Source organism: Streptomyces sp. NPDC005820 (assembly GCF_040630255.1).
Classification (GTDB): domain Bacteria; phylum Actinomycetota; class Actinomycetes; order Streptomycetales; family Streptomycetaceae; genus Streptomyces.
Genome location: NZ_JBEXXE010000013.1, coordinates 1 through 57,671, shown reverse-complemented (window position 1 = coordinate 57,671; position 57,671 = coordinate 1). Strand labels below are relative to the sequence as shown.

The 57,671-nt window shown below is 71.7% G+C and carries 45 protein-coding genes, 1 tRNA gene, 1 rRNA gene and 1 pseudogene (1 of these 48 running past the window's edge); 18 read left to right on the top strand and 30 right to left on the bottom strand.

Going from position 1 to position 57,671, the window contains the following annotated elements:
- Positions 1-736 carry the 5' portion of a PP2C family serine/threonine-protein phosphatase gene (locus ABZ464_RS17770; RefSeq protein ID WP_359277554.1) on the bottom strand. Its footprint begins 47 nt before the window's first position, so the window shows 736 of its 783 coding nt (coding positions 1-736); it begins with the start codon at positions 734-736; its stop codon lies beyond the left edge, outside the window.
- 90 nt (positions 737-826) lie between these two features.
- On the bottom strand, positions 827-1,921 hold the full coding sequence (gene rutA, locus ABZ464_RS17765) for a pyrimidine utilization protein A (protein ID WP_359277551.1): 1,095 nt from the start codon (positions 1,919-1,921) through the stop codon (positions 827-829).
- Positions 1,922-2,043: 122 nt separating this feature from the next.
- Here rutA and ABZ464_RS17760 point away from each other — a divergent pair, with 122 nt between their 5' ends.
- Complete coding sequence (locus ABZ464_RS17760) at positions 2,044-4,983, top strand: SpoIIE family protein phosphatase (protein WP_359277548.1); 2,940 nt, start codon at positions 2,044-2,046, stop codon at positions 4,981-4,983.
- A gap of 15 nt (positions 4,984-4,998) precedes the next feature.
- Here ABZ464_RS17760 and ABZ464_RS17755 read toward each other — a convergent pair whose 3' ends face one another.
- Complete coding sequence (locus ABZ464_RS17755) at positions 4,999-5,649, bottom strand: response regulator transcription factor (RefSeq protein ID WP_359277961.1); 651 nt, start codon at positions 5,647-5,649, stop codon at positions 4,999-5,001.
- A 266-nt stretch (positions 5,650-5,915) separates the two neighbouring features.
- A complete protein-coding gene (locus ABZ464_RS17750; protein WP_359277545.1) occupies positions 5,916-7,061 on the bottom strand; it encodes a sensor histidine kinase in 1,146 nt (381 codons plus the stop codon).
- A 183-nt stretch (positions 7,062-7,244) separates the two neighbouring features.
- On the opposite strand from ABZ464_RS17750, the gene ABZ464_RS17745 reads away from it, so the two are divergent.
- Together ABZ464_RS17745 and ABZ464_RS17740 are read left to right on the top strand one after the other, a co-directional pair.
- Positions 7,245-7,730 (top strand): TrkA C-terminal domain-containing protein, encoded by a 486-nt coding sequence (locus tag ABZ464_RS17745; RefSeq protein WP_359277542.1) that lies wholly within the window; start codon positions 7,245-7,247, stop codon positions 7,728-7,730.
- A gap of 4 nt (positions 7,731-7,734) precedes the next feature.
- On the top strand, positions 7,735-8,961 hold the full coding sequence (locus tag ABZ464_RS17740; RefSeq protein WP_359277539.1) for a cation:proton antiporter: 1,227 nt from the start codon (positions 7,735-7,737) through the stop codon (positions 8,959-8,961).
- Positions 8,962-9,500: 539 nt separating this feature from the next.
- On the opposite strand, the gene ABZ464_RS17735 is transcribed toward ABZ464_RS17740, so the two are convergent.
- Positions 9,501-9,917, bottom strand: coding sequence for a MazG nucleotide pyrophosphohydrolase domain-containing protein (locus ABZ464_RS17735; RefSeq protein WP_359277536.1), 417 nt, complete (start codon positions 9,915-9,917; stop codon positions 9,501-9,503).
- A 196-nt stretch (positions 9,918-10,113) separates the two neighbouring features.
- Between ABZ464_RS17735 and ABZ464_RS17730 the strand changes: the two genes are divergently transcribed.
- A complete protein-coding gene (locus ABZ464_RS17730; protein ID WP_359277533.1) occupies positions 10,114-11,112 on the top strand; it encodes a TAXI family TRAP transporter solute-binding subunit in 999 nt (332 codons plus the stop codon).
- Here the strand turns inward: ABZ464_RS17730 and ABZ464_RS17725 are convergent.
- Entirely contained in the window at positions 11,102-12,514 is a 1,413-nt protein-coding gene (locus tag ABZ464_RS17725; protein WP_359277529.1) for a HAMP domain-containing sensor histidine kinase, read from the bottom strand. The genes ABZ464_RS17730 and ABZ464_RS17725 overlap by 11 nt on opposite strands.
- Before the next feature lie 9 nt (positions 12,515-12,523).
- The gene (locus tag ABZ464_RS17720; RefSeq protein ID WP_359277526.1) at positions 12,524-13,210 is read right to left on the bottom strand and encodes a response regulator transcription factor; all 687 of its coding nucleotides are present in this window, start codon (positions 13,208-13,210) and stop codon (positions 12,524-12,526) included.
- 285 nt (positions 13,211-13,495) lie between these two features.
- On the opposite strand from ABZ464_RS17720, the gene ABZ464_RS17715 reads away from it, so the two are divergent.
- The 8 genes from ABZ464_RS17715 to ABZ464_RS17680 all read left to right on the top strand — a co-directional run bounded on the left by ABZ464_RS17715 (position 13,496) and on the right by ABZ464_RS17680 (position 19,842).
- The gene (locus ABZ464_RS17715; protein WP_359277524.1) at positions 13,496-14,275 is read left to right on the top strand and encodes an amino acid ABC transporter ATP-binding protein; all 780 of its coding nucleotides are present in this window, start codon (positions 13,496-13,498) and stop codon (positions 14,273-14,275) included.
- Positions 14,276-14,332: 57 nt separating this feature from the next.
- Complete coding sequence (locus tag ABZ464_RS17710) at positions 14,333-15,190, top strand: glutamate ABC transporter substrate-binding protein (RefSeq protein WP_359277522.1); 858 nt, start codon at positions 14,333-14,335, stop codon at positions 15,188-15,190.
- A gap of 106 nt (positions 15,191-15,296) precedes the next feature.
- Positions 15,297-15,962, top strand: coding sequence for an amino acid ABC transporter permease (locus ABZ464_RS17705; protein WP_359277520.1), 666 nt, complete (start codon positions 15,297-15,299; stop codon positions 15,960-15,962).
- Complete coding sequence (locus tag ABZ464_RS17700; protein ID WP_359277517.1) at positions 15,959-16,870, top strand: amino acid ABC transporter permease; 912 nt, start codon at positions 15,959-15,961, stop codon at positions 16,868-16,870. Before ABZ464_RS17705 ends, ABZ464_RS17700 begins: the two co-directional genes overlap by 4 nt.
- A 177-nt stretch (positions 16,871-17,047) precedes the next feature.
- Entirely contained in the window at positions 17,048-18,649 is a 1,602-nt protein-coding gene (locus ABZ464_RS17695) for an FAD-dependent monooxygenase (protein WP_359277958.1), read from the top strand.
- Between the two features lie 90 nt (positions 18,650-18,739).
- A complete protein-coding gene (locus ABZ464_RS17690; RefSeq protein WP_311605579.1) occupies positions 18,740-18,826 on the top strand; it encodes a putative leader peptide in 87 nt (28 codons plus the stop codon).
- Between the two features lie 96 nt (positions 18,827-18,922).
- On the top strand, positions 18,923-19,450 hold the full coding sequence (locus tag ABZ464_RS17685) for a cysteine dioxygenase (RefSeq protein WP_359277514.1): 528 nt from the start codon (positions 18,923-18,925) through the stop codon (positions 19,448-19,450).
- Positions 19,441-19,842 carry a rhodanese-like domain-containing protein gene (locus tag ABZ464_RS17680; RefSeq protein WP_359277955.1) on the top strand — a complete coding sequence of 134 codons (402 nt, stop codon included), beginning with the start codon at positions 19,441-19,443 and terminating at the stop codon, positions 19,840-19,842. The genes ABZ464_RS17685 and ABZ464_RS17680 overlap by 10 nt, the downstream gene beginning before the upstream one ends.
- A gap of 55 nt (positions 19,843-19,897) precedes the next feature.
- Here ABZ464_RS17680 and ABZ464_RS17675 read toward each other — a convergent pair whose 3' ends face one another.
- The 5 genes from ABZ464_RS17675 to recA all read right to left on the bottom strand — a co-directional run bounded on the left by ABZ464_RS17675 (position 19,898) and on the right by recA (position 26,016).
- A complete protein-coding gene (locus tag ABZ464_RS17675; protein WP_359277511.1) occupies positions 19,898-22,432 on the bottom strand; it encodes an FtsX-like permease family protein in 2,535 nt (844 codons plus the stop codon).
- On the bottom strand, positions 22,429-23,067 hold the full coding sequence (locus ABZ464_RS17670) for a helix-turn-helix domain-containing protein (protein WP_359277508.1): 639 nt from the start codon (positions 23,065-23,067) through the stop codon (positions 22,429-22,431). The genes ABZ464_RS17675 and ABZ464_RS17670 overlap by 4 nt, the downstream gene beginning before the upstream one ends.
- Positions 23,068-23,169: 102 nt before the next feature.
- Complete coding sequence (locus ABZ464_RS17665; protein ID WP_359277505.1) at positions 23,170-23,913, bottom strand: alpha/beta hydrolase; 744 nt, start codon at positions 23,911-23,913, stop codon at positions 23,170-23,172.
- 174 nt (positions 23,914-24,087) lie between these two features.
- A complete protein-coding gene (recX, locus tag ABZ464_RS17660) occupies positions 24,088-24,885 on the bottom strand; it encodes a recombination regulator RecX (RefSeq protein WP_359277502.1) in 798 nt (265 codons plus the stop codon).
- A 3-nt stretch (positions 24,886-24,888) separates the two neighbouring features.
- Entirely contained in the window at positions 24,889-26,016 is a 1,128-nt protein-coding gene (gene recA, locus ABZ464_RS17655) for a recombinase RecA (protein ID WP_359277499.1), read from the bottom strand.
- 310 nt (positions 26,017-26,326) lie between these two features.
- Between recA and ABZ464_RS17650 the strand changes: the two genes are divergently transcribed.
- A complete protein-coding gene (locus tag ABZ464_RS17650) occupies positions 26,327-27,079 on the top strand; it encodes a hypothetical protein (protein ID WP_359277496.1) in 753 nt (250 codons plus the stop codon).
- Positions 27,080-27,118: 39 nt separating this feature from the next.
- Here the strand turns inward: ABZ464_RS17650 and ABZ464_RS17645 are convergent, their stop codons facing one another.
- Positions 27,119-28,372, bottom strand: coding sequence for an AI-2E family transporter (locus tag ABZ464_RS17645; RefSeq protein ID WP_359277493.1), 1,254 nt, complete (start codon positions 28,370-28,372; stop codon positions 27,119-27,121).
- 60 nt (positions 28,373-28,432) lie between these two features.
- The gene (locus ABZ464_RS17640) at positions 28,433-28,627 is read right to left on the bottom strand and encodes a DUF3046 domain-containing protein (RefSeq protein ID WP_055638332.1); all 195 of its coding nucleotides are present in this window, start codon (positions 28,625-28,627) and stop codon (positions 28,433-28,435) included.
- Between the two features lie 78 nt (positions 28,628-28,705).
- Here ABZ464_RS17640 and ABZ464_RS17635 point away from each other — a divergent pair, with 78 nt between their 5' ends.
- On the top strand, positions 28,706-29,650 hold the full coding sequence (locus tag ABZ464_RS17635) for a hypothetical protein (protein ID WP_359277490.1): 945 nt from the start codon (positions 28,706-28,708) through the stop codon (positions 29,648-29,650).
- 17 nt (positions 29,651-29,667) lie between these two features.
- On the opposite strand, the gene ABZ464_RS17630 is transcribed toward ABZ464_RS17635, so the two are convergent.
- The 3 genes from ABZ464_RS17630 to ABZ464_RS17620 are packed head-to-tail and all read right to left on the bottom strand — an operon-like array spanning position 29,668 to position 31,564.
- Positions 29,668-29,976, bottom strand: coding sequence for an AzlD domain-containing protein (locus ABZ464_RS17630; protein WP_359277487.1), 309 nt, complete (start codon positions 29,974-29,976; stop codon positions 29,668-29,670).
- A complete protein-coding gene (locus tag ABZ464_RS17625; RefSeq protein ID WP_359277484.1) occupies positions 29,976-30,701 on the bottom strand; it encodes an AzlC family ABC transporter permease in 726 nt (241 codons plus the stop codon). The genes ABZ464_RS17630 and ABZ464_RS17625 overlap by 1 nt, the downstream gene beginning before the upstream one ends.
- Complete coding sequence (locus ABZ464_RS17620; RefSeq protein ID WP_359277481.1) at positions 30,602-31,564, bottom strand: AraC family transcriptional regulator; 963 nt, start codon at positions 31,562-31,564, stop codon at positions 30,602-30,604. Before ABZ464_RS17620 ends, ABZ464_RS17625 begins: the two co-directional genes overlap by 100 nt.
- Positions 31,565-31,656: 92 nt before the next feature.
- Between ABZ464_RS17620 and ABZ464_RS17615 the strand changes: the two genes are divergently transcribed.
- The 3 genes from ABZ464_RS17615 to ABZ464_RS17605 all read left to right on the top strand — a co-directional run bounded on the left by ABZ464_RS17615 (position 31,657) and on the right by ABZ464_RS17605 (position 38,416).
- Complete coding sequence (locus tag ABZ464_RS17615) at positions 31,657-36,675, top strand: ATP-dependent helicase (protein WP_359277477.1); 5,019 nt, start codon at positions 31,657-31,659, stop codon at positions 36,673-36,675.
- A 41-nt stretch (positions 36,676-36,716) separates the two neighbouring features.
- On the top strand, positions 36,717-37,562 hold the full coding sequence (locus tag ABZ464_RS17610) for a DNA-formamidopyrimidine glycosylase family protein (RefSeq protein ID WP_359277474.1): 846 nt from the start codon (positions 36,717-36,719) through the stop codon (positions 37,560-37,562).
- 89 nt (positions 37,563-37,651) lie between these two features.
- Positions 37,652-38,416, top strand: a complete 765-nt coding sequence (locus tag ABZ464_RS17605) for an SDR family NAD(P)-dependent oxidoreductase (protein WP_359277471.1) — start codon at positions 37,652-37,654, stop codon at positions 38,414-38,416.
- 281 nt (positions 38,417-38,697) lie between these two features.
- Here ABZ464_RS17605 and ABZ464_RS17600 read toward each other — a convergent pair.
- From ABZ464_RS17600 to ABZ464_RS17555, 10 genes and pseudogenes are all read right to left on the bottom strand, one after another.
- Positions 38,698-38,886: pseudogene (locus ABZ464_RS17600) on the bottom strand (hypothetical protein); the annotation flags it as partial.
- A 59-nt stretch (positions 38,887-38,945) separates the two neighbouring features.
- Complete coding sequence (locus ABZ464_RS17595; RefSeq protein WP_359277952.1) at positions 38,946-39,416, bottom strand: DNA starvation/stationary phase protection protein; 471 nt, start codon at positions 39,414-39,416, stop codon at positions 38,946-38,948.
- A 180-nt stretch (positions 39,417-39,596) separates the two neighbouring features.
- Positions 39,597-39,977 carry a helix-turn-helix transcriptional regulator gene (locus ABZ464_RS17590; RefSeq protein ID WP_015657463.1) on the bottom strand — a complete coding sequence of 127 codons (381 nt, stop codon included), beginning with the start codon at positions 39,975-39,977 and terminating at the stop codon, positions 39,597-39,599.
- 109 nt (positions 39,978-40,086) lie between these two features.
- Positions 40,087-40,632 (bottom strand): CinA family protein, encoded by a 546-nt coding sequence (locus ABZ464_RS17585; RefSeq protein ID WP_359277468.1) that lies wholly within the window; start codon positions 40,630-40,632, stop codon positions 40,087-40,089.
- Positions 40,629-41,519: a CDP-diacylglycerol--glycerol-3-phosphate 3-phosphatidyltransferase gene (pgsA, locus tag ABZ464_RS17580; RefSeq protein ID WP_359277465.1), complete on the bottom strand. Its 891-nt coding sequence runs from the start codon at positions 41,517-41,519 to the stop codon at positions 40,629-40,631. Before pgsA ends, ABZ464_RS17585 begins: the two co-directional genes overlap by 4 nt.
- Positions 41,516-43,012 (bottom strand): 30S ribosomal protein S12 methylthiotransferase RimO, encoded by a 1,497-nt coding sequence (rimO, locus tag ABZ464_RS17575; protein WP_359277462.1) that lies wholly within the window; start codon positions 43,010-43,012, stop codon positions 41,516-41,518. Before rimO ends, pgsA begins: the two co-directional genes overlap by 4 nt.
- 92 nt (positions 43,013-43,104) lie before the next feature.
- Complete coding sequence (locus ABZ464_RS17570; RefSeq protein ID WP_359277456.1) at positions 43,105-43,944, bottom strand: RodZ domain-containing protein; 840 nt, start codon at positions 43,942-43,944, stop codon at positions 43,105-43,107.
- A gap of 255 nt (positions 43,945-44,199) precedes the next feature.
- Positions 44,200-46,914 carry a DNA translocase FtsK gene (locus ABZ464_RS17565; RefSeq protein WP_359277453.1) on the bottom strand — a complete coding sequence of 905 codons (2,715 nt, stop codon included), beginning with the start codon at positions 46,912-46,914 and terminating at the stop codon, positions 44,200-44,202.
- Positions 46,915-47,098: 184 nt separating this feature from the next.
- On the bottom strand, positions 47,099-47,785 hold the full coding sequence (locus tag ABZ464_RS17560) for a response regulator (RefSeq protein ID WP_359277450.1): 687 nt from the start codon (positions 47,783-47,785) through the stop codon (positions 47,099-47,101).
- A 262-nt stretch (positions 47,786-48,047) separates the two neighbouring features.
- On the bottom strand, positions 48,048-53,492 hold the full coding sequence (locus ABZ464_RS17555) for a HAMP domain-containing protein (RefSeq protein ID WP_359277447.1): 5,445 nt from the start codon (positions 53,490-53,492) through the stop codon (positions 48,048-48,050).
- Positions 53,493-53,879: 387 nt separating this feature from the next.
- Between ABZ464_RS17555 and ABZ464_RS17550 the strand changes: the two genes are divergently transcribed.
- Entirely contained in the window at positions 53,880-56,618 is a 2,739-nt protein-coding gene (locus tag ABZ464_RS17550; protein WP_359277444.1) for a SpoIIE family protein phosphatase, read from the top strand.
- A gap of 38 nt (positions 56,619-56,656) precedes the next feature.
- Here ABZ464_RS17550 and ABZ464_RS17545 read toward each other — a convergent pair.
- The 3 genes from ABZ464_RS17545 to rrf all read right to left on the bottom strand — a co-directional run.
- Positions 56,657-56,732 (bottom strand) — tRNA-Thr (locus ABZ464_RS17545).
- A 75-nt stretch (positions 56,733-56,807) separates the two neighbouring features.
- Positions 56,808-57,470 (bottom strand): DegT/DnrJ/EryC1/StrS family aminotransferase, encoded by a 663-nt coding sequence (locus ABZ464_RS17540; RefSeq protein ID WP_359277949.1) that lies wholly within the window; start codon positions 57,468-57,470, stop codon positions 56,808-56,810.
- A 114-nt stretch (positions 57,471-57,584) separates the two neighbouring features.
- Positions 57,585-57,671: ribosomal RNA gene (gene rrf / locus ABZ464_RS17535) — 5S ribosomal RNA — on the bottom strand; the annotation flags it as partial.

Sequence of the window (57,671 nt, the reverse complement as noted above, 5' to 3'; positions counted from 1 at the left end):
CGACCCGTACGACCGCGAGCGTGATGTTGTCGGGGCCGCCCGCGGCGATGGCGGACTTCCAGAGTTCGAAGGCGGCGCGGACGTCGTCGTACTCCCGCATCACCTCGTCGAGGGTCTCGTCCGGCACGGGGTCGCTGAGGCCGTCGGTGCAGATCAGATAGCGCTCGCCGGGGGTCAGCGGCACGGTCGACACATGGGGGTGCACGGGGCGGTGGGTGAGGGAACCGCCCAGGCACTGGGTGACGAGGGAGGTGATGTGCCGACCGGGCCCGAGCGCCGGACTGTCGTCCACGCTCACCCGGCGCAGCCCGTCCCGGGAGGCCGCGTAGACCCGGCTGTCGCCCACGTTGAACACCAGTGCCGAGCCGGGGCGTACGACGACTCCGGCGACCGTGGTCCCCATGCCGGCGAGCTCGTCCCCCGGGTCGTCGGCGGCCTCGTACACGGCGCGGTTGCAGGCGGTCAGGGCGTCGCGCACGGCGTCCTCGCCGGTCAGGCGCGCGCCGACGGCCGCGATCCGGCGGGCGACCAGGGCGCTGGCCACGTCGCCGCCGGGGTGCCCGCCGAGCCCGTCGGCGACGGCGGCCACGAGGGGGGTGCCGAGCGGGAACACCAGGGTCTGCGGGTTCTCCGTGACGGTGGCGCAGAGCGTCCACGGCCCCACGACGAGGCTGTCCTCGTTGCGTTCACGGAGCAGCCCGGGATGGCTGAGCGCACTGACGGCGACGTAGGGCATGGGGCGTCACCATCGGCCCCGGTCGCCACTGCCGGTCCTGCCGGTCATGTCTCCAGCGTAGGCGGCCCGCGTGAGGATTCCACCGCTCGCTCAGGCGGTCGCTCCGCCGGTCGTGCCGCGTCCCGCCCGGGAGCGCATCAGTGGCTGGACGCGGGTGCCGAAGTTCTCCAGTCCCTCCAGGAAGTCGTCGAAGACGAGCATGATCCCCTTGGTGCCGGGCACCCCGGCGATCTCGTCGAGCATCGCCGCGACGGTCTCGTACGAGCCGACGAGCGTGCCCATGTTGAAGTTCACGGCGCCTTCGGGGAGGACGATGGTGCGGGCGGTGGAGGAGGCGTCGGCGGTGGTGTCGGTGGCCGACTCGCCCGCCATGTACGCCAGCGCCGCGTGGTCGGCGTGGTCGTGGTAGTCCCGCCACTTCGCGTGGGCGGCCTCGTCGGTCTCGTCGGCGATGACCATGAACAGCGACAGCGCCCCGACGTCCCGTCCCGTCTCGCGCACCGCGTCCACCAGTGCGGCGGTGGTGTCGGCGAAGGCGAGCGGCGTGTTGACGCCGCTGCCCAGGACGAAGTTGTAGTCGGCGTGCTCGGCGGCGAACCGCATGCCGGTGCCGCTCTGCCCGGCGGCGACGATGTCGATGTGCCCGTGCGCCGGCCGCGGGGACAGCACGCAGCCGTCCATCTCGTAGAACGCGCCCTTGAAGTCGCTGACGCCCTCGCTCCACAGCTCCTTCATGACGGTCACGTACTCGGCGGCCCGCGCGTACCGGTTGCCGAAGTGCTCGTCGCCGGGCCACGCGCCCATCTGCGCGTACTCACCGGGCGCCCAGCCGGTGACGATGTTGACGCCGAAGCGGCCGGGGGCGATGGAGTCGACCGTGACCGCCATGCGCGCGACGATGGCGGGCGGCAGGGCGAGGATGGGCGTGGAGGCGTACAGCCTGATCCGCTCCGTCACCGCGGCCAGGCCCGCCATCAGCGTGAACGACTCCAGACAGTGGTCCCAGAACTCCGTCTCACCGCCGAAGCCCTTGAGTTTGATCATGGACAGGGCGAAGTCGAGGCCGTGCTCCTCGGCCTTCCGGACGACCGCCTTGTTCAGTTCGAAGGTCGGCAGGTACTGCGGGGCGCTCTTGGAGATGAGCCAGCCGTTGTTGCCGATGGGGATGAAGACACCGATGTCCATGGACCACATTTGATCAATTCGGTTCGTTTTTTAGGTCGTTGAACCGTGAAACTGGCAGGAAACCGCCGGTGAGAATGTGTGAAAGGGGTTTCGTTCGAGAACGGGAACGATAGGTTCCCAGCATGAACGCACGGCTCGCTCTGCTCAGCACTGTGGCCCCCGGTGTCACGGAGAGCGAGGTGTTCCGGCTTGCGTTGCAGCACGCGATGGGCGAGCTGGGCGCGCTCGGCGCGGCGATGCATCTGAGGGGTCCGATGTCGGCCCTGCGGCTGGTGTCCGCCGTGGGCCTGCCTCCCGTGCTGGCCCGTTCCTGGGAGATCGTCGACCAGGAGGGCCGGTCGGCTCCGGCGCGTGCGCTCCGGGGGACGCGTGCGGTCCGAGGGAGCGGGGGCGTGTGGGTGCCGAGGCCCTCCGGGCCGGCCTCCGAGCCCCTCTGGCCCGGCACCGGACTCGCCGCCCTCCCCGTGTTCAGCGGGCCGCGGAGCATAGGCGCGCTGACCGTGCTGGCCGGCGAGCGCGGTGAACCCACGCCGGAGCACTGGGAGTTCCTGCGGTCCCTCGTCGCCTGGACCGAGGACCGCATGGTCGGCGCACCGCGCCCGGCCGGGCCCGCGCAGCCGGAGCGGAGCGGGGAGCGGCTGCGGCAGGCCCTGAAGGAGGTCCGGGTCGGCTCGTGGGACTGGGACATCCGCAACGGCGATCTGATCTGGGACGAGGCGGCGCTGGAGCTGTACGGCACCCGGCCGGCCGACTTCACCGGGAAGATCGACAGCTGGATGCGGATCGTCCACCCCGACGACCTGGCGCCCACGCTGGCGGCGGCGCAGCGGGCGATCCTCGGCCACTCCGTCTACGAGGCCGAGTACCGGGTACGGCGCCTGGACGGTTCGTACGGCTGGACGCAGGCGCGCGGCAGGGCCACGTACGACGCGCGGGGCGAGGCGCTGCGGATGATCGGGGTGGGCTGGGAGAGCGACGAGTCGCGGACCGCCCGGGACACGCTCGGCCGGGCCCTGCGGCACATGAGCGACGGCTTCCTGGCGGTGGACGACGGATGGCGGATCACCTTCGCCAACCTGGAGGCGGAGCGCTTCCTGGGCTTCTCGGAGGAGGAGCTGTTCGGGCGGCTGCTCTGGGACCTGCCCGCCGCCCGGCAGGTGCCCGAACTGGAGGCCCGGTGCCGGGCCGCCGCGGCCGAGGAGAAGCCGGCCGGCTTCGATGTGCAGGTGCCGACCTGCGGGTGCCGCTACCACCTGCGGCTGGTGCCGGGGCCCGACGGCCGCACCCTCTACTTCACCGACGTCACCGAGAACCGGCGGCTCGCGGAGGAGCGACGGTCGGACGAGCGCGCCGCGGCCGAGCGGTCGGCCCGGATCGCGGAGCTCGCCGCGGAGCTCGCGAAGGCCACCACCTCGCAGGACGTGGTGGACGCGGTCGCCCGCCGGGTGCTGCCGCCGTTCGCCGCCGCCGGGGTTCTGGTCCAGGTGATCGAGGAGGAGCGGCTGCACCCGGTCGGAGCCGTCGGCTACCCGGACGACTTCCTGGAACTCATCGACGGCCGCCGCAGGCTGTCCGGCGATCCGGGCTGGGACGCGATCCGCTCCGGCACGCCCCTGTTCTTCTCCTCGCCGCAGGAGCTGACCGCGCACTCCTTCCGGATGGCCGGACTTCCGGAGCGCTCGGGCATGCAGGCGTGGGCGTTCCTGCCGCTCACCGCGTCCGGACACACGTTCGGGGTGTGTGTCGTCGCCTTCGACCGGCTGCGACTGCTCACCGCCGAGGAGCGCGCCCTGCTGACCACGATCAGCGCCTTAGTGGCGCAGTCGCTGGAACGGGCCCGGCTCTACGACGCCGAGTACACCCGCTCCCGTGAACTCCAGCGCAGTCTGCTCCCCCAGGCGCTGCCCGAACTGTCCGCCTGTACGGCGGCCGCCCGCTATCTGCCGTCCGGGCAGGGCGCGGACGTGGGCGGCGACTGGTACGACGTGATCCCGCTGTCCGGGGGGCAGGTCGCGCTCGTCGCCGGTGACGTCATGGGCCACGGGCTGCCGGAGGCGGCCACCATGGGGCGGCTGCGCACCGCCGTCCACACCCTGGCCGACCTGGAACTTCCCCCCGGCGAGATCATGGGCCACCTCAACGACATCGTCGGCGCCATGGGCGAGGGTTCGTACGCCACCTGTCTCTACGCACTCTACGACTCCACCACCCGGGTCTGTTCCCTGGTCCGCGCCGGGCATCCGCCGCCGGCGCTGGTGCGTCCCGACGGAAGCGTGTACTTCCCGGAGCGGGACGCCGACCCGCCGCTGGGCGCGGCGGAGCCGCCGTTCGAGACGGTCGAGCTGGAGGTGCCGGAGGGCAGTCTGCTCGTGCTGTACACCGACGGTCTGGTGGAGTCGGCGAAGCGGGACATCGACGAGGGGACGGCGGAGCTGGCCCGGTTACTGAGGGCGGCCCATGCGCGTGGCGCGCTCGACACCGCCGCGGACCTCGAGCGTCTGTGCGACACGCTGACGGCCGCGCTGCTGCCCGCCGAGCAGCAGGCCGCCGACGACGCGGCCCTGCTCGTCGCCCGTCTGCACGCGCTGCCCACCGGGCACATGGCCTCCTGGCCGCTGCCCGACGACCCGCGAGCGGCGGGCCGTGCGCGCCGGCACGTCCGTGAGCAGCTCGCCCTCTGGGACCTGGACCAGCTGGCCCCCACCGCGGAACTCCTGGTCAGCGAACTCGTGGGCAATGTCGTTCGCCATGCCCGGGGCCCGGTGCGGCTGCGGCTGCTGTACGGCGCCGAGCTGATCTGCGAGGTCTACGACGGCAGCCAGGCCATGCCCCGCATCCGCCGTGCCACGGAGACCGACGAGGGCGGCCGCGGCCTGCAGCTGATCACGGCGCTGTCCGGGCGGTGGGGTGCGCGCTACACCCCGCACGGCAAGTGCATCTGGACCGAACAGCCGCTGCCCGGCCCGGACGGGGGGTCCGAGGAGTCGGCCGACGACCCGGAACTGATGTTCCTGAAGGCGGCCGGTTTCGACGGGGACGAGGACTGGAGCGCGCTGCTGTGACGACCGTGGGCCTCCTCAGGGATCGATGAGGCCGGCACGGATGGCGTAGCGGGTCAGCTCCAGACGGTCGCGCATGCCGAGTTTCTGCAGGAGGTTGGCCCGGTGCCGTTCGACGGTCTTGGCGCTGATGTGGAGCAGGGTGCCGATCTCCCTTGAGGTGTGGCCCTCGGCGACCAGCTTGAGGATCTCCTCCTCCCGCTCGGTGATCGGCCGCTCCGGCAGCCCTTCGACACCGTCCCCCCGGTGCAGCCGCTCCAGGTACGAGCGGACCAGGGCCCGTTCGGCGCCGGGGTAGATGAACGGTTCGTCGCGCACCACGGCCCGGCAGGCCTCTACCAGGTCGCGGTCGGCGACGGACTTCAGGACGTAACCGCCCGCCCCTGCCTTGAGGGCCTCGAAGAAGTACTGCTCGTTGTCGTACATGGTGAGGACGAGGATGCGCAGGCCGGGCAGCCGCCGGGACAGCTCGCGCGCCGCCTGCAGTCCGGTCATCCGGGGCATGGCCACGTCGAGGACGGCCAGGTCGATGTCCCCGACCCGGGCCCGCTCGACGGCCTCGGCCCCGTCCCCGGCCTCGGCCACGACCTCCAGACCGGGCTCACCGTCGAGAATGAGCCGCACCCCACGGCGGACGAGGGTGTGATCGTCGGCAAGGAGGACACGGATCGGCGGCGGGGCGGACGAGGGTGGGGGCGGTGGCGGGGCGGACGGGGGTGGGAGCGGTGGCGGGGCCGACCGGGGCGGGACCGACCGACGTGCGGTCGGCGGTAGGGCCGGTGACGGGGCCGACCGGGGCGGGCCCGGCGGGACCGACCGACGTGCGATCGGCGGTAGGGCCGGTGAGGGGTCTGACGGCGAGGCCGGTGGCGTGGCCGGGGTCACCGAGCCGTTGGGGGTCACCGGGCCCTCGGGGGGCACCGGGCGGTCGGGGGTCACCGGCCCGCCCCAGACGGGGTCGTGTCCACCGGGGCGTCCTTGGAGTCACCGGTGACGGAGGCGTCGCCCGCAGTGGGGGCTTCCTCGGAGTCACCGATGACGGGAGCGTCGCCCGCGGCGGGTTTCGCCGCCACCCGTAGCCGTACCTCCGTACCCGCGCCACCGCTCACCGGGTCCCCGGCGTCGGAAGAACGTTTCTCCGCACCGCCACCACCGCTCGCACCGCCACCACTGCCCGCACCGCCGCTCGGCGACACAACACTCAGCGTCGCCCCAATCAGCAGCGCCCGCTCCCGCATCCCCGTGATGCCGGCCCCCTCCCCGGCCGCCGTACCGAGGCCCCTGCCGTTGTCCCGTACGACGAGCTCGACGCCGTCGCCGAGCGGACGCAGCCGGAGTTCGGCGAGGCGCGCCTCGGCGTGCCGTGCGGTGTTGGTGAGGGCTTCCTGGGCGACCCGGTAGAGCACGAGCTCCGTCTCCTCGGTCAGCGGAGGCAGACCGGCGCGCAGCTCATGACGCACCGTCAGCCCATGGGTGGTGAACTCGGCCGCGAGCGAGCGCAACGCGCTGAGCAGGCCGAGCTCGTCGAGGACGCCGGGGCGCAGTCGGCGCGCGATGTGCCGGATCTCCTCCAGCCCGGCGCGGGTGGCCTCCTGGGCCTGGCCCAGTTCCCCTCGCAGGTCGTCCGGCGCGCGGTCGGCGACCCGCTTGAGCTGGAGGAGGACGGCGGTCAGGGTCTGGCCGACCTCGTCGTGGAGTTCGCGGGCGATGCGATGGCGTTCGCGTTCCTGGGCGGACAGCGCCCGGGCCGCGCTGGCGGCGCGCTCGGCCTCCAGCCGGTCGAGCATGGCGTTGTACGTGGTGATCAGCTCCGCCGTCTCGACCGGCCCGGAGACCACGGCACGGGCCCCGGGCCGCAGCAGGTCGGCGTCGGCCATCGCCCGGCCCAGCCGCCCGAGCGGGGCCAGCCCCACCCGCAGCACCAGGACGTTGACGGCCAGGAGCACGGCCAGCCCGCCCAGGACGACGAGCGCCTCGCCGGGCAGCACAGGGGTGGAGACGGTGACCGGGCCCAGCAGCAGCGCGGCGGCCACGGTCAGACCGACGGCGTTGAGCGTGAAGATCCGCACGAACAGCGACATGCTCCTGGCCCCTCCCTTCCCGCCAAGCGCCCACGGCACAGCCCCGACCAGCCTCTCCGGGCTCCGCCGCCCCTGTCCATCCGTGACAACACCCATGTCGCCACGGTACGGGCGGATGGCAGCATGACCGCGACCGGCGATCGGCCGGTGGCCGTCCGTGACCGACCAGCAAGGGGAAGAAACGTGTCTGCTCCACGCCTCCGCACGACACCGCTGCCAGGCATCGGTGTCCAGTACGACCTGGTGACACGAGAGCAGCGCCATCTGTCCGTGGTGGCCCACCGTGACGGCACCCGTACCGTCGGCGTGTACCGGGCCGACGACCCTGACTCCTGCGCCCAGTCGCTGCGCCTGACCGGCGCGGAGGCCGCTTCGCTGATCGACGCGCTGATGCCGTCCCACCACAGCCCGAGCCTGCTGTACACCAGTGACCTGGGCCTGGTCGCCGAGCGCATCGAGGTCGCGGGGGCCTCCCGCTGGAACGGCCGGCTGCTGGGCGACACCCGGATGCGCACGGAGACGGGCGCGTCGATCGTGGCGGTGCTGCGGCGCGCCGAGGCGATCCCGTCCCCGGCGCCGGACTTCCGGCTGGCAGGCGGCGACACCCTCATCGTGATCGGCACCCGCGAGGGCGTGGACGCGGCCGCGGCGATACTCGGGCGGGAGTGATCGAGTGCACTCCGCAGTCCTGCTGATCGAGTTCGGTTCCATCATCCTGGCGCTCGGGCTGCTCGGCCGGTTCGCCGCCCGTTTCTCGTTCTCGCCGATACCGCTGTACCTGCTGGCCGGGCTGGCCTTCGGCGAGGGCGGGCTGCTGCCGCTGGGGGCGAGCGAGGAGTTCGTCGCCACCGGGGCCGAGATCGGCGTCATCCTGCTGCTGCTGATGCTCGGCCTGGAGTACACGGCGAGCGATCTGGTCTCCAACCTGAAGTCGCACTACCCGTCGGGCCTGGTCGACTGCGCCCTCAACGCGCTGCCGGGCGCGGCCATGGCGCTGCTGCTGGGCTGGGGCCCGGTGGCGGCGGTGGTGCTGGCGGGCGTCACCTGGATCTCGTCGTCCGGGGTGATCGCGAAGGTGCTGAACGACCTGGGCCGGGTCGGCAACCGTGAGACGCCGGTCATCCTGAGCGTGCTGGTCCTCGAAGACCTGGCGATGGCGGTCTATCTGCCCATCGTCACGGCGCTGGTGGCCGGGGCGGGGCTGGCTGCGGGCAGCCTCACCCTGGCCGTCGCGCTGGGCGTCGCGGGGCTCGTGCTGTTCGCGGCGGTGCGCTACGGGCGGGTCATCTCCCGGTTCGTCTCCAGCGACGACCCGGAGAAGCTGCTGCTGGTGGTGCTGGGCCTGACGATCCTGGTGGCCGGTGTGGCGCAGCAGTTGCAGGTGTCGGCGGCGGTGGGCGCGTTCCTGGTGGGCATCGCGCTGTCCGGGGAGGCGGCGGAGGGCGCGCACACGCTGCTGAGCCCGCTGCGGGACCTGTTCGCGGCGATCTTCTTCGTCTTCTTCGGGCTGCACACCGACCCGGCGAGCATTCCCCCGGTCATCGTGCCCGCGCTGGCGCTGGCCGTCGTCACCGCCGCGACGAAGATCGCCACCGGCTACTGGGCGGCCCGGCGCGCGGGCATCTCCGTGAAGGGCCGCTGGCGGGCGGGCGGTGCTCTGGTCGCCCGCGGCGAGTTCTCGATCGTCATCGCCGGTCTGGCGGTCACCGCCGGGATCGAGCCGTCCCTCGGCCCGCTGGCGACGGCGTACGTGCTGCTCCTGGTGGTCCTGGGCCCGCTCACCGCGCGCTACACGGAACCGCTCGCCCGCTGGTGGACGAGCCGCCGGGCGCCCCGCGCGGACACGGTGGAACAACAGCCCGAATCCCTGGCCCGGCCGCAGACGCCGGTGGGCGACTGAGCCACGGCGCGTACGGCGGCCGGGCACTCCGGCACCGGGCCGCACCTCTCGAAGCGCGAAGCGGGGCCGCGTTCTTCCGGAGCGCGGCCTCCGCGGACGCCTCCGTCGAGGGCTTCGTCCAGGTCGCGCCGCAGGTCGGCTTCCGCTACGGCGGCGAGGGCGCCGACACCGCACCCGCCTCGGCCTGTCCGGGCGGGTCCGGGGACCGGACCTCGGGAGGTCGCTCAAGGGCCGGGCCGGTGCCTCCGACCCGGATCCCCTTCGTCACCCTGACCCTGCAAGCCGACCCCGTCCTCCAGGGCGGCCCCGTCCCCGTCGTGGCCGACCTCGACCCCCTCCGACATGACCAGCAGCCCGGTGCGCACCTCCGTCACCATCGCCGGAAGCGTCAAGGCGGCCGTGGGCACCGAGGCCGACGGCACCTGGGCGCTCCACGGCGGGGGCGACCTCACCGGCACCCTGCGACTGCAGCCGACCGTCTTCGGAACCCCGTGCTCACCAAGGACATCCCCCTGGCCGACCTGTCGTCCGGTCGCCTGTCAGCCGGTCGCCGCGCCGCCGGGTATCCACCCCTGGCGGCGCAGCACCGCCGACACGTCCGGTGCCTCGTAGTGCTCCCCTTTGAGCACCTTGCCGTCGGCCCGGCGGGAGACCTGGCCGTCGGGGCCCAGCTTGGTCATGTTCGAGCGGTGGATCTCGGCGATCACCGCGTCGAGGTCGATCCCGTGCACCAGAGCCGTGCCGTACGCGACGTAGACGACGTCGGCCAGTTCATGCGCCAGCCGGTCCAGCGGGCCGCTCACCGACACCTCGGCGACCTCCGCCGCCTCCTCGGCGAGGAGCTCGCCCCGGTGCGCGGCGAGGCCCGGCGGCACCTCCGAGGGCGTGCTGCGCACGTCGAGCCCGAAGGCCCGGTGGAAGTCACGGACCAGGTCCGCGGGCGAGGAAATGCTCATGCCCCCGACTGTAACGACCCCCACTGACACCCGGCCCGGACCGCCATCTGCCCCAGTGCCTCGGGGACCGCCAACTGCCCCGGTGCCCCGGCCGTTCCCGCCTCGCGCGTCCCGTGCGCCCCGGTGGGTCCGTCCGCGCCCGCCTCTGTGAGCCCCGCCCTGGTCAGCCCCACGCACCGGCTGGCAGGATCGGCGCATGTCCAAGGTCTTCTCCCGTATCGGCAGACGCCAGGCCCTGCAGGGGGCGGCGGCCGCAGTCGTCGTGCTCGGGCTGCTGCTGTGGTGGCTGCTGCCCCTGGGCGAGGATCCGCCGAGCGGGACGATCACCTTCAGCACGGGCAGCCCGCGCGGCGTCTACCAGTCGTACGGCACCCAGTTGCGCGACGAGCTCGCCAAGGACATGCCGGGTCTGACCGTGGTCCTGAAGTCCAGCAACGGCTCGCAGCAGAACGTCGAGCGGGTGGCGAAGGGCGAGGCCGACTTCACCATCGCGGCGGCCGACGCCGTGCAGTTGTACGAGTCGCGGCACCCGGGCTCGGCGGCCCAGCTGCGCGGGGTGGCCCGGCTCTACGACGACTACGTCCAGTTGGTGGTGCCGCGCGACTCCGACGTCCACTCCGTCGCCGATCTCAAGGGGAAGACGGTGGCGACGGGCCTGTCCGGCTCGGGTGTGCGCCTGATAGCCAACCGGGTGCTCGAGGCGGCGGGCCTGGACCCGGACAAGGACGTCACGGCGGTGGACAAGGGCATCAACAACGGCCCCCAGGCCTTGAAGGAGGGAGACATCGACGCGTTCTTCTGGTCCGGGGGCATTCCCACGGGCGGTCTGACGGACCTGGCGAAGACCTTCGCCTTCCGGTTCGTGCCCATCGACGCCGCCCTCGTCGCCAAGATGCACGGCCAGGACAGCTCCACGAGCTACTACCGGGCCACGAACATGGCCGAGTCGGTGTACCGGAGCGTCCAGAACGGCGAGACGGTCCCGACGATCGCCGTGTCCAACGTGTTGATCACCCGCACGGACATGGATCCGCGGCTCACCGAGTGGATGACCCGGATCGTCATCAAGAGCCGTGACGCGATCGGCAGGCAGGTCCACTCCGCGCAACTGGTCGACCTGCGCACGGCGATCGACACCAACCCGCTCCCCCTGCACGCCGGCGCCCGGCGCTACTACCGCTCGGTCAAGCCGTAGGCCGTGACCTCGGCACCGACACCGTCACCTTGAGCCCGTTCGGCTCGTGATGGTCGTACGAGAGCGAACCGCCGCCCGCCGCGAGGAGGGTGCGGGTGATGGACAGGCCGAGACCCGAGCCCTTGATGTTCTGGTGGCGGCCGCTGCGCCAGAAGCGGTCGCCCACGCGCGTGAGTTCCTCGTCGGTGAGGCCGGGGCCGTGGTCGGTGACGACGACGCTGGAGATCTCGCCGTCGGCCGCGACGGTCACCTCGACGCTCTCCCCCTCCGGCGTGAACTTCACCGCGTTGTCGATCACCGCGTCCAGCGCGCTGGACAGGGTGACGGGGTCGGCCCAGGCCGTGGTGGCCGGGCAGTCGCCCACCAGCCGCACCCCCTTGGCCTCGGCCGTGGGCGCCCAGGCGGCGACGCGCTCGGCGGTCAGCGCGCCGATGTCGGTGACCCTCAGATCGGCCTCGGTGTGCTCGGCCAGCGCGAGGTCGAGCAGATCGTCCAGGACCTGGGACAGGCGTTTGCCCTCGCTCTGGACGGAGGCGATCTCCTCGTTGCCCGCCGGGAGTTCGTAGGAGAGCAGTTCGATGCGCAGCAGCAGCGCGGCGAGCGGGTTGCGCAACTGGTGCGAGGCGTCGGCGACGAAGGCGCGCTGCTGCTCCAGCACATCCTCGACGTTGTCGGCCATCTCGTTGAACGACCGGGCCAGCCGCCTGAGTTCCGGCGGCCCGCTGGCGACCGCCACCCGGGACTTCAGCCGGCCGCTGGCGATCGCGTGCGTGGTGATGTCCAGGACGCGCACGGGTTTGAGGACCCATCCGGTCAGCTGCAGCGCGGCGCCGATGGCCAGCAGCATCGCGGCCACCTCGCCCGCGCCGACGACCAGCCAGCCGTGCAGGATCCGCGACCGCATCGGCCCGGTGGGCGAGTCGGTGACGACCACCGCGACCACGTCACCGTCCCGGATGACCGGCGACGCCACGACGAGCCGGCTGCGCTGCCAGGGCCACACCTGCCGGGGGTCGTGGCTGCGCCGGCTGAGCAGGGCCTCGGCGTAGGCGTCCTTCACCTCACCCTTTTGGGGGAGACTCAGGCTCTTGGGCGCACGAGCCAGCGGGGTACCGGTGGTGGAGAAGACGGCGGCACGGATGTCGTAGACCTCGTAGTAGCTGTCGAGTTCGCGTGCGAGCGTCAGCAGCCGCTCGTCCATGGACGCGGTCGCGCTCGCGTCCGTGCCCGAGGGCACGGTGACGTTCTGGGCGAGCGCGGCGAAGCGCGCGGTGTCGTCGATCCGGTCGACGACCACCCGCTGCTGCTCCGCCCCGGCCACGCTGACGGCCAACGGCACCCCGAGGGCGAGCAGTACGGCCGCCATCAGGACGATGAGCAGCGGCAGCAGACGTGTACGCAACGGTCCCCGCTACCCGGCCGGGGCGACGAGCCGGTACCCGACGCCCCGTACGGTCTCGATCAGGGCGGGCATGCGCAGCTTGGCGCGCAGGGAGGCGACGTGCACCTCCAGGGTGCGTCCCGTCCCCTCCCAGCTGGTGCGCCACACCTCGCTGATGATCTGCTCCCGGCGGAAGACGACACCGGGTCGCTGGGCGAGCAGCGCGAGCAGGTCGAACTCCTTGCGGGTGAGCTGGACGACCGTGCCGTCCACGGTGACACGGCGGGTGGGCAGTTCGATCTGGACGGGTCCGAGCCGCAGCGCGTCCTCGCCGGCCGCGCCCGCGTCCTCGTGGACGGTGCGCCGGCTGACGGCGTGGATCCGGGCGAGCAGCTCTCCGGTGTCGTACGGCTTCACCACGTAGTCGTCGGCGCCCAGGTTGAGGCCGTGGATGCGGGAGCGCACGTCGGAGCGGGCCGTCACCATGATCACCGGGGTGGCGGTGCGCTTGCGGATCTTGCCGCAGACCTCGTAGCCGTCCTGGTCGGGCAGGCCGAGGTCGAGCAGGACGACCCCGAAGCCGGGGCCTTCGGGAACGAGCGCCTGGAGTGCCTCCTCGCCGTTGCGGGCGTGCGTGACGTCGAAACCGTGCCGCTTGAGGACCGCGGACAGTGCGGCGGCGACATGGTTGTCGTCCTCGACGAGGAGCAGTCTCATCCCGGCCCCCTCCGATTCATCGGCCGTTTGGTCTATTTGTGTACAAAACGCGGGCACGCGCGCAGGCGCACCATGCAGTCACGCTGATGGACGAGGACGCAGTCAAGTGGGTTCCGGTTGCACGCGACTTCCGTTACTCGCCCGATACGCACAGGTCGCAAGTGCTACGACACGTGTCCGATTGCTATCGGATCGTGATGCTCAGATTCCCCTCAGATGTAATGACGCTGGTCGCGGCCGGTTACTACTGTCCTCCGAAACCGAGGTGGACGGAGCCTGAGAGCGATGACCGAAGTATCGGTGACCAAGCAAGACGCGGTCCCGCCCGGCGGCGATCTCGTCGTCCTGAAGAGCGTCAACAAGCACTTCGGCGCGTTGCACGTGCTCCAGGACATCGATCTGACGATCACCCGCGGTGAGGTCGTCGTGGTCATCGGGCCCTCCGGGTCCGGGAAGTCGACCCTGTGCCGCACCATCAACCGTCTCGAGACGATCGACGACGGCACGATCACGATCGACGGGAAGCCGCTGCCCCAGGAGGGCAAGGCGCTGGCGCGGCTGCGCGCCGACGTCGGCATGGTCTTCCAGTCGTTCAACCTGTTCGCACACAAGACCGTGCTCGAGAACGTGATGCTGGGCCAGATCAAGGTCCGCAAGGCCGACAAGAAGCAGGCCGAGGACAAGGCCCGCGCCCTGCTGGACCGCGTCGGAGTGGGTACTCAGGCGGACAAGTACCCGGCCCAGCTCTCCGGCGGTCAGCAGCAGCGTGTCGCCATCGCCCGGGCGCTGGCGATGGACCCCAAGGTCATGCTCTTCGACGAGCCGACCTCGGCCCTCGACCCGGAGATGATCAACGAGGTCCTGGAGGTCATGCAGCAGCTCGCCCGGGAGGGCATGACCATGATCGTCGTCACCCATGAGATGGGCTTCGCACGATCGGCCGCGAACCGCGTGGTCTTCATGGCCGACGGCCGGATCGTCGAGGAGGCCGCGCCCGACCAGTTCTTCAGCAACCCGCGCAGTGACCGTGCCAAGGACTTCCTGTCCAAGATCCTGCACCACTGAATCGCCGGACCCGCACCGCCCTCAGCCCTTCATCCCATACTCCCCAAGGAAGTAGCCATGAAGCTTCGCAAGGTCACCGCCGCCTCGGCCGTCGTGCTCGCGCTCGCCCTGTCCGCCACCGCCTGCGGCGGCGACAACAAGGACGACGCGGGCAGCGGCTCCACCGGGGGCGGCGGCGGCACGATCAAGGTCGGCATCAAGTACGACCAGCCCGGTCTCGGCCTGAAGAAGCCCGACGGATCCTTCGCCGGCTTCGACGTGGACGTGGCCACCTACGTCGCCAAGCAGCTCGGCTACGCGCCGGACAAGATCGAGTTCGTCGAGACCAAGAGCGCGGACCGCGAGAACGCCCTCGCGCGCGGTGACGTCAAGTTCATCGCCGCGACCTACTCGATCACGGACGAGCGCAAGCAGAAGGTCGACTTCGCCGGCCCGTACCTGCTGGCCCACCAGGACCTGCTGATCAAGTCCGACTCGGACATCTCCAAGGGCACCGACCTCAACGGCAAGAAGCTGTGTTCCGTGACCGGCTCGACCTCGGCGCAGAACGTCCAGAAGTCGATCGCGCCCAAGGCGGACCTGAAGGAGTACCCCACGTACTCGGAGTGCGTCGCCGCGCTGCAGAACGGCGCGGTGGACGCGGTGACCACCGACGACTCGATCCTCGCGGGCTTCGCCGCCCAGGACCAGTACAAGGGCAAGTTCAAGCTGGCGGGCCTGAAGCTCAGCAACGAGAACTACGGCATCGGCGTCAAGAAGGGTGACACCGCGACACTCGACAAGATCAACAAGGCGCTGGAGCAGATGGTCAGCGACGGCTCCTGGCAGAAGGCGGTCGACGCCAACTTCGGCCCGGCGAACTACAAGAACGAGCCGGCCCCGAAGATCGGCGTGATCGTCCCGAACGCCGGCTAGTCACCGCGGCCCAGCGGGTCCCTGCAGCGCGCCGCCGCCGTCGCGATCACGGCGGCGGCGTGCCCTGCCCTCCACATACGCCACCCACCCGGAAGCGCGGGAGATCGTGTTCGACTTTCTTGAAGGTTACGACGTCCTCGGGGCGTTCTGGATGACGGTGAAACTCACCGCCCTCTCCGCCGTGGGCTCCCTGGTCTGGGGCACCCTGCTGGCCGCGATGCGGGTCAGCCCGGTGCCGCTGATGCGCACCTTCGGCACCACCTACGTCAACATCGTCCGGAACATCCCCCTGACAGTCATCATCCTCTTCTGTTCGGCCGGCCTCGCCGACGTCTTCCATGTGACCTTGGGCGGCGACAACTTCAAGATCCAGGGCTTTCGGCTGGCCGTCCTCGGCCTGATCGCGTACACGGCGGCCTTCGTCTGCGAGGCGCTGCGCTCCGGCATCAACACGGTGCCGCTCGGACAGGCGGAGGCGGCCCGCGCCATCGGGCTCGGCTTCAGCCAGACCCTGCGGCTGATCATCCTGCCGCAGGCCTTCCGCGCGGTCATCGGCCCGCTGGCCAACGTCCTGATCGCGCTGACCAAGAACACCACGGTGGCGGCCGCCATCGGCGTCGCCGAGGCCGCCTACCTGATGAAGACGATGATCGAGAACGAGGCGCAGACGCTGCTCATCGGCGCGGTCTTCGCGTTCGGGTTCGTGGTTCTGACCCTGCCGACCGGCCTGATCCTGGGCTGGCTGGGCAAGCGACTGGCGGTGAAGCGATGAGCTCGGTCCTGTACGACACTCCCGGCCCCCGCGCCAAACGGCGCAACCTCCTGTTCTCGGTGGTCTTCTCCGCCCTCGTCATCCTGCTCCTGTGGTGGGTGTGGCTGAAGATGGACGAGAAGGACCTCCTGACGTCCGCCCAGTGGAAGCCGTTCACGGAGTCCGAGGCCTGGACGACGTATCTGCTGCCCGGTCTCGTCGACACGCTGAAAGCCGCGGCGCTCGCCATGGTGATCGCCCTTCCGCTGGGCGCGGTCTTCGGCATCGCCCGTCTGTCCGACCACCGGTGGGTGCGGATCGCGTCCGGGACGGTGGTGGAGTTCTTCCGCGCCATCCCGGTGCTGCTGCTGATGCTGTTCGCCAACGAGTTCTACGCCCGCTCCACGGACGTCACCAGCGAGGACCGGCCCCTCTACGCCGTCGTCACCGGCCTGGTCCTCTACAACGCGGCGGTCCTCGCCGAGGTCGTGCGGGCCGGCATCCTGGCCCTGCCGAAGGGCCAGACGGAGGCGGCGTACGCCATCGGTCTGCGCAAGGGGCAGACGATGAGCAGCATCCTGCTGCCGCAGGCGGTCACGGCCATGCTTCCGGCGATCGTCAGCCAACTCGTGGTCATCGTGAAGGACACCGCGCTCGGCGGTGTGATGATCGGCTTCACCGAACTGCTCAACACGCGAGGCACCCTGGCGGCGAACTACGCCAACCCGATCCCGAGCTTCATCGTGGTCGCGGCCATGTTCATCGTGCTCAACTTCATCCTGACCAGCTTCGCGAGCTGGCTGGAGGGCCGTCTGCGGCGCAGCAAGCGCAGCACGGGCGCGGTGCTCGGCACCGAAAAGGTCGACGACCTGAACGCGGCCGAGGTCGGCGGCGGCTACGGCACCGGCGCGGGTGGAGCGAGCTTCTGACGCGCACTCACGTCGATCGATGTGTCCGGAAGGCAGTGGCCCGCGCGCCACTGCCTTTCGTCGCTTGACGCAAACAACGACAATGGGTTGCATACGTTCTGTGATCGTGCACCCTGCTCCAACCTGTTGTTCACTCTCGTCCCCGAGGACACCGTCGAAGGCAGGGAGCGCCACGCCGTGGACCCGGTGATCATCGTCGGAGCGGGGCCGGTCGGCCTCACGCTCGCCCTGGCGCTGGCACGCCAGGAGGTGCCTTCGGTCGTGCTCGACGAGGGCCCGGGCAAGGACGAACCGCGGCTCGCGCGCACGGTCGTGCTGCGGGAGGACACCGCCGCCCTCATGGAGCGGCTCACCGGGATGCCCCTGGGCGAGGCGGGGATGCGCTGGTCGGGCTGGCGGTCGATGCGGCGCCGGCAGGTGACGAACGAGGTCGTGTTCGGCGAGGGCGAACCCGCCCCGCTCCACATCGCCCAGCATGTGCTGACCGGCGCCCTGCGCGCGGCCCTCGCGCGCGAGCGGCTGGTGAAGATCGCCGTGGACAGCCGTCTGGACTCGGTCGAGCAGGAACCTTCCGGTGTCACCGCCCACACGCGCGGCCCGCAGGGCACCTGGTGGCGCGGCAGTCATCTGGTCGGCTGCGACGGCCCCCGCTCCACGGTCCGCAAACTCCTCGACATCCGCTTCCCCGGGCGTACGGCGGTGGAGCGACACGCCGTGGCCGCGCTGCGCGTGGAACTTCCGTGGGACGGCGAGGCGTTGCTCCATCGGACACCGCCGTGGCGCTCGTCCGGTCCCTCCGCCGGGGAAGTCACCGGACGCCCGCTGCCGGACGGCGTCTGGCGCCTGGACTGGCTGCTCCCGCCCGGCAAGGACCTGGTCACCCCCGAGCTGCTGGTGGCCCGGGTCCGCGAGACCCTCGCGGGCTGGAGCGAGGGCCCGACGCCGGAGTACGAGCTGCTCGACACCGGCGTGCACGCCGTGCACCACCGGCTCGCCCGCCGCTGGCGCGTGGGCCGGATCCTGCTCGCCGGGGACGCCGCGCACCTGCTCGGCACGCTCGGCACCCAGGGGCTCGACGAAGGGCTGCGGGACGCCGACAACCTCGCCTGGAAACTGGCCCTGACCTGGCACCACGGTCCGCACGAGGCGCTGCTCGACAGCTACCAGAGCGAGCGCCGCGCGGTGGTCGCCGCCCGGCTGCGCGCGGCCGATCAGGTGCTGCCGCTGCTGCGCGGAAGCGGCGGCATAAGGTCGTACGTCCCCGGCGCGGCCCGCGGCCACGACGTGCTGCTCTCCGACGGCCACCTGGGGCGCGGCCAGCTCGGCGCGCCGGGCACGTACGCCGGGTCGCCGCTCGCGCCCCAGCACCTGGAGGCCGAGGTGCCGGTGGACACGCCCCTCGGCGCGGCCGTCGAGGATGTGCGGGTGACCGCCGAGGACGGCTCCTTCGTGCAGCTGCGGGACCGGCTCGGCCGGGGCCGGCTGCTCGTCGTGCTGATCGCGCCGGGTACGGGTGTATGGGAGCGCCGGCACTGGGTGAGCGCCGGGCTGATGCCCCGGCTGGCCGCCGCCGTGACGGCCCTGCCGACCCCGGCCGAGCTGCTCGTGGCCGAGAGCTACCCGGGCGCCGCCGCCCACACCGTGCTGCTGGTACGGCCCGACGGTCACCTGGTCACCGCGCTGAACGGGGTGCGCCCGGCCGACCTGTACGCGGCGGCGGAGGCGGCGGCGGGCGGCAAGGCGACCCAGGAGGCGACGGCGGGGTCGGCGGCGCAGTAGACGGACGGGTGACCGCACTCACGGTCACCGTGCCGTCCGCGGGGTGACAGTGAGTTGACCGGCCACCACCGGCATGGTGTACTCCGCATCGTGACCGACACCGATGTGCGCCTGTGGCGGAGGGTCCATATGGACCTGGTCCGCTATGCGGGCTGCGTGTGTCGTCCGTCCTGCTGAACTCGCCTCCCCCCTCTCCCACGGGCGCGCGCCGCCGAGACGCCTGAGCGCTCGTACGCCGCCGCACGCTCCAGCGAACCCTTCAGGACGGTTCCCGTGTCTGTCTCCCCCTCCTTGTCCGTCACCGTCGACGCACCCACCCAGGCGGACCTCCTCGACTTCGCCCGGCGCACGGCCGCCGACACCGAGCTGATCGCCTCGCTCCCCCTCGACCCCGAGGGCCGCACCTGGCTGCGCCTGGAGGGGCCCGGGGGCAGCGAGGCCTGGCTGATCGGCTGGCCTCCCGGCACCGGCACCGGCTGGCACGACCACGCCGACTCGGTGGGCGCCTTCGTCACCGCCCGGGGCGAGCTCAAGGAGTACTCGCTCGCCGCGCGGCTGCCCACCGACGGCTGGAAGACCCTGGAGCTGACCGACGACGTGGACCGGGAACGCACCCTGCCCGCCGGGCGGGGCCGCTCCTTCGGACGCCACCACGTCCACGAGGTGCTCAACGAGTCGACCGAGGAGCACGCCGTCTCGGTCCACGCCTACTACCCGCCGCTGCCGCGCATCCGCCGCTTCAGCCGCACGGGACAGGTGCTCCGCCTGGAGCAGGTCGAGCGCCCGGAGGACTGGCAGTGAGCGACGACAGGCCTGACGGCATAGACGAACTGCTCGACCGGGTGCGAGCGGGGTACGCGCGCGTGGCGGCCCACGAGGCCTACGAGGCCGCCCGCACGGGTGAGGCGCTGCTCGTCGACATCCGGTACCAGGCCCTGCGCGAACGGGACGGTCTGATCCCCGGGGCCGTGGTCGTCGAGCGCAACGAACTGGAGTGGCGGCTCGACCCGCGGGGCAGCCACCGCCTGCCCGAGGCCACGAGCCACGATCTGCGGATCGTCGTGATCTGCAACGAGGGGTACGCGTCGAGCCTGGCCGCCGTCTCCCTGCACCAGCTCGGGCTGCACCGGGCGACCGATCTGATCGGCGGCTTCCAGGCATGGAAGGCGGCGGGACTGCCGGTGACACCGTAGCCCCGGCACACCGGTCGGTCCTCGGCCGTCGTCCCCCGGCCGCTCTCGCTCGGCCTCACTCCTTGGCCGTGGCCACCGTCACCGCGCGGACCCGCAGGGCCACGCGGCCGGGCAGGGCGGTGGCGACGAGGGCGAGCAGGCCGGCCACGGCGACCACGACCGCGTACACGAGCGGGGTGACCGCCGGTGCCGCACGACCGGTCATACCGACGCTGAACGCGGTGAGGACCGCCAAGGCGATGGCGCTGCCCAGGGTCGTGGCCAGCAGGAGCACCGACAGGGCCTCGATGCGCAGCATGCGCAGCACCTGACGGCGGGTCGCCCCCGCGAGGCGCAGCAGGGCGAACTCCCGGACGCGTTCGGAGACCGACATCGCCAGTGTGTTCACCACGGCGATGGCCGTGAAGGCGAGGACGAGCCCCATCGCGAGCAGGTTGACCTCCGCGTTCGCCTGCTGCCGCTCGGCCTGGAGCGAGTCGGCCACCGCCGGAGAAATCACTGTGAGTCCCGGGAACTCACGGAGCGTGGTCGAGAGTTGTGTCCGTGTGCGGTCCGTGCTGACGAGGAGGGAGGAGGAGAGCGGGTTGTCGACGTGGCGGGCGAGGAGGTCGTGCGCGAAGGTGAGGTCTCCGAAGCCGAGGCCCCTGGTGTAGACGGCGGCGACGGTGAGCGTGGCGGGCGTGCCGTCGCCGAGCGTGAGCCTCAGGGTGCTGCCGGGCGTCAAGTGCAGCTGGTCCGCGGCCAGTTCGCTGACGGCGACGGTGTCCTCGGTGAGGCCGGAGAGGGAGCCGGCGGTGACGTCGGGGTCCCAGGTGCGGATGAGCCCGGCCGGGGTGACGCCCTGGGCCGCGTACTTGTCGAGGCCGACCCTGACGGTGGTCCGGACGACCTCGGTGACGGCGTCGTGTCCCGTACGGAGCTGTCGTGCCGCCTCGGCCGGGACGCCGGGTCCCCGGGAGGCGACGACCCAGTCGGCGCGGACGCCCTCGCGGGCCTGGGCGCGGGCCGCGTCGCCGAGGGTGGGCTGTACGAACAGCACGGTGCAGGTCATGCCGATGAGCAGGGTGAGAGGGGTGACGACGGAGGCCATACGGGCGGCGTTGCCGCGGAGGTTGGCGGTGGCGAGCCTGCCGCCGTGGCCGGTCAGCCGCAGCGGGCCGGACAGGAACAGCGCGGCCGCTTTGACCAGGAGCGGCCCGAGCAGGGCGACGGAGGTGGACAGGACGACGACGGCGAGGAAGGTGACGGGCGTCGACGCGGGTTCGGTCCGCAGGACGCCGAGTACGGCGACGAGGACGGCGCCGCCGGCGAGCAGCAGCAGACCGGTGAGAAGCCGGCCCCAGGCGGGTCGGGTGCGTTCGGTCCGGGCCTCGGCGAGCGCCTCGGCCGGGCGGATCCGGGCGACCCTGCGGGAGGCGATACGGGCCGCGGCCCAGGCCCCGAACAGGGTCGCGGCGACGGCGGCGAACGGCGGGAAGACGCTGACGGTGTGCTGAAGCGTGGCCGGTACGGCGCCCAGGGCGACGAACCTGTCGTAGAGCTGACCGCCCAGCACCAGTCCGAGGCCTGCCCCGACCGTGCCGGCGGCCGCTCCGACGATCAGGGCCTCGCGGCCGAGGAGCCTGCGGATCTGTCCGGAGGTGGCGGCGACGGCGCGCAGGAGGGCGAGTTCGCGGTGGCGTTGCTGGACGGAGAGCGCGAAGGTCCCGACGACCACGAGGACCGCCACCAGCAGTGAGGTGCCGCCCATCGCGCCGCCCATGCTGACGAGCCTGGTGCGGGCCGCGGCGGCGTCCAGGAACTCGACCGGGCCGCGGGCCTCACCGGTGCTGACCTGCGCTCCGGTGCCGTGCAGCGCCGTGGCCACGGCTTGGCGCAGCCGCTCCGGGTCGGTTCCCGCCTTGGACAGCACCCCGAAAGCGGTGACCTGCCCGGGGTGCGCGGCGAGGCGCCTGGCCTCCTCGGCAGAGAAGAAGAGGGAGGTCTGGTGGCGTACGGCCGTGGCGGGTGCGGCGATTCCGGAGACGCGGTAGGTACGTGGGGCCTGCGTCGACTGGACGGTGAGGCGGTCGCCGGGTGCGAGGTGGGCGCGCTCGGCGAGGTCGCGGTCGACGACGACGTCGGTCGCCTTCGCGGGGGCGGCGCCCGCTGTGAGGCGGTACGGCGTCAGCGCGGCGGAGGCCCAGGCGTGCCCGTAGGCGGGCCTGTCCTCGTCTCCGGTCCCCTCAGGGGTCAGGGGCTGGGCGAGGAAGGTGAGTTCGGGGACGACACGGGCGGTGCCGGGCAGGGCGGCGATCGTCCTTTCGAGGTCGGCGGGGAGCCAGGCGCGCTCGGCGATGGGTTTGGCCTTGTGTTTGACCTTGGTCTTGCCCTTCTTGTGCTTGACGGTGGTCCGGTGGACGTTCTGGTCGGCGGAGACCACGACCGGCGCGGCCGCGTACCGCTCGGTGCGGACGGTGCCGCGCAGCCCCGTCTCCAGCAGGGTGCCGCACGCGGTGATCAGGGCGGCCGCGCACATGAGGGCGAGGAAGGCGCCGAGGAAGCCCGCCTTGCGGGCGCGCACGGTCTTCAGGGCGTAGCGCAGCATCATGACGGACCGGTCTCTCTTCTGTTGTGTGCCTGGTCGCGGTGGTCGGGGGCGGGGTGGGCGAACAGACGGGTGAGGACGGTGCGCGCGCCGGGCGGGGTCTCGGTCTCGGGGCGCTTGTAGCGGTTGAGGAGGGCGATGTACTCCTCGAAGAACTCCCGGAGTTCGGGGAGCGTGAGCCGGATCGTGCCGCGCGAGTAGGGGAAGGCGTCGGCCCAGGGGTCGCCGCCGGCCGCGTCCCGCTGGAGCCGCTCGAAGAGGTCCAGGTCGGCGGCGTAGGCATGGTGGTTGAGCTCGTCCATGACGTGCCGCATCTCGGGGCTCTGGCGGCTGCGCGGCGGGAAGCGGCGGTCGCCGGGCACCACCCGCCACCAGCGCTCCCGGTGCGCGGACGGTTCGGCGCCCCGCCCCTCGGGCGGCTCCCCGCCGGTCTCCTCGACGAAGCCGTATCTGGCCAGTTCACGCAGGTGGTAGCTGGTGGATCCGGTGTTCAGACCGAGGGCCCGGGCGAGGGTCGCCGAAGTGGCGGGGCCGTGCAGGGTCAGATGCTCGAGCATGCGCTGGCGTCGGGGCTGGGCGAGTGCCTTGAGCGCGGCGAGATCGCCGATCTCGACCGGCGTAGGGGGCGTGGGGAGCATGCGTACACAGTCGTCTGTGCATACGGGTCTGTGCACTGCGGTGGCCCGGTGTCCTCGGTGGGGGGTTTACCCCACCCCACCGAGGGCGCGGGCGCCGGGGGGTCAGCTCAGGTGCCGGGTGAAGAACCGCAGTGAGCTGTCCAGTTCGAAGCCCGGGACCGCGCCATGGCTGCCGGGGTTGGCGTGCAGGGTCTTCTCCGTGGAGGCGAAGGCGTCGAACAGCGCCAGGGCGGCGGCCCGTGGAACCCGCTCGTCGTCCCACTGCACCAGGAACTCCACCGGGACGGTGATGCGCGAGGCGGCCTCGGCCGAGGTCTCCGCCCCGTTCAGGCCCAGCACGGCGGCCCGGACCCGGGGTTCGGCGGCGACGAACGGAACGCCGAGCCCGCAGCCCAGGGACAGCCCCCAGTAGCCCACCGGGCCGTCGCCGACCTGGTCGAGTTCCTGGACCGCGTCCACGACCGCCCGCCATTCCGGGACGCTCTGGCCGGCGATGAGGGTGTGGACTTCGGCGAGCACCGGGGCCGCGTCCCCTCCGGTCCGCATACGGTCGCGCAGTTCGCCGATGAGCCGGTCGTGTTCCTCGGTTCGCGGTCTGCCGCCGTGGGCGGGCGCGTCGACTGCCGCCACGGCGAAGCCGCACTCGGCCGCGAACCGGCGGGCACGCGCCACGATGCCGGGGGCCTGCTTGTGCTGACCGCCGCCGTGTCCCATGAGGATCAGCGGGCGGCTGCCGGCGGTGCCGTCCGGCGTCCACAGCGCGCCGGGGATCTCGCCGAAGGTGAAGGGGAGGGTGAAGAGCTGCTCGGTGACGCCGTCGGACGACGTCCGGGAGATGAAGCGCATCTGCGTTTCAAGCCTTTCGGGATGCCTGCTGCGGGCACTCCCTAGCCCGTACGGAGGAGGGAGCCCCGACCTGTCACAGCGTTGATCGGTCTCACCTCCTCGGTGCGCAGCGGCACTTGACGGCGCAGAACGTACCACGCCCGCTTCTCGCCGAGCCGGGCATTTTCCACCGGCTCAGCCCCCGTCCTCCACGAGGAGCTCCGTGTCCTCCCCCTCCTCCTCCAGCGCCTGCCGGACCACCCGCAGGGCCATGCCCTCGGAGTAGCCCTTGCGGGCGAGCATGCCCGCGAGGCGGCGGATCCGTTTGTCGCGGTCGAGACCGCGGGTCGAGCGGAGCTTGCGGGCGACGAGGTCGCGCGCGGTCTCCTCCTCCTGCTCGGAGTCGAGCTGGGCGATGGCCTCGCCGATCAGCGTCGGGTCGACCCCCTTGGTCCGCAGCTCCTGCGCGAGTGCGCGCCGGGCCAGTCCGCGGCCGTGGTGCCGGGACTCCACCCAGGCGTCCGCGAAGGCACTGTCGTTGATCAGCCCGACCTCCTCGAACCGCGAGAGCACCTCCTCGGCGACGTCGTCCGGGATCTCCCGCTTGCGCAGGGCGTCGGCGAGCTGTTTCCGCGTGCGCGGGGTCCCGGTGAGCAGGCGCAGGCAGATCGCCCGCGCCCGCTCAGCCGGGTCCGCCGAAGGCTCTTCCCGATCGGCCCTCGACGAGGGGGAAGCGCCTCCGTCCTCGGCGGACGGTTCGCCGAAGCCGCGGCGACGACGTGCGCGCCCGCCGCGCGGGCCGCCCTCGCCACCGCGTCCGGCCGCCCGGCCGCCACGGCGCGGGCCGTCACCCTGCGCGCCGTCGGCGTCGTACGGCAGGTCGCCCGGCCGGTCGTCGCCACCCCGGGCGGGACCGCCGTGGTCCCCGCTCCCTCGCCCCCAGGGGGCGCCGGGGTGGGCGTCGTACTCGGCCCAGTCCGTTCGTCGTGTCACGGATCAGCTCTTGGCGGTCGCGGCCTTGGTCTTGGCGGTCTTGGCGGCGGGTGCCGGCACCGTCTTGGCGTCGTCCGCGGGGGCGCCCGGGGTGGCCGCGGCGTCCGTGACCTGCTCGGCGGCGGGCTCCTCCGGGCGTACGCCGACGCCCAGCTTCTCCTTGATCTTCCTCTCGATCTCGTTGGCGAGATCGGGGTTGTCCTTCAGGAAGTTGCGGGCGTTCTCCTTGCCCTGTCCCAGCTGGTCGCCCTCGTACGTGTACCAGGCACCGGCCTTGCGGACGAAGCCGTTCTCCACGCCCATGTCGATCAGACCGCCCTCGCGGCTGATGCCCTGCCCGTAGAGGATGTCGAACTCGGCCTGCTTGAAGGGCGGCGCGACCTTGTTCTTGACGACCTTGACCCGGGTGCGGTTGCCGACCGCGTCCGTACCGTCCTTCAAGGTCTCGATACGACGGATGTCGAGTCGCACCGAGGCGTAGAACTTCAGCGCCCGGCCACCGGTCGTGGTCTCCGGGGAGCCGAACATCACGCCGATCTTCTCGCGGAGCTGGTTGATGAAGATCGCGGTGGTCTTGGACTGGTTGAGCGCGCTGGTGATCTTCCGCAGCGCCTGGCTCATCAGACGGGCCTGCAGACCGACGTGGCTGTCACCCATCTCGCCCTCGATCTCCGCGCGCGGGACGAGCGCGGCGACGGAGTCGATGACGATGAGGTCGAGGGCGCCGGAGCGGACGAGCATGTCCACGATCTCCAGGGCCTGCTCGCCGTTGTCGGGCTGGGAGAGGATCAGGTTGTCGATGTCGACGCCGAGCTTGCGCGCGTACTCGGGGTCGAGGGCGTGCTCCGCGTCCACGAAGGCGACCTGGCCGCCGGCCTTCTGGGCGTTGGCGACGGCGTGCAGGGTCAGCGTGGTCTTACCGGAGGATTCCGGTCCGTAGATCTCCACGACACGGCCGCGCGGCAGACCGCCGACGCCGAGCGCCACGTCGAGTGCGGTCGACCCGGTCGGGATGACCTCGATGGGCTCCCTCGACCGCTCGCCCATGCGCATGACCGCGCCCTTGCCGAATTGCCGTTCAATCTGTGCGAGTGCGGCATCCAGGGCCTTCTCGCGGTCGGTTCCTGCCATGGGTTCCACCCGGTTTGCTTGAGTCGATCGCTTCACGTCAAAGACGCTAACGCCTGCCACTGACAATGCGCCCCGACGCCGGTCCAGCCTGTGGATAACTCAGGGACTTCCCGGTGCAAACCGGGATGTAACCCCTGTCGCGAGCCTCGCTGGAGCCTCCATAAGAATAGATGTTCGATTTTCGTGTCAAGCGCACCACGCGCCCCACCCCCCGGTTCCCCAGGACGTACAACCCCTGCTTCCCCCGACGTACGACAGGAGTCTCCGACCGGACGACGACGGCGTCCGGCGCGGCCGGGAAGCTCGGCGCATGGACGACGAGAAGCCGCCCCTCCCGTACCGCCTCTACGAGGCCACCGCCCTCCTCCTGGTCCTCTCGGGCCTCGCCCACCTCGGGATGTTCGCCGTCGACGGCGGCCCGTGGACCGGCCCCGTCTCCTGGCGCAAGCCGGTGACCTTCGGTCTCTCCTTCGGGGTGACGCTCCTCGCGATCGTCAGGGTCACGGCGTGTCTCCGCATCGGTCCGCGGCTGCGCATCGCGCTGCTCGGGGTGTTCGCCGCGGACTGCGTCGTGGAGGTCGGCGGCATCACCCTCCAGGCCTGGCGCGGAGTGCCGTCCCACCTGGACATGGAGACGCCCTTCGACACGGCGGTGTCCATGACGCTGGCGGTCGGCGGCGGAGTGCTGGTCGTACTGCTCACGGTGTTCGCCGTGCTGTCCTTCCGGCACCGGCCGACCGGCCCGGCCGGAATGGCCCTCGCCGTCCGCTCCGGATTCGCGATCCTCCTCGTCGCGCTCGTCTCAGGAGCGGCGATGATCGCGCGCGGAGTCGTCCTCACCCGCACCGGCCACCAGGAGGCGGCGTACCGCTCGACGGCCTCCCTCAAGCCCCTGCACGGAGTGAGCCTGCACGCGGTCCTGGTGCTGCCCGCGCTGGCCTGGCTGCTGTCCCGCACGCCCTGGAGCGCCACGGCGCGCCGCCGGATCGTGGCCACGGCGGCCTCCTGTTACGCGGCGGCCGTCGCCGCGACCGCGGTGTGGGCGGTCCTCACCTACCGATGACACCCGGGCACGGCTCGCGCCGTACGACCCGGCGCAACGTCAGTCTCCGTCCGATCGGCTCCCGCGCCGCTCTCGCGCTCTCACCCACAGGCTCCGCGCGCGGGTGAGCAGCCGCGAGCCGTCGCCGCCGCCCCGGTGACCGTGGACGCGGGGGTCGTCGGTGACGGCGTAGCGCTTCACGTACGCGCCCAGGAACGCCTGGAGGGTGGCGACGGCCGGGATGGCGATCAGGGCGCCTATGGCGCCGAGGAGAGCGGTGCCGGCGATGACCGAGCCGAAGGCGACCGCGGGATGGATGTCGACGGTCTTGGAGGTCAGCTTCGGCTGGAGCATGTAGTTCTCGAACTGCTGGTAGACCACGACGAAGATCAGCACCCACAGCGCGTACAACGGCGAGACAGTGAAGGCGATCAGCATGGGCAGGGCGCCCGCGAGATAGGTGCCGATGGTCGGGATGAACTGCGAGACCACGCCCACCCACACGGCGAGCACGGGCGCGTACGGGATGCCGAGCGCCTGCAGCAGCACGTAGTGCGCGACCCCCGAGATCAGCGCCATCAGCCCGCGGGAGTACAGGTACCCGCCGGTCTTGGCGACGGCGATCTCCCACGCGCGCAGCACCTCGGTCTGCCGGGCGGGCGGCAGGACGGAGCACAGCGCGCGGCGCAGCCGCGGTCCGTCGGCGGCGAAGTAGAACGAGAACAGGGCGATCGTCAGCAGCTGGAAGAGGCCGCCCAGGACCTGGGTGGAGACGTCCAGGACGCCGGCGGCGCTGTTCTGCGCGTACTTCCTCAGCCAGTCCGAGTGGAGGAGGCCCTCCTGGATGTCCACGCGTCGCAGATCGGTGTGGAACGTGGTGTTGACCCAGTTGATCACGGAGTCGAGGTAGTCCGGGAAGCCCTCGATCATCTTGATGATCTGCCCCGCGAGCATCGAGCCGAGCAGCGTGAAGAACCCGGCGACCATGATCAGCAGGCCGAAGAAGACCAGGAAGGTGGCGAACCCCCTGCGTATGCCGCGGGCCGCCATCCGGCTGACCGCGGGTTCCACCGCGAGGGCCAGGAAGAACGCGATGAGGATGTTGAGCAGCAGGCCGATGACCTGGTGGAAGGCCCAGGTGCCCAGCTGGAACAGACCGAAGAGCGCGAACGCGAGGACCATCGCGCGCGGGAGCCAGCGCGGCATGCGCTCGCCCGCCGCGACGGCGCCGTCGGCCGGGGGCCGGTTCGGCGGCGTCGTGCCGGACGGGGATGCGTGCCGGGCGGCCTGCCCGGTCTCGTCAGTGGGTGCCACAGCACAAGTCTCGCCTACGGCACCGACAGTCCGGCACCCCCGGGTGATCATCCCTGTGGATCAGCGCAGTTCCGCGGGAACGTTCATCACCGCGCAGACCACGCGCCACACGTCCTTGGCCTCCCAGCCGTCCGCCAGCGCCTCGTCCACGGTGCGCCCGCCGAGTTCCGTCATCACGTGATCACGCGCGAACGTCTCGGCGTAGCCCGTACCGAAGTGCTCGTCCATCCGCTGCCAGAAGACCGTCAACCGCATGCCCCCAGTATCCCGCCCCCGGGGGTGGCCCCCGCCGGGACCGCCTGCCGAGACCGCTTTCCCCCCTACGGTCTGAGCATGGCCGAAACCGGAGCATCCCCACTCCCCCCGACGCCCCCGGCGCGTTCCCCGCTCTTCCGCGCCGAGCACTTCGTCTGGCTCACCGCGCGCGTGCTGGAGCAGCGCCTCTTCGCGTACGACTTCCTGCACGGCGGCGCCGACCCCGTCGAGGCGGCGCTCGACGCCTACCGCAACGAGGACGGCGGCTACGGCCACGCGCTGGAACCCGATCTGCGGGGCCCCGTGAGCCAGCCCCTGCACACCGCGCACGCGCTGCGGGTGCTGGACTCGGTCGGCCGGCTCGGCGGGCGGCGCGTCGAGCGGGTGTGCCGCTACCTCACCGCGGTCTCCACCGCCGACGGCGCCCTCCCCGCGATCGATCCCGGCCAGCGCGGCTACCCCGCAGCCCCCTTCGTCCCGATCGTGGACGACCCGCCCAGCGACCTGCTGGCCACGGGACCGGTGGTGGGGCTGCTGCACCGCAACGACGTGTGGCACGCCTGGCTGTTCCGGGCCACGGACTTCTGCTGGCAGGCCGTGGACTCCCTGGAGCGGTCACACCCCTACGAGATCGAGGCCGCCGTCGCCTTCCTGGACTCCTCTCCCGACCGGCCGCGCGCGGAGGCGGCCGCCGACCGCCTGGGCCGCCTGGTGCGGAGCCAGCGTCTGGCGGCGCTGGACCCCGACGACCTGGACGCGTATCCGGTGGCGCCCGGGTACGCCCCTGGCGAGCACCACTTCCCGCACGACTTCGCGCGCACGCCGCGCTCCCTCGCGCGCGCGTGGTTCACGGACGACGAGATGGCACGCTCCCTGGACTTCCTCGCGAGCGGGCAGCAGGAGGACGGCGGCTGGCCGGTCCGATGGCGCCGCTGGGCACCGGCCCCGGTCCTGGAGGCACGCCCCATGGTGACGATCGAGGCCCTGCGCAGCCTGAGGGCCCACGGCCGCCCGATCGGCTGATCACCCGGGCCCCGGCGTCATCCGCCCAGGGCCCGCACCCCCGCCGTGACCACCACGGCCGCCGCGACGACGACCAGGAAGGGCGCCCGCAGCACCAGCGCCACGGCGGCCGCGCCAAGCCCGGCCGCCCGGGCGTCGAGCACGAGCGCGTGCCCGTCGGCGAAGGTCTGCTGGGCCGTGAGAGCGGCCAGCAGAGCCACGGGCAGCAGGGCGGCGAGCCGCCGCACGAGAGGCCGCTCCAGGACCCCGGCGGGCACGAGCAGCCCGGCGAGCTTGACGGCGTAACACCCCACAGCGGTGGCGGCGATCGCGACCCAGACACCCATCACGCACCCCCCTCGTCCCGCCGCCGCCCCTTCAGGTACAGCACGGCTGGCGCGGCGAGCGCGGCCACCAGCACCGGCACCCCGGCCGGCACCACCGGCAGCAGCCCGAGCCCCAGCACGACGGCGAGCCCGGCCACGACCCGCTCGGTGCCGGTCCGCAGCATGGGCGCGAGCAGCGCCAGGAAGACGGCGGGCCCGGCCGCGTCGAGCCCCCACGCGTCCGTGTCCCCGATCGCCTCGGCCCCCAGAGCACCCAGCAGCGTCGTGAGATTCCACAGCACGTACAGGCTCACCCCGGTGACGGTGAAGCCGATCCGGGCCGCGCGCCGCCCGGACTGCGCCAGCGACACGGCCGCCGTCTCGTCGATCACCCACTGGGCGGCCAGCGGACGCACCGCGCGCGGGAGGGCGAGCACCTGGGACAGCCGCAGACCGTAGAACGCGTTGCGCACCCCCAGGAAGAACGCGCCCGCGGCCGCCGTGAGCGGATTGCCGCCCGCCGCCAGCGCGCCGACGAGCGCGAACTGGGACGCGCCGGTGAACACCAGGAGGCTCAGCGCACAGGTCTGCCACACGGTGAGCCCGCTGCCCGCCGAGGTCACCCCGAACGCGAACCCGGAGAGGCCTACGGCGACGCCGACGCCCAGTCCGTCCCGGACGACGGCGGAATCCGGCTTCCCGGCTCCGCCGGCGCGTATGTCTGAGAGAGCTGTCCGTTCTGCCACGTGTCGGACGGTAGGAGGAGCCGCCCCCGCGCGTCTTGTACGTTCTTGCGCTCGCGCTGGTAGGCCCCCGGCGGCACGCCCACGATCCGGGCGAAGTGGCGGTTGAGATGCGGTTGATCGGTGAACCCCACGGTCACCGCGGCCTCGGCGGGAGACATGCCGCCGTCGAGCAGCCACCTGGCTCGCCGCACCCGGGCGTCGGTGAGCCAGGCGTGCGGCGGCATCCCGAACGTGTCCCGGAAGGCACGCAGGAGTGCGAAGGAACCGGTCCCGAGCTCCCGCGCCAGCCCCTCCAGCGTCGGCGGATCGGCCATCCGTTCCTCCAGCACCCCACGCGCGCGTGCCGCGATCCGCGCCCCGGCCGTCCGCACCTCCCGCTGCGGCAACGCCCCGCCGTTCAGCCGCAGCAACCGCGTCACGGCGACCCTCAGCAGCGTGTCGGCGGCGAGCGCGTTGCCCTCGTCGGCGGCCCGGAGCACCCGGTGCACCAGCGCGGCGGCGTCGGGGTCCTCGAGCACGGGACTCACGAAGCCGGGCGTGCCCCGCAGGCTCGTCGTCTCGGCCGCGATCTCGGCCACCAGCTCGGGCATCGGGTAGACGGCGCCGTACCGCCACCCCTCCGGAACGCCGGCCCGCCCGGTGTGCGGGGTGTCGGGATTGACCAGCGCCAGCGCTCCGGCCCCCACGTACACATCGGACCCGCGATGCCGGAAGACCTCCGCCCCCTCGGCGACGGCGGCGATCACGAAGTGCTCGTGGGTGTGCCGCAGGAACGTCTTGCGGACGTACGAGGCCCGCAGCAGATCGACACCGGGCAGGTCCGCGTACCGCCAGTGCCGAGCCGACTCACGAGAACCCGCCATGTCCCCATTGTCCGCCCCCGCCCAGGCCCGCGTCGCGGCCGCCATCACCGCAGGTCAGAGCGATTGTCAGTGCCGGGGTGCAGGATGGACGCATGGTCAGCTCCGCACACCGAGCCCTCGACGGCTTCTCGCCCGCGACCCGCGGCTGGTTCACGGGGGCGTTCTCCGCGCCCACCGCGGCCCAGGCCGGCGCGTGGCAGGCCATCGCCGCGGGCTCGGACGTCCTGGTGGTGGCCCCGACCGGCTCCGGCAAGACCCTCGCCGCCTTCCTCGCGGCCCTCGACCGCCTCACCTCCACGCCTCCGCCCGCGGACCCCAAGAAGCGCTGCCGCGTCCTCTACGTCTCTCCCCTCAAGGCCCTCGCGGTGGACGTCGAGCGCAACCTCCGCAGTCCCCTGACCGGCATCCGCCAGGAGTCCGTCCGTCTGGGCCTGCCCGAACCCGAGGTCAAGGTGGGCATCCGCTCCGGCGACACCCCGCCCGCCGAGCGCCGCGCACTGAGCACCCGCCCGCCGGACATCCTGATCACCACCCCCGAGTCCCTGTTCCTGATGCTGACGTCGGCCACGCGCGACGCGCTGACCGGCATCGACACGGTGATCCTCGACGAGGTCCACGCGGTCGCCGGCACCAAGCGCGGCGCGCACCTCGCCCTGTCCCTGGAGCGCCTGGACGAACTCCTTCCCGGGCCGGCCCGCCGCATCGGCCTCTCCGCCACCGTCCGCCCGGTGGACGAGGTCGCCCGCTATCTCTCCCCGCACCGCAAGGTGGAGATCGTCCAGCCGAAGTCGGGCAAGGAGTTCGACCTCTCGGTCGTCGTCCCCGTGGAGGACCTGGGCGAACTGGGCGGCTCGCCGGTGGCCGACGGCTCCGAGGGAGCCGAGCGTCCCTCGATCTGGCCGCACGTGGAGGAGCGGATCACGGATCTGATCCAGGCCCACCACTCCACGATCGTCTTCGCGAACTCCCGCCGCCTGGCCGAGCGCCTGTGCAACCGTCTGAACGAGATCGCGTACGAACGCGCCACGGGCCGACCGCTGGACGAGGACCACGCCCCCGCCGAGCTGATGGGCGGCTCGGGCGCGGCCCAGGGCGCACCGCCGGTCATCGCGCGCGCCCACCACGGCTCGGTGTCCAAGGAACAGCGCGCCCTGGTCGAAGAGGACCTCAAGGCGGGCCGCCTGCCCGCGGTGGTCGCCACCTCCAGCCTGGAGCTGGGCATCGACATGGGCGCGGTGGACCTGGTGGTCCAGGTCGAGTCCCCGCCCTCGGTGGCCTCGGGCCTCCAGCGCGTGGGCCGCGCGGGACACCAGGTGGGAGCGGTCTCGACCGGCGTGGTGTTCCCCAAGTACCGAGGCGACCTGGTCCAGGCGGCCGTGGTCACCGAACGCATGCGCACGGGCTCGATCGAGTCCCTGAGGGTCCCCGCGAACCCCCTGGACGTCCTGGCCCAGCAGCTCGTGGCCATGACCGCGCTGGACACCTGGCAGGTGGACGACCTGCTCGCGACGGTCCGCCGGGCCGCCCCTTTCGCGTCCCTCCCGGAGTCCGCCTTCACGGCCACCCTGGACATGCTCGCGGGCCGCTACCCCTCCGACGCGTTCGCCGAGCTGCGCCCGCGCGTGGTGTGGGACCGCGTCGCCGGCACGGTCACCGGCCGCCCGGGCGCCCAGCGCCTCGCCGTCACCTCCGGCGGCACGATCCCGGACCGCGGCCTGTTCGGCGTCTTCCTCGCGGGCGCCGACCCGAAGAAGGGCGGCGGCCGGGTCGGCGAGCTCGACGAGGAAATGGTCTACGAATCCCGCGTGGGCGATGTCTTCACGCTCGGCACCAGTTCCTGGCGCATCGAGGACATCACCCGCGACCGGGTCCTCGTGTCCCCGGCCCCCGGCGTCCCGGGCCGCCTCCCCTTCTGGAAGGGCGACCAGCTGGGCCGCCCCCTGGAGCTGGGCCGGGCGGTAGGCGCGTTCCTGCGCGAGGTCGGCTCCCTGCCCAAGGACGACGCCCGGCTGCGGCTGCTCACCGCGGGCCTGGACGCCTGGGCGGCCGACAACGTCCTCGCCTACCTGGACGAACAGCGCGAGGCCTGCGGCCATGTCCCCGACGACCGCACGATCGTCGTGGAGCGCTTCCGCGACGAGCTCGGCGACTGGCGGGTCGTCGTCCACTCCCCGTTCGGCGCCCAGGTCCACGCCCCGTGGGCGCTGGCGCTCGGTGCGAAGCTCTCCGAGCGGTACGGCATGGACGCCCAGGTCATGCACGCCGACGACGGCATCGTGCTGCGCCTGCCCGACGCCGATCTCATGGGCCTGGACCTGCTCGACCAGGAACCGAGGAAGGCCGGGACGGAGTACGACGCGGAGCAGGCCCCGGTCGGCGCGGCGGACGTCGTGTTCGACAAGGGCGAGGTCGACCAGATCGTCACCGACCAGGTCGGCGGTTCCGCCCTGTTCGCGTCCCGGTTCCGCGAGTGCGCCGCCCGCGCGCTGCTGCTGCCCCGCCGCAACCCCGGCAAGCGCACCCCGCTGTGGCAGCAGCGCCAGCGCGCCGCGCAACTGCTGCAGGTGGCGAGCGAGTTCGGCTCGTTCCCGATCGTCCTGGAGGCGGTCCGCGAGTGCCTCCAGGACGTCTTCGACGTCCCCGGCCTGGCCGAGCTGATGGGCGACCTGGAATCCCGCAAGGTCCGCCTGGTCGAGGTCACCACCCCCGAACCCTCACCGTTCGCCCGCTCGCTGCTGTTCGGGTACGTCGCCCAGTTCCTGTACGAGGGCGACTCGCCGCTCGCCGAGCGCCGCGCCGCCGCGCTCTCCCTGGACTCGCGGCTGCTGGCCGAGCTGCTCGGCCAGGCGGAGCTGCGCGAGCTGCTCGACGCCGAGGTCCTCGCGGAGCTCGAACAGGAACTCCAGTGGCTCACCGAGGACCGTCGCGCCAAGGATCCCGAAGGCGTCGCCGACCTCCTCCGTCTGCTCGGTCCGCTCACCGACGCCGAGCTGGCCCGGCGCGGCGCCGAACCGCAGTGGGCGCAGGAGCTGGCCTCGGCGCGCCGCGCCATCCGCGTCCGTATCGCCGGCGCGGATCACTGGGCGGCCGTCGAGGACGCGGGCCGGCTCCGCGACGCGCTCGGCACGGCGCTCCCGGTCGGGGTCCCGGAGGCCTTCACCGAACCGGTGAAGGACCCCCTGGGCGACCTCCTCGCCCGCCACGCCCGTACGCACGGCCCGTTCACCTCGGCCACCGCCGCCGCCCGCTTCGGTCTGGGGGTCGCGGTCACCGAGGGCGCGCTGCAGCGGCTCGCGGCGAGCGGACGCGTCGTCCAGGGCGAGTTCCATCCGGCGGGCATCGGCCAGGAGTGGTGCGACGCGACGGTCCTGCGCAGACTGCGCCGCCGCTCGCTCGCCGCCCTGCGGCACGAACTGGAACCGGTCCCGCCACCGGCTCTCGCCCAGTTCCTGCCCCAGTGGCAGCACATCGGCAAGGGCCACTCCCTGCGCGGAGTCGACGGACTGGTGCGTGCCGTGGAGCAGCTCCAGGGCGCCTCCGTACCGGCCTCGGCCCTGGAGAAGCTCGTCCTGCCCTCCCGGGTGAGGGACTACACCCCCGCCCTGCTCGACGAGCTCACGGCCGCCGGGGAGGTCGTCTGGGCGGGCGCGGGCGCACTCCCCGGCAAGGACGGCTGGGTCTCCCTCTACCTGGCGGACGCCGCACCACTGCTGCTGCCCCCACCCCACCCACTGAAGCCGACGGCACTGCACCAGTCCGTCCTCGACGCGCTGTCCGGGGGCTACGGTCTGTTCTTCCGCCAGATCGCCGACCAGGTCCGCGCCACCACCCATCCCGACGCCACGGACCCCCAACTCGCCGACGCCGTCTGGGACCTGGCCTGGTCCGGCCGGCTCACCAACGACACGCTGGCGCCGATGCGCTCCCTGCTGGGCTCGGGCCGCACGGCCGGCTCCACCGCCCACCGTGCCAAGCGCGCGGTCCCCCGGGGCCGCTACGGCTCCCTGACGGCCGCCGCCCGCCCCGCCTCCCGCAGCGGCCCGCCGACCGTCGCCGGCCGCTGGTCCCTCGTCCCGGCCCAGGAACCCGACCCCACCGTCCGCGCCCACGCCCTCGCCCGCGCGCTCCTCGACCGACACGGTGTGGTGACCCGCGGAGCGGTCGCGGCCGAGGGTGTCGAGGGCGGCTTCTCGGCGACGTACCGCATCCTGTCCGCCTTCGAGGAGAGCGGCCAGGCCCGGCGCGGGTATGTCGTGGAGGGTCTCGGCGCGGCACAGTTCGCGATGGACGGCGCCGTGGACCGTCTGCGCGCGGTGTCCAACGCCCGCGACCGGGGCGAACAGCTGCTGGCCCCCGCTGACGCCCGGCCGACCGCACCGGGCGCCTTCCCCGGCCCGTTCACCGACGGCTTCTCCGAAGGCTTCACCGACGCGTTCCTGTCCGAGGACGGAGATGGGCACGGGCCTGGGGATGAGGACGGGGACAGGGACGCCCAGTGGGACCCCTCGGACCCCGGCGGGTACGCCTCACCGCACGACTTCAACTCCCCGGGCGCGGGCGGCCCCCGAGGCGGCGGCACCCCCTCCGGCTACGGCTCGGCATCCCCGTACACCCGCGAATCCCCCTACCCCCCGGACTGGCTCTACGGCACGGGCGGCCCGGGCGGTCCCGCCCAGCGTCACCGCCGTACGGCACCCCGCGCCCAGGACACCGCCTCCCGCGCGGTCGTCCTCGCCGCCGCCGACCCGGCGAACGCGTACGGTGCGGCCCTGGCCTGGCCGGAGCCGCCGACGGGCGCAGGGCACAAGCCGGGCCGTAAAGCGGGCTCCCTGGTGGTGCTCGTCGAGGGTGAGCTGACGCTCTACATGGAGCGCGGCGGCAAGACCGTGCTGGCCTGGCCCTCCACCTCGGACGCCGAAGGCAGCCCCACCGACGACCCCCGTCTGCGGGCCGCGGCGGAGGCCCTCGCCCAGGCCGCTCGCGCGGGCTCCCTCGGCACCGTCACCGTGGAGCGGATCAATGGCGTCTCGGCCCTGACCTCCCCCATAGGCGTCCTCCTGGAAGGATCGGGCTTCGTGGCGACCCCCCGGGGCCTGCGGCTGCGCGCATGACGAGACAGCCTCACGACCGGGCCGCATGCCACCCTTGACCCATGCCCGAGGGTGACACGGTCTGGCAGACCGCGAAGCGACTGCACGGCGCTCTCGCGGGCAAGGTGCTGACCTCGAGCGACTTCCGGGTGCCGAAGTACGCCACGGTCGACCTGACCGGCCGACACGTGCTGAACACGGTTCCGCGCGGCAAGCATCTCCTCACCCGGGTCGAGGGCGGACTGACCCTGCACACCCATCTGCGCATGGAGGGCGCCTGGAAGGTCTACGGCGACGGCGAGCGCTGGAAGGGCGGGCCGGCCCATCAGATCCGGGTGGTCCTCGGCACCGACGACCGCACGGCGGTCGGCTACCGGCTCCAGGTCATGGAGCTGCTGCGCACCACCGAGGAGGAACGCGTGGTGGGCCATCTCGGCCCCGATCTCCTCGGCCCCGACTGGAACCCCGACCTCGCGCTCACGAACCTGCTCGCCGACCCCGCGCGTCCCCTGGGCGAGGCACTCCTCGACCAGCGCAATCTCGCCGGCATCGGCAACGTCTACAAGAGCGAGCTCTGCTTCCTGCTCGGCGTCACCCCCTGGCTCCCCGTCGGCGCGCTCCCCGCCGACCGCGCCGCGAAGCTGCCCGGCCTCGCGCAGAGGCTGCTGGAGGTGAACCGCGACCGACTGGTCCGTCAGACCACGGGCCTGCGCAACCAGGACCTGTTCGTCTACGGCCGCGCACCCCGCCCCTGCCTGCGCTGCCGCACGTCTGTCCGGGTCGCCGACCAGGGCGACGGATCGCAAGAGCGCCCCACGTACTGGTGCCCGTCCTGCCAGAAGGGCCCCGCGCCCGCGCCGGGTTCCCGTCAGCGCTGGCGGGAGCGTTATCGCCGTACGACCAACTAGCCGCCGTACGACCAACCAGCAGCCGTACAACCAACCAGCCGCCGCACGACCAATTGACGCCCCGTCAGAAACGCTCGTACCGTCCCCTCATGGGCGTGAAGGCGTACGACCTCACCGGACGCACCGCGTTCGTCACCGGCGCCGCGAGCGGGATCGGCCGTGCCTGCGCCGTCCTGCTCGCCGAGGCAGGGGCCACCGTGCACGGCGCGGACCGTGACGCGCAGGGCCTGCACGAGACGGAGACGCTGATCAAGGACCGGGGCGGCACCGCCCGTACGCACCAGCTGGACGTCACCGACCGCGCGCAGGTCCGCCGGGCCGTGGAGTCCTGCGAGCGCCTGGACGTGATGGCCGCGGTCGCCGGGATCATGCACAGCAGCCCCGTCCTGGAGACCCGTGACGAGGACCTGGACCGGGTCCTGGACGTCAACTTCAAGGGCGTGCTGTACGCCTGCCAGGAGGCCGCCCGCCTGATGCTCGCGCAGGGTGGAGGCGGCAGCATCGTCACGATGGCCTCCGGCGCCGTGGACACCGGCGGCCCCGGACTGCTCTGCTACGGCGTCGCGAAGGCGGCCGTGGTCCAGTTGACGAAGACCCTGGCGACCGAGGTCGGCCGGCACGGCATCCGCGTCAACGCCGTCGCCCCCGGCTGGATCCGCACCCCCATGACCGACCGCCACGACCCCGGCGCACAGGCGCACACCGAGGCGCTCATGGCCCGTATGTCACCCCTGGGCCGCGTCGGCGCACCGGAGGACATCGCCCACGCGGTCCTCCATCTGGCCTCCGACGCGTCCGCCTTCACCACGGGCCAGATCCTCCGCCCGAACGGCGGCGTGGTCATGCCCTGGTAGCGCCCTCACCCGCCCTCGGCACCCGTCTCCTCACCTGCCTCGCCACCGATCCCACCACCGACCCCACCACCGATCCCACCACCGGCCTCGGCACCGGCCTCGGCACCGATCCCGGCACCCGTCTCGTCACCGGCCTCCGCACCGATCCCGGCACGCGTCCCGTCACCCGCCTCGCCACCGACCTCACCACCAGTCCCGCCACCAGCCCCGCCACCGATCCCGGCGCCGATCCCGGCACCGGTCTCCGCGCAGAGCAGCCGGCCGGCCGCTGTGCCCGGCCCGCGCCAGGCCGCCCGCCACCGCCCCGCCGCAACGACCCCCACGGCCCGCCCCTTGGCCACACAGTGCACCGGCAGCAGGCTCAAACCCCAGCCGCCGGCGGCGACCGCCCCCTCCAGCGCCCCGGCGCCCGGCGCCACGGCGAGCCTGATCACGGCCCACCACCACACGGCGCCGAGCGCCAGCAGCAGCACCCCCGGACGCACCCTCCGGCGCACCCCGCGATCCGCGATGGCCCTGCCGCCCGGGATCAGACGTTCTCCGCCTGGAACATCCAGTGGTGCTTCTCGAGATCCGCCGTGATCCCGATGAAGATGTCCTGGCTGACGGGGTCCGGGTGTCCGGTGGCCGCGACGCGCTCCCGCATCCGGGTGATGGCCGCGCCCAGCGCCGACACGAGCGCGCCGACCGCGTCCGCATCCTTGATCCAGCCCTCCGGCACCGAGCCGAGTCCGCTGCCGCCCGCGACGGTCGCCGCCCGGCCGTCGGGCGGGACGCCGAGCGCGGACGCCCGCTCCGCCACGGTGTCGGAGTGGACCCGGGCGACGGCCACGACCTCGTCGAGCTGGAGGTGGATGGACCGGAACCGGGATCCGACGACGTTCCAGTGGACCTGCTTGGCGAGCAGTGAAAGATCGATCAGGTCGACGAGTGCGCCCTGCAGCGCCTCGCCGACGGTCTTCAGGTCGGCGTCGGACAGGGGGCTCTTCACGACGTACATCCCTACCTCCGGTGTGTGGCGGCCGTCGTGCCTCTTCACCATGACCGCAGTACCCCGGATGGGCAAACCGACGCCCCAGGACGCGGAAGGCCCCGGCCACGCCCCCCGGGGTCTCCCCGGAGAAGCCCCGGCCGGGGCCTCACACACGCACGTCGGCGCTCGGCGCCCACGCAGATGAACCTATGCGGCGACCACGTCCACCGCCTCGGCGGGCGCCTTGATGGTCACCCGCTCCGGCGGCACACCGGTCACCGACACGGAACCCAGCATCGGACGGACCGACGTGGGCACAGGCTCGCTGGGGGTGGCCGCAGCAGACTGGGCCAGCTCGGCGAGGGCGAGCTCGTCGCTCACTTCCCGCATGAGCTCGGACATCCGTACGTCCAACGCGTCGCAGATGGCGGAGAGCAGCTCGGAGGAAGCCTCCTTCTGCCCCCGCTCCACCTCGGAGAGATAGCCGAGTGAGACTCGGGCGGACGAGGAGACTTCGCGCAGAGTACGGCCCTGGCGCTGGCGCTGCCGACGCAGCACGTCACCCAGCAGGCGACGGAGCAGAATCATCGGTGGCTCCCTCCTCGGACCGCGTAGCCGCATCCTTCACGCCCCACCGTACCGCCTTGCGCTGCGGCCGTGCGGGGAGCGATGTCGTGTTCACTCAGGGCTGCAAACATCAAAACCCCCCGTTCTGTTCCGTATCCTGTGCCCGCTCATTCCCGGTGTGTTCGCCCGCAAGTTCTGTCAGAAGCAGTACGAGCACGCTCCGTACACTCTCTCTACGAATTTCCGCGCGGTCGCCGTTCAACCGCAGGGCCTCCACTTTTCCGCCAGAGGCGGAACCGGTACGGGGCCCGGACGGGCCGTCGACGGCCACGAAGACCGTCCCGACGGGCTGCCCGTCCTGGGGGTCGGGGCCGGCGACCCCGGTGGTCGCGATGCCCCAGTCGGCGCCCAGCGCCTTGCGCACGCCGGCCGCCATCTGGGCCGCGACCTGCGGATCCACCGCCCCACGGGCGGCCAGCAGCGCCGCGTCGACACCGAGCAGTTCCTGCTTCAGCTCGGTCGCGTAGGCCGTGACCGAGCCCCGGAAGACCTTGGACGCCCCGGGCACCGATGTGATCTCCGCCGCAACCAGGCCACCGGTCAGCGACTCGGCGACGGCGAGCGTCCCGCCATTCACCGTGAGTAGTCGCACCACGTCGGTGGCCGTGGAATTCACGCTTCCGTCTCCTGCGAGGCGGCCTCGCGCGCGGCGATTCCCTGCCGGCGCAGCACAATGGCCTGTCTTACGTAGTCGAGGCCGGTCACCACGGTCAGGACGACCGCCGCAGCCATCACCCACCACCGCAGAGTGGCCAGCCACCCCGTCAGGGGCAGGACGTACATCCCGACGGCCACGCCCTGGGTGAGCGTCTTGAGCTTGCCGCCCCGGCTCGCCGGGATGACTCCGTACCGGATGACGATGAAACGCAGCAGGGTGATCCCGAGTTCCCGGCCGAGGATCACGATCGTCACCCACCACGGCAGGTCGCCGAGCGCGGAGAGGCAGATCAGCGCCGCTCCCATGATCGCCTTGTCGGCGATGGGGTCGGCGATCTTCCCGAAGTCGGTGACGAGGTCGTACGTGCGCGCGATGTGCCCGTCGAACAGGTCGGTGATCATGGCGATGGCGAAGGCCGCCCACGCGAAGGCACGCCAGGCCGGATCGTAGCCCCCGTCGGCCAGCATCAGCGCGACGAAGCCGGGCACGAGGATCAGCCGGAGCATCGTCAGCAGATTGGCGATGTTCCAGACGCTCGCCTGGTTGACGGCCGCGGCGGCCAGCTTGCCGCCCCGCGGCGCCCTGCCGTCGGCGGCGACCGGGCCGACACCGGGCCCCGCAGCGCCGGGCCCCGCAGCGCCGGGTCCCACAACACCAGGCCCCGCGACACCGGACCCCACGGCGGCGGTCGGCTCAACGGCGTCGGACGCCCGGTCGGCGGACGCGTCCGCAGCGGCGGCCCCCGTCGCCGGGTTCGCCGCGTTCGCCGGTTTCGCCGACTTCATCTGCTTCGCCTGCTTCGCCGGCGAGGAGCCGCCCGCGGCCGATGCCGGGACACCCGTCATCTGCCCGCCTCCTCACTACACCCGAAAGAGCCCTGCAGGGGTTCGGCCACGAGGTCGACGCCTTCGGTGCCGACCACCTTCGCCTCGACCATACGGCCGACGGCCAGACCTTCGCCCGATGTGAGCAGCACCTGGCCGTCGGTCTCCGGCGCCTGGTGCGCCCCGCGGCCGTGCACGCCGTCCTCGTCCAGGGACTCCACGAGCACGTGCACGGTCTCGCCGACACGCTCCTCGGCCCGCTGCGAGACGAGTTCCTCGGCGAGCCGGGAGACCCGGGCGAGCCGCTCGGCGACGAGATCCTCGTCGAGCTTGTCCTCGTACGTCGCGGCCTCGGTGCCCTCCTCGTCGGAGTACCCGAAGACGCCGATGGCGTCCAGCCGCGCGCCGTTCAGGAACCGCTCCAGCTCGGCCAGGTCGGCCTCGGACTCGCCGGGGAAACCGACGATGAAGTTGGAGCGCACGCCCGCCTGGGGCGCCTTGCTGCGGATCGTGTCGAGCAGTTCCAGGAACCGGTCGGTGTCGCCGAAGCGGCGCATCGCGCGCAGCACGCCGGGCGCGGAGTGCTGGAAGGACAGGTCGAAGTAGGGAGCGATCTTGGGCGTGGACGTCAGGACGTCGATGAGGCCCGGGCGCATCTCGGCGGGCTGGAGGTAGCTGACCCGCACCCGTTCGAGGCCGTCGATGTCCGCGAGCTCGGGCAGCAGGGACTCCAGCAGGCGGATGTCGCCGAGGTCCTTGCCGTAGGAGGTGTTGTTCTCGGAGACCAGCATGATCTCCTTGACGCCCTGCTCGGCCAGCCACCGCGATTCGTTCAGCACGTCGCTCGGCCGGCGCGAGATGAAGGAGCCCCGGAAGGACGGGATGGCGCAGAAGGAGCAGCGCCGGTCGCAGCCGGAGGCGAGCTTCACCGAGGCGACGGGGGCGCCGTCGAGGCGGCGGCGCAGGGGCGCGCGGGGGCCGGACTGCGGGGCGAGGCCCTCCGGCAGATCCACCGGCGCGCTCTGCGCGGGCAGGTCCACCGGGGCGCCGTGCCCGGGCAGTGCCACGCCGGTCGCCGACTGCCGCTCGGCCGGGCTGATCGGCAGCAGCTTGCGCCGGTCGCGCGGGGTGTGGGAGGCGTGGATGCCGCCGTTCAGGATGGTCTGGAGGCGATCGGAGATGTCCGCGTAGTCGTCGAAACCGAGCACGCCGTCGGCCTCGGGGAGGGCTTCGGCGAGCTCCTTGCCGTAGCGCTCGGCCATGCAGCCCACCGCCACGACGGCCTGGGTTCTGCCGTGGCCCTTGAGGTCGTTGGCCTCCAGGAGGGCGTCGACGGAGTCCTTCTTGGCGGCCTCGACGAAGCCACAGGTGTTGACGACGGCGACGTCCGCGTCCTCGGCGTCCTCGACGAGCTGCCAGCCGTCCGCCTCCAAACGGCCTGCGAGCTCCTCCGAGTCCACCTCGTTACGGGCGCAGCCAAGGGTGACGAGTGCGACGGTACGGCGTTCAGGCATGGGCTCAAGACTACTTTGTCCCACCGACAGCGAACGTCGACGGGGTTGGCGATCTTGGCCAACCCCGTCGACCCGCACGGATTTCTCGTGCCTCACCCAGCCTGCGGGTCGCCCTTGGTGTACGTCAGGCGTTCCACGGCGCCGGGCCGGAAGTTGTCGTCGATCTTCTTGCCGTTGACGAACAGATCGATCGCCCCGGCGTCGCCGAGGACGAGATTGATCTTCTCGCTGTCCTGGAAGGTCTTGGAGTCGCCCTGCTTGAGGAGTCCGTCGAACAGCAGCCGCCCGTTGTGGTCCTTGGCGGAGATCCAGCTGCGGCCGTCGGTCGCGCTGACCTGGACGGTCACCTTGTCCTGGGGAGCCGCGGCGATGGCGCTGTCGGAGGGCTCGGGCGTCTCGTCGACGGATTTCTCGGTCTTCGGGGTGGGCGAGGCGGTGACACCGGCCGTGGGCGTGCTGCCCTCGGCGACGGCGTTCTTGGAGCCGTCCTCGTCGCCGCCCTTGAAGGCGGTGAAGCCGACGAAGCCGACCACGGCGACGATCGCGGCGACCATGGCCGCCGTCCAGTTCGGTCCGCGCCGTTCGGGACGGATGCGTTCCGCCTCGAACATCGGGGCGGCCGGGGTCGGCGCGGGACGGCCGCCGTGGGTCGCGTCGTACCGTTCGATCAGTGGCGCGGGGTCGAGCCGGACGGCGCGGGCCAGGGTCCGGATGTGCCCGCGCGCGTAGACGTCACCGCCGCAGGGGGCGAAGTCGTCCGACTCGATGGCATGGATGATGGCGATGCGGACTCGGGTGGCGGTACTGACATCGTCCACGGTCAGCCCGGCGCTGATCCGCGCCTGGCGCAGGGCACGACCGATGGAGAAGGGGGCTTCCTCGGACGGGTCTTCGAACGGACGCTCGTCTTCAGGGGAGTTGCCGATGGACACGGGGGCGCCTTTCGAGCGTGTAGCCACCTGTGCTGGAAGTTCAGTCTAGGGGGGGTGCCAAAGGGAGGGGCAACCGGACAGTACGACTTTGTACGCCATCGGAATGGCCGGTCACGCCGATGACGGCGGCCAGGCACGACCCCTGTTGAAAGTCGTACCTGTCCTCTCGCTCAACTGGACGTACGCCAAAGGGAAACGGTTGCCCTGCGGTTTCTAACGGGTGAGTCACGGACCCCCGGCATCCCGGTGCAACGCCTACCCCGCGGACTCCCCCCGAATCACCGCGAGCACCCCGTCCAGCTCATCGGGTTTCACAAGAACGTCACGAGCCTTCGAACCCTCGCTCGGCCCGACGATGTTCCGCGACTCCATGAGGTCCATCAGCCGGCCCGCCTTGGCGAAGCCGACGCGCAGCTTGCGCTGGAGCATCGAGGTCGAGCCGAACTGGGTGGAGACGACCAGCTCGGCCGCCTGGCACAGCAGATCGAGGTCGTCGCCGATGTCCTCGTCGATCTCCTTCTTCTGCTTGGAGCCGACGGTGACGTCGTCCCGGAAGACGGGCGCCATCTGGTCCTTGCAGTGCTGGACGACCACCGCGACCTCGGCCTCGGTCACGAAGGCGCCCTGCATACGGGTCGGCTTGTTGGCGCCCATCGGCAGGAACAGCCCGTCGCCCTTGCCGATCAGCTTCTCGGCGCCCGGCTGGTCGAGGATGACCCGCGAGTCGGCGAGCGAGGAGGTGGCGAACGCGAGCCGCGAGGGCACGTTCGCCTTGATCAGACCGGTGACGACGTCGACCGAGGGCCGCTGGGTGGCGAGCACCAGATGGATGCCGGCCGCGCGCGCGAGCTGCGTGATCCGCACGATCGCGTCCTCGACGTCCCGCGGGGCGACCATCATCAGGTCGGCGAGCTCGTCCACGATCACCAGCAGATACGGGTACGGCTGAAGCTCGCGTTCGCTGCCCTCGGGCGGCTTGACCTTGCCGTTCCTTATGGCCTCGTTGAAGTCGTCGATGTGCCGGAAGCCGTACGCGGCGAGGTCGTCGTAGCGCAGGTCCATCTCGCGTACGACCCACTGCAGCGCCTCGGCGGCCCGCTTCGGGTTGGTGATGATCGGCGTGATCAGGTGCGGGATGCCCTCGTACGCGGTGAGCTCGACGCGCTTGGGGTCGACGAGGACCATCCGCACGTCCTCGGGGGTCGCGCGGACCATGACGGACGTGATGAGGCAGTTGATGCACGAGGACTTGCCGGAACCGGTGGCTCCGGCGACGAGGATGTGCGGCATCTTCGCCAGGTTGGCCATCACATAGCCGCCCTCGACGTCCTTGCCGAGCGCCACCAGCATCGGATGGTCGTCCTCGGCCGCGTCGGCGAGCCGCAGCACGTCCCCGAGGTTGACCATCTCCCGGTCGGTGTTGGGGATCTCGATGCCGACCGCCGACTTGCCGGGGATCGGGCTGATGATCCGCACGTCCGGGCTGGCGACGGCGTACGCGATGTTCTTGGTGAGCGCGGTGATCCGCTCGACCTTCACCGCGGGGCCGAGCTCCACCTCGTAGCGGGTGACCGTCGGGCCCCGGGTGAAACCGGTGACGGCGGCGTCGACCTTGAACTCGGTGAAGACGTTCGTCAGCGAGGCGACGACGGCGTCGTTGGCCGCGCTGCGCGCCTTGCCGGGGCCGCCGCGCTCCAGGAGGTCGAGCGAGGGCAGCGAGTAGGTGATGTCGCCGGAGAGCTGGAGCTGCTCGGCGCGCGGCGGCAGATCGCGGATCTCCTCCGGCGGCGCCTTGGTCAGATCGGGGACGGCCCCGCCCTTGAGCTTCTCCTGCTTGGGCCGCGCGGCCGGGACCGGCGTCGGCGTGGTCGCCTCGCGGTCGCCGACGCGCACGCCCTGGGTGAGGTCGGCGACGAGCGGGGAGGGCGGCAGGCCGTGCATCACGACCCCGTCGAGATCGGCCGCGGCGGCCGCGGCGATGTCCACGGCGTCCAGCTCCCGGTCCATCGCGGGCTGCGGCACGGCCGAGCGCCGGGGCCGACTGCGGCGCTCGGAGAGCGCCTCCTGCTCGGCGCCGTCGGGGTCGTACGCCCGGGAACCGCCGGAGCGCCGGCGGGGGCGCCCGGGCAGCCCCTCGCGCCACTGCTCGTCGTAGCGCGCGTCGTCGTCGGAGAGTTCCTCGTCCGCCTCGGGGTCGTCCAGCACGCCGAGGCGCACCCCGAGCTGGCGCAGCCGCTGCGGGATCGCGTTGACCGGGGTGGCCGTGACCACCAGCAGCCCGAAGATCGTGAGCAGCACGAGCAGCGGTACGGCGAGCACCTCGCCCATGGTGTACGTCAGCGGGGTCGCCGCGCCCCAGCCGATGAGGCCGCCGGCGTCCCTTATCGCCTGCATGCCGTCGCTGCGGGCGGGCGCGCCGCAGGCGATGTGGACCTGGCCGAGGACGCCGATGACGAGCGCGGACAGGCCGATCACGATGCGGCCGTTGGCGTCGGGCTGCTCGGGGTGGCGGATGAAGCGCACGGCGATGACCGCGAGCAGGATCGGCACGAGCAGGTCGAGCCGGCCGAAGGAGCCGGTGACGAGGATCTCGACCAGATCGCCGACGGGGCCCTTGAGGTCCGCCCAGGTGCCCGCCGCGACGATCAGCGCCATGCCGAGCAGCAGCAGGGCGACGCCGTCCTTTCGGTGGGCGGGGTCGAGGTTCTTCGCGCCGTTCCCTATGCCCCGGAACACCGCGCCGACGGCGTGCGCCAGGCCCAGCCAGAGGGCGCGCACGAGCCGGTAGATGCCCCCGGTGGGGCTGGGCGCCGGCTTGGGCGCCGGCGCCGCCTTCTTGGCCGCGGCTTTCTTGGCGGGCGCCTTCTTGGCCTGGGCCTTTTTCGCGGCGGCCTTCTTCGCCGGAGCCTTCGCGGGAGCAGCGGCCTTCTTGGCGGTCTGCTTCTTCGCTGCGGAGGGACGTGAGGCCATGGATGTGAGGTTACCGGGGGAGGCGACGGCAGACACGTGTGCCCGCTGCTTCACCCGTTCGTGTCGGCCCGGCGCAGGCGCGGAACTGACGCGTCCCCCGCGTGGGGGAGGTGAGCCGGCGCATCAGCCCCCTGACGGCAGGGAACTGACCGCCGCTCACGCCCAACCGCGCCCGAGCCTCGGCTCAGTTCTGCGACGGCACCGAGGCGGCGCCGTTGCCCGTGCCCGGCTCGAGCGCGTCCAGCGCCCGGCGCAGGCCGGTGAGTTTGCGCTCCAGATGCGCCGCCGTGGCCACCGCGGCCGCGTCCGCCGACTCGTCGTCGAGCTGCTTGGACAGCGCCTCCGCCTGCTCCTCGACGGCCGCGAGCCGTGCGGACAGCTCGGCCAGCAGCCCGGCCGGCTCCTTGGCGCCGCCCGCCGCGGCCTTGCCGCCACCACCCTCCAACTGGAGCCGCAGCAGCGCCGCCTGCTCCCTCAGCTGGCAGTTCTTCATGTACAGCTCGACGAACACGGAGACCTTCGCACGCAGCACCCACGGGTCGAACGGCTTGGAGATGTAGTCCACCGCGCCGGCCGCGTACCCACGGAAGGTGTGATGCGGGCCGTGATTGATCGCCGTGAGGAAGATGATCGGGATGTCCCTGGTGCGTTCTCGCCGCTTGATGTGCGCGGCCGTTTCGAAACCGTCCATTCCCGGCATCTGGACGTCCAGCAGAATGACCGCGAAGTCGTCCGTCAACAGTGCTTTGAGCGCCTCTTCCCCGGACGATGCCCGCACCAGCGTCTGATCGAGCGCCGAGAGGATCGCCTCCAGCGCCAGCAGATTCTCCGGCCGGTCATCGACCAGGAGGATCTTGGCCTTCTGCACCATGGCCCGCCCTCCTCGCCCCGGCAGTGCACCGGGCGCCGCCCCTGGGGACGACTCCTTTGCGCCGCCCTTCCTTGTGCCGGTCATGGTAGCCGCACCCCGACCGTCGCCACACCCTGTCACCGTGATGTCACTGTGCACGTAGCAGGAACGCGGCAGGAGACCAGAAGGTTCCCCGATTCGCGCCCCGCTACACGACTCGGCACGCCCTCGGTCGGCAACCTCTCACGTCTTCCGCCGCATCCCGTCACACGAGCCGATCCGGTCACACCCCGCGCATCCACTGCTGCATCACCGACAGCAGATGATCGGGATCGACCGGCTTCGTGACGTAGTCGGAGGCACCCGACTCGATCGCCTTCTCCCGGTCGCCCTTCATCGCCTTCGCCGTCAGCGCGATGATCGGCAGACCGGAGAACTGCGGCATCCGGCGGATCGCCGTCGTCGTCGCGTACCCGTCCATCTCGGGCATCATGATGTCCATCAGGACGACCGCCACGTCGTCGTGCTGCTCCAGCACCTCGATGCCCTCGCGGCCGTTCTCCGCGTACAGCACGGACAGCCCGTGCTGCTCCAGGACACTGGTCAGCGCGAACACATTGCGGATGTCGTCGTCGACGATCAGCACCTTCTCACCGCCGAAGCGGATGCCCCGCTGCCCCTGCGGCGCCGGCCACTGCGCCGCCTCACCGACCCGCTCGCCGCCGTTCGACGAACGCCGCCGGCGCCGGAACAGCGCTGCCGCGCCGTTCTGGGTCTCCTGGTACGACTTCACCTCGGCCGGCGTCACGATCTCCGCCTCGCGCAGCTCCGACAGCTCGATCGCCCCGTTCTCCGAGGCCACCAGGTCACCGGCCTCCAGCGCGGGCACGATCTGCTGGTAGCCCTGCGGGGGCAGCTCACTGGGGTGCAGGGGCAGATACAGCGTGAACGTCGAGCCGCGCCCCGGCTCGCTCTGGGCATGGATCTCACCGCCGAGCAACTGCGCGATCTCCCGCGAGATCGACAGCCCGAGGCCCGTACCGCCGTACTTGCGGCTGGTCGTGCCGTCCGCCTGCTTGAACGCCTCGAAGATCACCCGCATCTTGCTCGCCGCGATCCCGATGCCCGTGTCGGTCACCGAGAACGCGATCATCGGCGCGTCCGGATCCGTCAGCGAACCGGCCTCCAGCAACTGCTCCCGGATCGCCACCGGCACATCCGCCCCGGCCGGCCGGATCACCAGCTCCACCGACCCCGAATCGGTGAACTTCACCGCGTTGGACAGCAGATTGCGCAGCACCTGCAGCAGCCGCTGCTCGTCCGTGTGCAGCGTGGCCGGCAGCTCCGGCGACACCCGCACGGACAGATCCAGGCCCTTCTCCGCGGTCAACGGCCGGAAGGTCGCCTCCACGTAGTCCACGAGCTGCACCAGCGCGATCCGCGTCGGCGAGACGTCCATCTTGCCCGCCTCGACCTTCGACAGGTCGAGGATGTCGTTGATCAGCTGCAGCAGATCGGACCCCGCCCCGTGGATCGTCTCGGCGAACTCCACCTGCTTCGGCGAGAGATTGCCCTCCGCGTTGTCCGCGAGCAGCTTCGCCAGGATCAGCAGCGAGTTCAGCGGCGTACGCAGCTCGTGCGACATGTTCGCGAGGAACTCGCTCTTGTAGCGCATCGACACCGCGAGCTGCTCGGCGCGCTCCTCCAGGACCTGCCGCGCCTCCTCGATCTCGGTGTTCTTCACCTCGATGTCCCGGTTCTGCTGGGCCAGCAGCTCGGCCTTCTCCTCCAGTTCCGCGTTGGACGCCTGGAGGGCCTTCTGCCGCTGCTCCAACTCCGCCGACCGCTCCCGCAGTTGCTCGGTCAGCTCCTGCGACTGCTTCAGCAGCAGCTCCGTCTTGGTGTTCACGGAGATCGTGTTGACGCTGGTCGCGATCATCTCGGCGAGCTGGTTGAGGAAATCCTTCTGGATCTGCGTGAACGGCGCGAACGACGCCAGCTCGATCACCCCGAGCACCTGGCCCTCGAACAGCACCGGCAGCACGATCACCTGCGCGGGCGGCGCCTCTCCGAGCCCGGAGGAGATCTTCAGATAGCCGCTCGGCGCGTTCTCCACCAGGATCGTGCGCTTCTCCTCGGCGGCCGTCCCCACCAGCGCCTCACCCGGCCGGAACGACGTCGGCATCGACCCCATCGAGTAGCCGTACGACCCCAGCATCCGCAGCTCGTACGGGTCGTCCGTACCCTCCGGCGACGGCATCGCCAGGAAGAACGCGCCGTGCTGCGCCGCCACCAGCGGCGGCAGCTCGCTCATGATCAGCGAAGCCACGTCCTCCAGGTCGCGCCGCCCCTGCATGAGCGCCGACACGCGCGCGAGGTTGCCCTTGAGCCAGTCCTGCTCCTTGTTGGCGATCGTGGTGTCGCGCAGGTTGGCGATCATCTTGTTGATGTAGTCCTGCAGCTCCTGGATCTCGCCGGCCGCGTCCACGTCCAGCTTCAGGTTCAGGTCGCCCCGGGTCACCGCGGTCGCCGCCCGCGCGATGGCACGCACCTGCCGGGTCAGGTTCCCGGCCATCTCGTTCACGGACTCCGTCAGGTCCCGCCAGGTGCCGTCCACGTCACGCACGCGTGCCTGACCGCCCAGCTGCCCCTCGGTACCCACCTCGCGGGCCACCCGGGTGACCTCCTCGGCGAAGGACGACAGCTGGTCGACCATCGTGTTGATGGTCGTCTTCAGCTCAAGGATCTCCCCGCGCGCGTCGATGTCGATCTTCTTCGTCAGATCACCCTTGGCGATGGCCGTCGTGACCATGGCGATGTTGCGCACCTGGCCGGTCAGGTTGGACGCCATGCCGTTCACGGAGTCGGTGAGGTCCTTCCACGTACCCGCCACACCCGGTACGTGCGCCTGACCGCCCAGGATGCCGTCCGTACCCACCTCACGGGCCACCTTGGTGACCTGCTCGGCGAACGAGCTCAGCGTCTTCACCATGGTGTTGATCGTGTCGGCGAGCTGCTGGACCTCGCCGCGCGCCTCGATCGTCACCGTCCGGGTCAGATCGCCGTTGGCGACCGCCGCGGCGACCTGCGAGATGTTGCGCACCTGCATGGTCAGGTTCTTGGCCATCAGGTTCACATTGCCGCTGAGGTCCTTCCAGATGCCCGTGATCCCCGGAACGTGCGCCTGGCCGCCCAGAATGCCCTCGGTGCCCACCTCACGGGCCACCCGCGTCACCTGCTCGGCGAACGACGACAGCTGGTCCACCATCGTGTTCACGGTGGTCACGAGCTCGAGGATCTCCCCCTTGGCGTCGACCGTGATCTTCTTCGACAGATCGCCCTTGGCGACCGCCGTCGTGACCTCGGCGATCTGGCGCACCTGGATGGTCAGGTTGTTCGCCATGAAGTTCACCGACTGCGTGAGGTCCTTCCAGGTGCCGGAGACACCCTGCACCTCGGCCTGCCCGCCGAGCTGCCCCTCCGTACCGACCTCTCGGGCGACCCTGGTGACCTCCTGGGCGAAGGAGGAGAGCTGGTCGACCATCGTGTTCAGGGTGTTCTTCAGCTCCAGGATCTCCCCGCGCGCGTCCACGGTGATCTTCTGGGACAGGTCACCGCGCGCCACCGCCGTGGCGACCTGCGCGATGTTGCGCACCTGGGCGGTGAGGTTGCCGGCCATGCCGTTCACCGAGTCGGTCAGGTCCCGCCACACCCCGGCCACACCGGGCACCTGCGCCTGACCGCCGAGCCGCCCCTCGGTACCCACGTCCCGCGACACCCGGGTCACCTGGTCGGCGAACGCGGAGAGCTGGTCGACCATCGTGTTGATGGTGTTCTTCAGCTCCAGGATCTCCCCGCGCGCGTCCACGTCGATCTTCTGCGACAAGTCACCGCGCGCCACCGCCGTCGTCACCTGGGCGATCTGCCGCACCTGAGAGGTGAGGTTGCCGGCCATGAAGTTGACGGAGTCCGTCAGCTCCCGCCAGGTGCCCGACACCCCGTCCACGCGCGCCTGACCGCCCAGGCGGCCCTCGGTGCCCACGTCCCGGGCCATCCGCGTCACCTGGTCGGCGAACGACGACAGCTGGTCCACCATCGTGTTCACGGTGTTCTTCAGCTGGAGCATCTCGCCGGAGACGTCGACGGTCACCTTCTGCGACAGATCGCCGTTGGCCACGGCCGTCGTCACCTGGGCGATGTTCCTCACCTGTCCGGTGAGGTTCCGGAACGCCGTGTTGACGGAGTCCGTCAGGTCCTTCCACGTCCCCGCCGCGCCCGACACCTGCGCCTGGCCGCCCAGTTCACCCTCGACACCGATCTCCCGCGCCACACGCGTCACTTCGGCACCGAACGCCGAGAGCTGGTCCACCATCCCGTTGACGGTGTTCTTCAGCTCCAGCATCTCGCCGGCCACATCCACGGTGACCTTCTGCGACAGATCACCGCTCGCCACGGCCGTCGTCACGGCCGCGATGTCCCTCACCTGAGTGGTGAGATTCCGGAACACCGTGTTGACGGAGTCCGTCAGGTCCTTCCACGTCCCCGCCGCACCGGGCACATTGGCCTGCCCGCCGAGCCGCCCCTCGGCCCCCACCTCGTTGGCCACCCGGGTGACCTCGTCCGCGAAGGTCCGCAGCGTCTCGGTCATCTGGTTGATGGTGTCGGCGAGCTGAGCGATCTCACCGCGCGCCGACACCGTCACCTTCTGCGACAGGTCGCCGTTGGCGACCGCGGTCGTCACCTCCGCGATCCCCCGCACCTGGGCCGTCAGGTTCCCGGCCATGGTGTTCACCGAATCGGTGAGTTCCTTCCACACACCGTCCACACCGGACACCTGCGCCTGGCCGCCCAGAATGCCCTCGGTGCCCACCTCGCGCGCCACCCGGGTCACCTCGGAGGAGAACGCCGAGAGCTGGTCCACCATCGTGTTGACGGTGTTCTTCAACTCGAGCATCTCGCCCTCGACGTGAACCGTCACCTTCCGCGACAGATCACCCTTGGCCACCGCCGTCGTCACCAGCGCGATGTCCCGCACCTGGGCCGTCAGCCGCTCCGCCATCGTGTTGACGGACTCCGTCAGGTCCTTCCACGACCCGGACATGCCGCGCACCTGCGCCTGACCGCCCAGCTTGCCCTCGGTGCCCACCTCGCTGGCCACCCGCGTGACCTCGTCGGTGAACGTCGACAGCTGATCGACCAGGTTGTTGACGGTCCGCCCGACCTTCAGGAACTCCCCGCGCAACGGCTGCCCCGCCGCCCCCTCGGGCGTCTGCGTCCGCAGCTCCATCCGCGGCGACAGATCACCCTCGGCCACCGCCGACAGCACCCGCCCCACCTCGGACACCGGCCGTACGAGATCGTCGACCAGCGCGTTGGAGTGGTCGATGGCAGTCGCCCACGAGCCCTCGCAGGCCCCCGTCTCCAGCCGCTCGGTGAGCTTGCCCTCCCGGCCCACCATGCGACGTACGCGCGACAGCTCACCCGTGAGGTGGAGATTGCGGTCCGCCACCTCGTTGAACACGGCCGCGATCTCCGACATCACACCGTCGCCGGACACCGTGAGCCGCTTGCGGAAGTTCCCGTCCCGCATCGACACCAGGGCCACCAGCAGCCGCTCCAGGGCCGCCGTGTCCACCGTGGTGGTGCCACCGCGCGAACCACGCCTGCTCAGGGACTGTCCGCCTTTCGCGCGCGCCTTAGTGCTCCGCGTCGCTGCGCCAGACTCCACTTGTCCCTCCCGCAGGGATTCGACCGTTACGCTGTGCTGAGGTGTTACTACTCGCCGTTGCCGGTTACCGCAGGGTTTCCGCCTGATCCAACCAGGCGGACCCGGGGGGCTGCTGCCCCCTGTACTCAGAAGACACCCAGTCTGCCCGGACCTTCACAAGAAGCTTGCCCAGTGTTTCACCCTCTCCGAACCCGGCCATAACAGTTCGGCAGCTTCGCACATCGTCCGCACACCCACGGGCGCCTCTTGAGGCGGAAACAGCGGTGACCGGCATCCGCAGGGGCGGGGAAGGTAAGTAACCTTGCATGCGGCTGTCCAGCCGCGCCGGTCCGTCCGGCCTGGGCGGTGGCACGAGGCACGAGCGGGCATCGGAGGGGCGGCCGCAACATGACCACCGGACTGATCCCGGGGGGACAGCCCCCGGACCCCCGGCCTTCCGGCCTGCGCCCGCCGCAGCAGCGGCGCGACCAGGGCGGCCAGGGATCCCCCCACGTCGACGACCGGCCGAGGAGTTCCGTGATCACCGCGCGCGCGGCTGCCAGCTTCGAGCCCGTCGGGCGATCGGTCGCGACCGCCCGCTCGTTCGTCCGCGACACCCTCCAGGGCTGGGGTTTCGCCGACATCGTCGATGACGCCGTCGTCCTCACGAGCGAACTGGTGACGAACGCCGTCGTCCACGCGGGCACCCACGCCGACGTCCTGTGTCTGCGCTCCGAGGACGGCGTACGCATCGAGGTGGCCGACCGCTATCCGGAGCGCGAGATCCCCCTCCAGGGCTCCCCCGCCACCATGGGCAGCCCCGACCGCGAGGGCGGCCGCGGCCTCCAGCTCTGCGCCGCCATCGCGGCCCGCTGGGGCGTCGACTACACCTCCACCCACAAACAGGTCTGGTTCCAACTCCACCTCCCCGACCGCCCGGTGGGCACCCGCACCGCCGGCCCGTCCCTCCCGGCCGACCTCCTGCCGCTCGCCGACAGCCGCGTCCGCGTCGCGGTCCTCCAGATCGACCGCGTCGGCGCCATCTCCGCCTGGAACGAGGACGCGGAGGAACTCTTCGGCTACGCCGCCGACCAGGTCATCGGCAAGCCGCTCACCGACCTCGCCGCCTGGCCGCACACCCCGGGCACCGGCACCGGGATCGCCGAGGCCCTCCAACTCTCCCGCTGGGAAGGCAGTTACGGCATCCGCGGCGCCTCCGGCCGGGTCACCCCGGTGTACGCCTCCCACCTCCGCGTCCGCGACACCGACGGCGAACCCTCCACGGTCTGCCTCCTGGTCCGCGACCACGAACGCGCCGTCCTGCAGACCCCGTCGCGCCTGCCCGCCTCCGACACGGCCCCCGCGGACGGCCAGAGCGTCGACCCCTTCGAGGTCTTCATCGGCTCCCCCGCCCCGGACGACCTCGACGGCCTCCTCCAGCGCACCGTGGAACGCGCCCGCGACATGCTCGACGGCGACTCCGCCTTCCTGCTCCTCGCCACCGACGACGAGACCGAGCTGGAGGTGCGCGCCTCCACGGGTCTGCCCTCGGCCCGCCAGCGCTTCGCCCGCGTGCCCGTCGAGGCGGGCCCCGGCCGCTACGGCTCCGCCCGCATGCCGGCCGTCCACGAGGACCTCCTGGCCGTCCCCGGCGCCGTCCCCCTGCTGAACGGCACGGGCATGCGCTCGGTCGTCACGGTCCCCCTGAAGGTGGAGGGCCGCCTCACGGGCTCCCTGGGCGTCGCGGCGGAGGCCCAGGGCCGCTACTCCAACGAGGAGGCCCTGCGCCTGCAGTTCGCGGCCGACCGCATCGCCCTCGCCGTCGAGTCGGCCCGCCTCGGCGAACTGGAACGCCTGCGCCGGGGCTCCCTCAGCTTCCTCGTCGAGGCCTCCGACCTCCTCGCCGGCACCCTCGACCGCGACCAGACCCTGGCCCTGATGGCCCAGATGACCGTCCCCACCCTGGCCACCTGGTGCGCGGTCTACACGATCGCCGACCAGGCCTCCGACCCGTATCTGTCCTACGTCCTGCACGAGGACGAGGAACTCATCGACGGCATCAAGTCGTTGCTCTCGAAGATCGCCCCGCCGGACCCGGTCCCCACCCCGGGCGCCCGCGTCTGGGCGGCCCCCGGCGAGGCCGCGCACGAGGCGGCCCTGCGCAGCTCGATGCGCAGCCTGGGCCTGACCGGCGGCCCCACCCACCAGGTGTCCTCCGGCATCGGCCCCACCCTCGCCACGGCCTCCGCGGTCGGCGGCGAGACGGTCGTCCTGCCCCTGGTCGCCCGCAACCGCGTCATCGGCATGCTGACCCTCGGCAAACCCACCGACGAACACTTCCGCCAGGAGATCCTGGAACTGGCCGAGGACCTGAGCCGCCGAGCGGCCCTCGCCCTCGACAACGCCCGCCTCTACTCCGAGCGGACGGCCATCAGCCAGTCCCTCCAGCGCAGCCTGCTGCCCCCGGGCCTCCCCGAGATCGACGGCGTGGAGGTCGACGTCATCTACCGCGCGGCCGGCGAGGGCAACGAGGTCGGCGGCGACTTCTACGACGTCTTCCCGATCAGCGACGGCGCCTACGGCTTCGCCATCGGCGACGTCTGCGGCACGGGCCCGCACGCGGCCGCCGTGACGGGGCTGGCCCGGCACGCCCTACGGCTGCTGGCCCGCGAGGGCCTCAGCGGCCCGGCGGTCCTGGAGCGCCTCAATTCGGCCATCCTCGACGAGGGCGCCCGCAGCCGCTTCCTGACCCTCCTGTACGGCGAGATGCGCCCGCAGCCCGACGGCAGCGCGGAACTGAAGGTGGTCTGCGCCGGCCACCCCCTCCCGCTCCGGCTGCGCCAGGACGGCACGGTCGAGCCGGCCGCCGAGCCCCAGCCGCTGCTCGGCGTCATCGAGGACCTGGAGCTGTACGAGCAGACGGTCACCCTCGACCCGGGCGACGTCCTGCTCTGTGTCACGGACGGCGTCACCGAGCGCCGAGAGGGCACCCGCATGCTGGGCGACGACGGCCTCACCGATGTCCTGTCGACCTGTACGGGTCTCACGGCCGGCGCGGTCGCGGCCCGCATCATGCGCGCGGTCGAACGCTTCGCCTCGGACGCCCCGTCCGACGACATGGCGATTCTGGCCATGCGGGTGGCATGAGAAAACCCCCCGCCCGAAAGGGCGGGGGGTTTAATCGATGGAGCCCCCTAACGGAATCGAACCGTTGACCTTCTCCTTACCATGGAGACGCTCTGCCGACTGAGCTAAGGGGGCTGGTCACTTTTCGAGGTTTCCCTCGCGGCAACGAAATAGAGCATACCCCGAACTGGCCGGTGCTCCCAAACTCGTTCAGAAGGCCGGCTGAAGCAGTCCGCCGAGCGCGTTGCACGCGGTGACGATGCGCTGCATATCCCGCTTCGTCAACGAGGCGTCCACCGGCAGGGCGAGGGTCTCATCGGCGGCCAGCTCGGTCTCCGGCAGCGACACACAGCGCCGGTACTCGGGCAGCCGGTGCAGCGGGGTCTTCACCGGCACCCGGCAGTCAACTCCCCTGCTCCGCAGGGCTCGCGCGAAGGCGTCCCGGTCGGGCCGGCCGTTCCCCGGCACCCGGACGACGTACTGCTGGTAGGAGTGCCCGTCCCCGCCGTCGGGCGTGCGCACTCCACGCAGCCGCGCGTCGAGATAGGCCGCCCGCTCCCGCCGCCGCGCGATCTCGTCGTACGGCGCCTCGGACTCCGCCTGCTCCAGCACCAGCAGCCCGTGCCGCTGCCCGACCCCGTGCAACCGCGGCACATCGGCCGGCCGCCCGAAGCGGTGTACGACAACGATGGCCGCCGTGCGCGGAGTTACGACCGCTTCGACGGTGCCCGCGTCGAGGCAGTAGGTCACCGGATCCACGTCGGCGAACACGGGCAGCGCACCCGCGAGGGCGACGGCTCCGGCGACTTCCGCGTTCCCGAAGGCCGGCACGATGACCTCGTCACCGACTCCGACGCCTGCGGCCCTGAGCATTGCAGCAGTACCCATGCCGTGGATGCTGCGGGCGGAAGTTGAACTTCAAGTGACGACAAACAAAAAAGGGTTGGGCCCTGAACCGAAGTTCAGAACCCAACCCTTTGAATGATTGTTCGGCGGTGTCCTACTCTCCCACAGGGTCCCCCCTGCAGTACCATCGGCGCTGTAAGGCTTAGCTTCCGGGTTCGGAATGTAACC

Excerpts from the sequence above, each read along its gene's own strand:
- rutA (WP_359277551.1), bottom strand. The coding sequence starts at position 1,921 with ATGGACATCGGTGTCTTCATCCCCATCGGCAACAACGGCTGGCTCATC.
- ABZ464_RS17760 (WP_359277548.1), top strand. The coding sequence starts at position 2,044 with ATGAACGCACGGCTCGCTCTGCTCAGCACTGTGGCCCCCGGTGTCACG.
- ABZ464_RS17750 (WP_359277545.1), bottom strand. The coding sequence starts at position 7,061 with ATGTCGCTGTTCGTGCGGATCTTCACGCTCAACGCCGTCGGTCTGACC.
- ABZ464_RS17735 (WP_359277536.1), bottom strand. The coding sequence starts at position 9,917 with ATGAGCATTTCCTCGCCCGCGGACCTGGTCCGTGACTTCCACCGGGCC.
- ABZ464_RS17730 (WP_359277533.1), top strand. The coding sequence starts at position 10,114 with ATGTCCAAGGTCTTCTCCCGTATCGGCAGACGCCAGGCCCTGCAGGGG.
- ABZ464_RS17720 (WP_359277526.1), bottom strand. The coding sequence starts at position 13,210 with ATGAGACTGCTCCTCGTCGAGGACGACAACCATGTCGCCGCCGCACTG.
- ABZ464_RS17715 (WP_359277524.1), top strand. The coding sequence starts at position 13,496 with ATGACCGAAGTATCGGTGACCAAGCAAGACGCGGTCCCGCCCGGCGGC.
- ABZ464_RS17710 (WP_359277522.1), top strand. The coding sequence starts at position 14,333 with ATGAAGCTTCGCAAGGTCACCGCCGCCTCGGCCGTCGTGCTCGCGCTC.
- ABZ464_RS17700 (WP_359277517.1), top strand. The coding sequence starts at position 15,959 with ATGAGCTCGGTCCTGTACGACACTCCCGGCCCCCGCGCCAAACGGCGC.
- ABZ464_RS17675 (WP_359277511.1), bottom strand. The coding sequence starts at position 22,432 with ATGATGCTGCGCTACGCCCTGAAGACCGTGCGCGCCCGCAAGGCGGGC.
- ABZ464_RS17670 (WP_359277508.1), bottom strand. The coding sequence starts at position 23,067 with ATGCTCCCCACGCCCCCTACGCCGGTCGAGATCGGCGATCTCGCCGCG.
- ABZ464_RS17665 (WP_359277505.1), bottom strand. The coding sequence starts at position 23,913 with ATGCGCTTCATCTCCCGGACGTCGTCCGACGGCGTCACCGAGCAGCTC.
- recA (WP_359277499.1), bottom strand. The coding sequence starts at position 26,016 with ATGGCAGGAACCGACCGCGAGAAGGCCCTGGATGCCGCACTCGCACAG.
- ABZ464_RS17650 (WP_359277496.1), top strand. The coding sequence starts at position 26,327 with ATGGACGACGAGAAGCCGCCCCTCCCGTACCGCCTCTACGAGGCCACC.
- ABZ464_RS17640 (WP_055638332.1), bottom strand. The coding sequence starts at position 28,627 with ATGCGGTTGACGGTCTTCTGGCAGCGGATGGACGAGCACTTCGGTACG.
- ABZ464_RS17635 (WP_359277490.1), top strand. The coding sequence starts at position 28,706 with ATGGCCGAAACCGGAGCATCCCCACTCCCCCCGACGCCCCCGGCGCGT.
- ABZ464_RS17630 (WP_359277487.1), bottom strand. The coding sequence starts at position 29,976 with ATGGGTGTCTGGGTCGCGATCGCCGCCACCGCTGTGGGGTGTTACGCC.
- ABZ464_RS17620 (WP_359277481.1), bottom strand. The coding sequence starts at position 31,564 with ATGGCGGGTTCTCGTGAGTCGGCTCGGCACTGGCGGTACGCGGACCTG.
- ABZ464_RS17615 (WP_359277477.1), top strand. The coding sequence starts at position 31,657 with ATGGTCAGCTCCGCACACCGAGCCCTCGACGGCTTCTCGCCCGCGACC.
- ABZ464_RS17610 (WP_359277474.1), top strand. The coding sequence starts at position 36,717 with ATGCCCGAGGGTGACACGGTCTGGCAGACCGCGAAGCGACTGCACGGC.
- ABZ464_RS17605 (WP_359277471.1), top strand. The coding sequence starts at position 37,652 with ATGGGCGTGAAGGCGTACGACCTCACCGGACGCACCGCGTTCGTCACC.
- ABZ464_RS17595 (WP_359277952.1), bottom strand. The coding sequence starts at position 39,416 with ATGTACGTCGTGAAGAGCCCCCTGTCCGACGCCGACCTGAAGACCGTC.
- ABZ464_RS17590 (WP_015657463.1), bottom strand. The coding sequence starts at position 39,977 with ATGATTCTGCTCCGTCGCCTGCTGGGTGACGTGCTGCGTCGGCAGCGC.
- pgsA (WP_359277465.1), bottom strand. The coding sequence starts at position 41,519 with ATGACGGGTGTCCCGGCATCGGCCGCGGGCGGCTCCTCGCCGGCGAAG.
- rimO (WP_359277462.1), bottom strand. The coding sequence starts at position 43,012 with ATGCCTGAACGCCGTACCGTCGCACTCGTCACCCTTGGCTGCGCCCGT.
- ABZ464_RS17565 (WP_359277453.1), bottom strand. The coding sequence starts at position 46,914 with ATGGCCTCACGTCCCTCCGCAGCGAAGAAGCAGACCGCCAAGAAGGCC.
- ABZ464_RS17560 (WP_359277450.1), bottom strand. The coding sequence starts at position 47,785 with ATGGTGCAGAAGGCCAAGATCCTCCTGGTCGATGACCGGCCGGAGAAT.
- ABZ464_RS17550 (WP_359277444.1), top strand. The coding sequence starts at position 53,880 with ATGACCACCGGACTGATCCCGGGGGGACAGCCCCCGGACCCCCGGCCT.
- ABZ464_RS17540 (WP_359277949.1), bottom strand. The coding sequence starts at position 57,470 with ATGCTCAGGGCCGCAGGCGTCGGAGTCGGTGACGAGGTCATCGTGCCG.